Origin of the sequence: Pseudomonas sp. W22_MBD1_FP4 (genome assembly GCF_052113765.1) — a bacterium.
Classification (GTDB): domain Bacteria; phylum Pseudomonadota; class Gammaproteobacteria; order Pseudomonadales; family Pseudomonadaceae; genus Aquipseudomonas; species Aquipseudomonas sivasensis.
Map to the genome: position 1 here is coordinate 1 of NZ_JBGQOI010000023.1, position 55,438 is coordinate 55,438.

Annotated in this window: 54 protein-coding genes and 2 pseudogenes (1 of these 56 cut by a window edge); 30 read left to right on the top strand and 26 right to left on the bottom strand. The window is 59.4% G+C overall.

Annotated features, from left to right (window positions below):
• Positions 1-54 precede the first annotated feature (54 nt).
• Positions 55-216 (bottom strand): annotated as a pseudogene (locus ACEN2T_RS24245) (protein-methionine-sulfoxide reductase heme-binding subunit MsrQ); the annotation flags it as partial.
• 207 nt (positions 217-423) lie between these two features.
• Here ACEN2T_RS24245 and ACEN2T_RS24250 point away from each other — a divergent pair.
• From ACEN2T_RS24250 to ACEN2T_RS24260, 3 genes are read left to right on the top strand one after another with little or no spacing between them, the layout of a single operon-like run.
• Positions 424-1,917: a hypothetical protein gene (locus tag ACEN2T_RS24250; protein ID WP_442117696.1), complete on the top strand. Its 1,494-nt coding sequence runs from the start codon at positions 424-426 to the stop codon at positions 1,915-1,917.
• Between the two features lie 54 nt (positions 1,918-1,971).
• Entirely contained in the window at positions 1,972-2,712 is a 741-nt protein-coding gene (locus tag ACEN2T_RS24255) for a hypothetical protein (RefSeq protein WP_339484230.1), read from the top strand.
• Between the two features lie 8 nt (positions 2,713-2,720).
• A complete protein-coding gene (locus ACEN2T_RS24260) occupies positions 2,721-3,167 on the top strand; it encodes a hypothetical protein (protein ID WP_442117697.1) in 447 nt (148 codons plus the stop codon).
• Between the two features lie 2 nt (positions 3,168-3,169).
• Here ACEN2T_RS24260 and ACEN2T_RS24265 read toward each other — a convergent pair whose 3' ends face one another.
• Complete coding sequence (locus ACEN2T_RS24265) at positions 3,170-3,454, bottom strand: hypothetical protein (protein ID WP_032885648.1); 285 nt, start codon at positions 3,452-3,454, stop codon at positions 3,170-3,172.
• Positions 3,455-3,472: 18 nt separating this feature from the next.
• Complete coding sequence (locus ACEN2T_RS24270; RefSeq protein WP_286819965.1) at positions 3,473-4,369, bottom strand: hypothetical protein; 897 nt, start codon at positions 4,367-4,369, stop codon at positions 3,473-3,475.
• Positions 4,370-4,567: 198 nt separating this feature from the next.
• Here ACEN2T_RS24270 and ACEN2T_RS24275 point away from each other — a divergent pair, with 198 nt between their 5' ends.
• Positions 4,568-4,897, top strand: a complete 330-nt coding sequence (locus ACEN2T_RS24275; RefSeq protein ID WP_442117698.1) for a hypothetical protein — start codon at positions 4,568-4,570, stop codon at positions 4,895-4,897.
• Positions 4,898-4,903: 6 nt separating this feature from the next.
• On the opposite strand, the gene ACEN2T_RS24280 is transcribed toward ACEN2T_RS24275, so the two are convergent.
• On the bottom strand, positions 4,904-5,539 hold the full coding sequence (locus ACEN2T_RS24280; RefSeq protein WP_099602186.1) for a LysE family translocator: 636 nt from the start codon (positions 5,537-5,539) through the stop codon (positions 4,904-4,906).
• A gap of 127 nt (positions 5,540-5,666) precedes the next feature.
• On the opposite strand from ACEN2T_RS24280, the gene ACEN2T_RS24285 reads away from it, so the two are divergent.
• The 3 genes and pseudogenes from ACEN2T_RS24285 (at position 5,667) to ACEN2T_RS24295 (ending at position 7,535) form a co-directional block, all read left to right on the top strand.
• Positions 5,667-6,038 (top strand): PH domain-containing protein, encoded by a 372-nt coding sequence (locus ACEN2T_RS24285; RefSeq protein ID WP_032885644.1) that lies wholly within the window; start codon positions 5,667-5,669, stop codon positions 6,036-6,038.
• Positions 6,039-6,184: 146 nt separating this feature from the next.
• Positions 6,185-7,314, top strand: a pseudogene (locus ACEN2T_RS24290) (colicin E3/pyocin S6 family cytotoxin).
• Positions 7,311-7,535, top strand: coding sequence for a pyocin S6 family toxin immunity protein (locus ACEN2T_RS24295; RefSeq protein WP_442117699.1), 225 nt, complete (start codon positions 7,311-7,313; stop codon positions 7,533-7,535). The pseudogene ACEN2T_RS24290 and the gene ACEN2T_RS24295 overlap by 4 nt, the downstream one beginning before the upstream one ends.
• Positions 7,536-7,735: 200 nt before the next feature.
• On the opposite strand, the gene ACEN2T_RS24300 is transcribed toward ACEN2T_RS24295, so the two are convergent.
• Both ACEN2T_RS24300 and ACEN2T_RS24305 read right to left on the bottom strand, forming a co-directional pair.
• The gene (locus ACEN2T_RS24300; protein ID WP_095186396.1) at positions 7,736-9,115 is read right to left on the bottom strand and encodes a sensor histidine kinase; all 1,380 of its coding nucleotides are present in this window, start codon (positions 9,113-9,115) and stop codon (positions 7,736-7,738) included.
• Positions 9,112-9,774, bottom strand: a complete 663-nt coding sequence (locus tag ACEN2T_RS24305) for a response regulator (RefSeq protein WP_032885641.1) — start codon at positions 9,772-9,774, stop codon at positions 9,112-9,114. Before ACEN2T_RS24305 ends, ACEN2T_RS24300 begins: the two co-directional genes overlap by 4 nt.
• A 147-nt stretch (positions 9,775-9,921) precedes the next feature.
• Here ACEN2T_RS24305 and ACEN2T_RS24310 point away from each other — a divergent pair, with 147 nt between their 5' ends.
• From ACEN2T_RS24310 to ACEN2T_RS24330, 5 genes are read left to right on the top strand one after another with little or no spacing between them, the layout of a single operon-like run.
• Positions 9,922-10,188 (top strand): PepSY domain-containing protein, encoded by a 267-nt coding sequence (locus tag ACEN2T_RS24310; protein ID WP_032885640.1) that lies wholly within the window; start codon positions 9,922-9,924, stop codon positions 10,186-10,188.
• Positions 10,188-10,733 (top strand): cytochrome b/b6 domain-containing protein, encoded by a 546-nt coding sequence (locus ACEN2T_RS24315; RefSeq protein ID WP_442117700.1) that lies wholly within the window; start codon positions 10,188-10,190, stop codon positions 10,731-10,733. The genes ACEN2T_RS24310 and ACEN2T_RS24315 overlap by 1 nt, the downstream gene beginning before the upstream one ends.
• Positions 10,734-10,755: 22 nt before the next feature.
• Positions 10,756-12,024: a sialidase family protein gene (locus ACEN2T_RS24320; protein WP_122680689.1), complete on the top strand. Its 1,269-nt coding sequence runs from the start codon at positions 10,756-10,758 to the stop codon at positions 12,022-12,024.
• Complete coding sequence (locus tag ACEN2T_RS24325) at positions 12,024-12,608, top strand: hypothetical protein (RefSeq protein WP_122680690.1); 585 nt, start codon at positions 12,024-12,026, stop codon at positions 12,606-12,608. The genes ACEN2T_RS24320 and ACEN2T_RS24325 overlap by 1 nt, the downstream gene beginning before the upstream one ends.
• Entirely contained in the window at positions 12,608-14,629 is a 2,022-nt protein-coding gene (locus tag ACEN2T_RS24330) for an LTA synthase family protein (RefSeq protein ID WP_442117701.1), read from the top strand. Before ACEN2T_RS24325 ends, ACEN2T_RS24330 begins: the two co-directional genes overlap by 1 nt.
• Here the strand turns inward: ACEN2T_RS24330 and ACEN2T_RS24335 are convergent, their stop codons facing one another.
• Entirely contained in the window at positions 14,630-15,004 is a 375-nt protein-coding gene (locus ACEN2T_RS24335; RefSeq protein ID WP_032885636.1) for a c-type cytochrome, read from the bottom strand. It abuts the gene before it with no gap.
• Positions 15,005-15,280: 276 nt separating this feature from the next.
• Between ACEN2T_RS24335 and ACEN2T_RS24340 the strand changes: the two genes are divergently transcribed.
• The 7 genes from ACEN2T_RS24340 to ACEN2T_RS24370 all read left to right on the top strand — a co-directional run bounded on the left by ACEN2T_RS24340 (position 15,281) and on the right by ACEN2T_RS24370 (position 24,585).
• Positions 15,281-15,661, top strand: coding sequence for a response regulator (locus ACEN2T_RS24340; protein ID WP_181640484.1), 381 nt, complete (start codon positions 15,281-15,283; stop codon positions 15,659-15,661).
• Positions 15,662-15,855: 194 nt separating this feature from the next.
• Positions 15,856-16,470 carry a biliverdin-producing heme oxygenase gene (locus ACEN2T_RS24345; protein WP_122680693.1) on the top strand — a complete coding sequence of 205 codons (615 nt, stop codon included), beginning with the start codon at positions 15,856-15,858 and terminating at the stop codon, positions 16,468-16,470.
• Positions 16,467-18,710, top strand: coding sequence for an ATP-binding protein (locus tag ACEN2T_RS24350; RefSeq protein ID WP_442117702.1), 2,244 nt, complete (start codon positions 16,467-16,469; stop codon positions 18,708-18,710). Before ACEN2T_RS24345 ends, ACEN2T_RS24350 begins: the two co-directional genes overlap by 4 nt.
• 511 nt (positions 18,711-19,221) lie before the next feature.
• Positions 19,222-21,120, top strand: coding sequence for an alkaline phosphatase family protein (locus tag ACEN2T_RS24355; RefSeq protein WP_442117703.1), 1,899 nt, complete (start codon positions 19,222-19,224; stop codon positions 21,118-21,120).
• Positions 21,121-21,256: 136 nt separating this feature from the next.
• Positions 21,257-22,270 (top strand): diguanylate cyclase domain-containing protein, encoded by a 1,014-nt coding sequence (locus tag ACEN2T_RS24360; protein ID WP_032885630.1) that lies wholly within the window; start codon positions 21,257-21,259, stop codon positions 22,268-22,270.
• A gap of 216 nt (positions 22,271-22,486) precedes the next feature.
• Positions 22,487-23,737, top strand: coding sequence for a 2-aminoadipate transaminase (locus tag ACEN2T_RS24365; protein WP_442117704.1), 1,251 nt, complete (start codon positions 22,487-22,489; stop codon positions 23,735-23,737).
• A gap of 131 nt (positions 23,738-23,868) precedes the next feature.
• Positions 23,869-24,585, top strand: coding sequence for a hypothetical protein (locus ACEN2T_RS24370; RefSeq protein WP_095186385.1), 717 nt, complete (start codon positions 23,869-23,871; stop codon positions 24,583-24,585).
• A 54-nt stretch (positions 24,586-24,639) separates the two neighbouring features.
• Here ACEN2T_RS24370 and ptaA read toward each other — a convergent pair whose 3' ends face one another.
• Positions 24,640-25,734, bottom strand: a complete 1,095-nt coding sequence (ptaA, locus tag ACEN2T_RS24375; RefSeq protein ID WP_442117705.1) for a pyoverdine biosynthesis transaminase PtaA — start codon at positions 25,732-25,734, stop codon at positions 24,640-24,642.
• Between the two features lie 145 nt (positions 25,735-25,879).
• Positions 25,880-27,235: a serine hydroxymethyltransferase gene (gene glyA / locus ACEN2T_RS24380; RefSeq protein WP_032885626.1), complete on the bottom strand. Its 1,356-nt coding sequence runs from the start codon at positions 27,233-27,235 to the stop codon at positions 25,880-25,882.
• 308 nt (positions 27,236-27,543) lie between these two features.
• Between glyA and ACEN2T_RS24385 the strand changes: the two genes are divergently transcribed.
• Positions 27,544-28,146, top strand: coding sequence for a helix-turn-helix transcriptional regulator (locus tag ACEN2T_RS24385; RefSeq protein ID WP_442117706.1), 603 nt, complete (start codon positions 27,544-27,546; stop codon positions 28,144-28,146).
• Positions 28,133-29,011 carry a queuosine precursor transporter gene (locus ACEN2T_RS24390; RefSeq protein ID WP_032885624.1) on the top strand — a complete coding sequence of 293 codons (879 nt, stop codon included), beginning with the start codon at positions 28,133-28,135 and terminating at the stop codon, positions 29,009-29,011. The genes ACEN2T_RS24385 and ACEN2T_RS24390 overlap by 14 nt, the downstream gene beginning before the upstream one ends.
• A gap of 41 nt (positions 29,012-29,052) precedes the next feature.
• Here the strand turns inward: ACEN2T_RS24390 and queC are convergent, their stop codons facing one another.
• From queC to hmpA, 8 genes are all read right to left on the bottom strand, one after another.
• Positions 29,053-29,751 carry a 7-cyano-7-deazaguanine synthase QueC gene (gene queC, locus ACEN2T_RS24395; protein ID WP_032885623.1) on the bottom strand — a complete coding sequence of 233 codons (699 nt, stop codon included), beginning with the start codon at positions 29,749-29,751 and terminating at the stop codon, positions 29,053-29,055.
• Between the two features lie 103 nt (positions 29,752-29,854).
• Complete coding sequence (gene cyoE / locus ACEN2T_RS24400) at positions 29,855-30,742, bottom strand: heme o synthase (protein ID WP_014719864.1); 888 nt, start codon at positions 30,740-30,742, stop codon at positions 29,855-29,857.
• 11 nt (positions 30,743-30,753) lie between these two features.
• Entirely contained in the window at positions 30,754-31,095 is a 342-nt protein-coding gene (gene cyoD, locus ACEN2T_RS24405) for a cytochrome o ubiquinol oxidase subunit IV (RefSeq protein WP_017734785.1), read from the bottom strand.
• A complete protein-coding gene (locus tag ACEN2T_RS24410; protein WP_032885622.1) occupies positions 31,095-31,721 on the bottom strand; it encodes a cytochrome o ubiquinol oxidase subunit III in 627 nt (208 codons plus the stop codon). The genes cyoD and ACEN2T_RS24410 overlap by 1 nt, the downstream gene beginning before the upstream one ends.
• 3 nt (positions 31,722-31,724) lie before the next feature.
• A complete protein-coding gene (gene cyoB, locus ACEN2T_RS24415) occupies positions 31,725-33,743 on the bottom strand; it encodes a cytochrome o ubiquinol oxidase subunit I (RefSeq protein WP_032885621.1) in 2,019 nt (672 codons plus the stop codon).
• A 3-nt stretch (positions 33,744-33,746) separates the two neighbouring features.
• Positions 33,747-34,688: a ubiquinol oxidase subunit II gene (cyoA, locus tag ACEN2T_RS24420; RefSeq protein ID WP_032885620.1), complete on the bottom strand. Its 942-nt coding sequence runs from the start codon at positions 34,686-34,688 to the stop codon at positions 33,747-33,749.
• A gap of 792 nt (positions 34,689-35,480) precedes the next feature.
• A complete protein-coding gene (locus ACEN2T_RS24425) occupies positions 35,481-35,987 on the bottom strand; it encodes a disulfide bond formation protein B (RefSeq protein WP_442117707.1) in 507 nt (168 codons plus the stop codon).
• A gap of 210 nt (positions 35,988-36,197) precedes the next feature.
• Positions 36,198-37,379, bottom strand: a complete 1,182-nt coding sequence (gene hmpA / locus ACEN2T_RS24430) for an NO-inducible flavohemoprotein (RefSeq protein ID WP_442117708.1) — start codon at positions 37,377-37,379, stop codon at positions 36,198-36,200.
• Positions 37,380-37,526: 147 nt separating this feature from the next.
• On the opposite strand from hmpA, the gene norR reads away from it, so the two are divergent.
• Entirely contained in the window at positions 37,527-39,071 is a 1,545-nt protein-coding gene (gene norR, locus ACEN2T_RS24435; protein ID WP_032885617.1) for a nitric oxide reductase transcriptional regulator NorR, read from the top strand.
• 126 nt (positions 39,072-39,197) lie between these two features.
• Here norR and ACEN2T_RS24440 read toward each other — a convergent pair whose 3' ends face one another.
• Positions 39,198-40,100 (bottom strand): DMT family transporter, encoded by a 903-nt coding sequence (locus ACEN2T_RS24440; RefSeq protein WP_095186380.1) that lies wholly within the window; start codon positions 40,098-40,100, stop codon positions 39,198-39,200.
• Between the two features lie 136 nt (positions 40,101-40,236).
• Between ACEN2T_RS24440 and ACEN2T_RS24445 the strand changes: the two genes are divergently transcribed.
• A complete protein-coding gene (locus ACEN2T_RS24445) occupies positions 40,237-41,109 on the top strand; it encodes a helix-turn-helix domain-containing protein (RefSeq protein ID WP_032885615.1) in 873 nt (290 codons plus the stop codon).
• On the opposite strand, the gene ACEN2T_RS24450 is transcribed toward ACEN2T_RS24445, so the two are convergent.
• The 3 genes from ACEN2T_RS24450 to ACEN2T_RS24460 all read right to left on the bottom strand — a co-directional run bounded on the left by ACEN2T_RS24450 (position 41,106) and on the right by ACEN2T_RS24460 (position 46,999).
• Positions 41,106-43,607: a LuxR C-terminal-related transcriptional regulator gene (locus ACEN2T_RS24450; protein ID WP_122680702.1), complete on the bottom strand. Its 2,502-nt coding sequence runs from the start codon at positions 43,605-43,607 to the stop codon at positions 41,106-41,108. The two genes, ACEN2T_RS24445 and ACEN2T_RS24450, sit on opposite strands and share 4 nt — an antisense overlap.
• Positions 43,608-43,835: 228 nt before the next feature.
• Positions 43,836-45,194 (bottom strand): DUF1329 domain-containing protein, encoded by a 1,359-nt coding sequence (locus ACEN2T_RS24455; protein ID WP_032885613.1) that lies wholly within the window; start codon positions 45,192-45,194, stop codon positions 43,836-43,838.
• A 26-nt stretch (positions 45,195-45,220) separates the two neighbouring features.
• The gene (locus ACEN2T_RS24460; protein WP_032885612.1) at positions 45,221-46,999 is read right to left on the bottom strand and encodes a DUF1302 domain-containing protein; all 1,779 of its coding nucleotides are present in this window, start codon (positions 46,997-46,999) and stop codon (positions 45,221-45,223) included.
• A gap of 79 nt (positions 47,000-47,078) precedes the next feature.
• On the opposite strand from ACEN2T_RS24460, the gene ACEN2T_RS24465 reads away from it, so the two are divergent.
• Entirely contained in the window at positions 47,079-47,354 is a 276-nt protein-coding gene (locus tag ACEN2T_RS24465) for a hypothetical protein (protein WP_163033188.1), read from the top strand.
• Between the two features lie 127 nt (positions 47,355-47,481).
• On the opposite strand, the gene ACEN2T_RS24470 is transcribed toward ACEN2T_RS24465, so the two are convergent.
• The 4 genes from ACEN2T_RS24470 to ACEN2T_RS24485 form a co-directional block, all read right to left on the bottom strand.
• Complete coding sequence (locus ACEN2T_RS24470) at positions 47,482-48,393, bottom strand: SDR family oxidoreductase (RefSeq protein WP_122680703.1); 912 nt, start codon at positions 48,391-48,393, stop codon at positions 47,482-47,484.
• A gap of 118 nt (positions 48,394-48,511) precedes the next feature.
• Complete coding sequence (locus ACEN2T_RS24475; RefSeq protein WP_032885610.1) at positions 48,512-49,414, bottom strand: alpha/beta fold hydrolase; 903 nt, start codon at positions 49,412-49,414, stop codon at positions 48,512-48,514.
• Complete coding sequence (locus ACEN2T_RS24480; protein WP_032885609.1) at positions 49,414-50,196, bottom strand: class II aldolase/adducin family protein; 783 nt, start codon at positions 50,194-50,196, stop codon at positions 49,414-49,416. The genes ACEN2T_RS24475 and ACEN2T_RS24480 overlap by 1 nt, the downstream gene beginning before the upstream one ends.
• Positions 50,197-50,394: 198 nt before the next feature.
• Positions 50,395-50,850: a flavodoxin gene (locus ACEN2T_RS24485; protein WP_095186375.1), complete on the bottom strand. Its 456-nt coding sequence runs from the start codon at positions 50,848-50,850 to the stop codon at positions 50,395-50,397.
• 128 nt (positions 50,851-50,978) lie between these two features.
• Here ACEN2T_RS24485 and ACEN2T_RS24490 point away from each other — a divergent pair, with 128 nt between their 5' ends.
• Together ACEN2T_RS24490 and ACEN2T_RS24495 are read left to right on the top strand one after the other, a co-directional pair.
• The gene (locus ACEN2T_RS24490; RefSeq protein WP_032885607.1) at positions 50,979-51,446 is read left to right on the top strand and encodes a PAS domain-containing protein; all 468 of its coding nucleotides are present in this window, start codon (positions 50,979-50,981) and stop codon (positions 51,444-51,446) included.
• Between the two features lie 59 nt (positions 51,447-51,505).
• Entirely contained in the window at positions 51,506-52,111 is a 606-nt protein-coding gene (locus ACEN2T_RS24495) for a hypothetical protein (RefSeq protein ID WP_032885606.1), read from the top strand.
• 2 nt (positions 52,112-52,113) lie between these two features.
• Here ACEN2T_RS24495 and ACEN2T_RS24500 read toward each other — a convergent pair whose 3' ends face one another.
• Positions 52,114-53,073, bottom strand: a complete 960-nt coding sequence (locus ACEN2T_RS24500) for a MerR family transcriptional regulator (protein ID WP_442117709.1) — start codon at positions 53,071-53,073, stop codon at positions 52,114-52,116.
• A 214-nt stretch (positions 53,074-53,287) separates the two neighbouring features.
• Between ACEN2T_RS24500 and ACEN2T_RS24505 the strand changes: the two genes are divergently transcribed.
• The 4 genes in view from ACEN2T_RS24505 to folX are tightly spaced (at most 57 nt apart) and all read left to right on the top strand, a layout consistent with a single transcriptional unit that may run on beyond the window.
• Positions 53,288-53,848 (top strand): antibiotic biosynthesis monooxygenase, encoded by a 561-nt coding sequence (locus tag ACEN2T_RS24505; protein WP_095186373.1) that lies wholly within the window; start codon positions 53,288-53,290, stop codon positions 53,846-53,848.
• Between the two features lie 57 nt (positions 53,849-53,905).
• Positions 53,906-54,616, top strand: coding sequence for a dihydromonapterin reductase (gene folM, locus ACEN2T_RS24510; RefSeq protein WP_032885603.1), 711 nt, complete (start codon positions 53,906-53,908; stop codon positions 54,614-54,616).
• Positions 54,617-54,636: 20 nt separating this feature from the next.
• On the top strand, positions 54,637-55,197 hold the full coding sequence (gene folE, locus ACEN2T_RS24515) for a GTP cyclohydrolase I FolE (protein WP_442117710.1): 561 nt from the start codon (positions 54,637-54,639) through the stop codon (positions 55,195-55,197).
• Between the two features lie 2 nt (positions 55,198-55,199).
• Positions 55,200-55,438, top strand: partial view of a dihydroneopterin triphosphate 2'-epimerase gene (gene folX / locus ACEN2T_RS24520; protein WP_032857710.1) — the 5' portion only. It continues 133 nt past the right edge of the window; the window shows 239 of its 372 coding nt (coding positions 1-239); it begins with the start codon at positions 55,200-55,202; its stop codon lies beyond the right edge, outside the window.

Sequence of the window (55,438 nt, forward strand, 5' to 3'; positions counted from 1 at the left end):
TGCGCCGGAAGTGGGGCGAATTATAGGCTCCCAGAATCTGCGGTCAAGCGTTAATTACGCTTTTGTTGCAGAAGGTGCTTTTTTCGCAATAAGCCGTGGGATTCGGCGCATCACCGGCGGTACACGCAACACCAGCAGCAGCGCAGCTATAGATAGATGCATAGATAGCCCACTCCTGTGATCAGCCCGCACGATCCAAAATATATGCAGCAGCCCACCCCAGCAATGCGCGCCCGGCGCACAGACTTAGCTCCCCTCAGACTGAATCCGCGCAGACCTGATAAGTCCCGCTATCAATCGCCTGACGCAAGGGCGGGCGCATAACCGCCGGGTGGAATGGATATTGGAGCGGTGAGCAGCGGGGTTGTTTTTAGCGCGCAGGAACAGTGATCATCGCCCTCCCCCCTGAAAGAACGGTTGGCGATGCTGAACATGGACGATCTGCTGGCCAGCCCTGACGAGCGCACCCTCAAACGCCAGTACGCCAAGCTGCTCAAGGTAACGCGGCCGGACGATGATCCCGTCGCCTTCCAGCGTCTGCGGGAAGCGTACGAGCGGGCGTTGCAGCGACTGCGTGCCGGCGACAGCCTCGTCGCCCACGCCCTCCCCCCTGCTGCGTATGAACAAGCGATGGCGCTGCTGGCCGAATTCGATGACTGGAAAGTCGACGAATGCTGGGCCCGCGCCGTGGCACAAGGGTGTGCCGCCGACTTTGAACAACTGCTGTTCCAGCGTTGCGTCAACGCACCCGACCGGCATCTACCGCTGTTGACCTGGGGCGTTGAGAAACGCCAATGGCTCACGCCATGGCAGCAAATAAACAGCGGCGGTTTTCCCCATCAACGACTGGTCCACGCACTCAAGGGCGCGCTGTACGACGACCTTGAAAAATACCTGGCAGACGCCCAGCCTCAGGCGTTCTTCGAACGACTGGAGCGGGCCTGCCGCCAGGGCTGGCTGGTTGACCTGACCCATCACCAGGCGTTACAGGTGCAGGTGTTGCACCTGTTCACGGTGCAAGAAAGCTGGTCGCCGACTCTTTTCCAACAGGTCTGCCAGCTGTTCGCCTGGGACGCTGGCGCTGCGGTGCCTATCGATCAATCCCGGTGGCAGGCCCTGGTCCGGCGCAGCGAGCAACACGTCTGGCTGAACGCGTTGCGAGATCAGGCGCAACAACCGGGTGCGGCGGCGTTGTTTTTGATGTGTGCAAAACCCGCGCAGCAAGCGCAATTGGCCGCCACGTTCGGAGAAGCCGACTGGCAGGCCTGCGAGCAACTGTCCGCAGCGTTTTCCACACGGTTCCCCGACCTGCTGGGCTTGTTCCCCAATCACAACCCGTGGTTCTGGCAGGCCCTCGTCGGCTATCGCCCCACCCGCCACGGCCTGAAACGAGCCACCGCCGTCCTTGCAACCTGCCTGGCGTTGGGTAGTCTCTCCAGCCGATTCGCACTCGGCCCGACCTTATTGATGCTGCCACTATACCTACTGGGCGGCTGGTTGATGGCCCGCGTCGGCCAGTGGCTGCTGACCTACTGGACCGTCATGGCCGAGAGCCTGCAAGACCTCGACCAACGCGTCAGCCGCTGGTGTGTGCGCCGCAAATGGATCCCCGACCGCCGCTATCGGGTGATCCGCAACGGCGGCCCATTAGTAGCGCTGGGTTTTGTCGTGTGGCAATGGCTTGGGTGGTTGGGGCTTGCTACCTACGCAGTGACCGGTTTGATCGGCGTGCTCCAGCCGGCACGCTGGGCACCTGCCGAGTATGAGTACCGCTGGCGGCGACCGTTGCAGGCGATCTATCGGATTGCCGGGCTGAGTGCGCTCCAATGGCTGTTTTGCGCAGTAATGGTCGCGGTGATTGCGTATATACAGTTGGAATTGCCCGGCACCGCGCTTACCCGAGGGGCATGGCGTTAACATGCCCGTTACCTGATTTTTTGCGTTGATATCCACGATCAAGGAAGACACCCCATGACCAATACGCTCTCCCAAGACTTCACCCAAATCCCCACAGGCATGCAGCCCTTTCCGGCGATTGAAGACGTGTTCGTCGCCGATCAACTGGAACTGGCCAAGCATCTGCATCCGCTCTTCAGCCTTGACCTGAGCCAGGTGAATCCCGAATGGTCGGGCGTCGTGCACATGCTGAGCCCGTTGGAGCCCTATGAGAGTCTTGTCGGCGAGCTGACCGAATGGGACGGCTTTCACGGTGACCTGCTGAAAACCAACTGGATCGGCTTTCAGCTTGAGCAGGGGCGATACCGCCTATGCGGCGACCCGCGCTACTTCTTTCTCCATGCAGGCAACGCGCAACTGGCCGACCCTCACCCCGGAGCGCGGGCGGACCTGGAGCGTCACTGTGCTGAGCAACACCGCGCATTTGCCCGCACGGTCGAGCGGTTCAACACCCACGGGGTACTGGCGCGCGAAGACAGCGAGCCGCTGGATGCGGTGGAGTTTGTCACCCAACTGGGCGGCGAAGTCGACGGCTTGGCTAACTGGGTGGAGTCGGTGGAGTTTCCGATGCAGATCATTGAACTGGATCCCGACCGTGGCGATTCGAACGTGTATCCCTTGAGCCCGGCCGGCAACCGGTTTTTCCACGTCGCCAGCGTGCCGGGCTGGCATTACCGCACCGCGGGGGCCGACTTGATCGTGATGTTCTACGAGCCGATTGAAGGCCTGGTGTTATTTACCTTCGACTACAGCTGAGCAAAGTGATGACTCAACGGACCAAAAAGCTTCTCGGTTGGGCCTTTCTAACCTGCCTGGCAGTGCTGTTGGCTTACGCGCTCGTACATAAACCGCAATTCCCGTCGCAAATAGTCCTCAAGCAAGCGTTCATACCCGGGCAGTGGGTGTACATCGTGCAAGGCGCGAGGAACGCAGGGGAGCCCAAAAGTCTGCGGTTCTACGCAGACGATTACGAAAGCAGCGACGAGGTGATGAAGGTGCGCCTGGGCAAGAAGCCACCGTTCCTGGTTTCGGACACCGACTTGCAGAATGTAGTGATCGAACGGGTCGCCAATGGCCTGCACATCAAACTCGATGGTGCAGTCGAGATGTACCGAAGCAACCTCTACCTGGCCGATGGCGACACGTACACCACGTTCCGCGTCAATCTGGAACAACGCGACACGCGGCCGCCCTTGCCGAGCGGCCGGTAGGTTTATTTCAACAGGGCGATCAGCGCACAGACCACGGTGATCACCAGCGCCGGCCACTGCATCGGCATGAAAAAGAAGTGATGGCGCACCCCATCAGCGTGCGGATGCCGATTGAGCACGAAGCCCAGCACCACGTTGATCGCCGAGCCAACACCCGCGCCTATCAGGAACTGCATCAGCGAGACATTGCCTGGCTTGACGCTGGGATCAGGCCACAATCCCATCAACAACAGCACCATGGCCACCGGAGTGAACAGCGTGAGCCATCCTGCGCCGCGATAAATCATCGTTTGATACTCCTGGGCTTAGGCCAACTCACGGGCTTGTTCTTCAACCGCAAACACCACATCCAGGGTGTTGAGGAACAGGTCATGGCTGAGGATGCCGGTGGCGATGGTCGACAGCACGGGCTTGCCGCTGTCGTCCTTGATCACCACGTTCTCGGTCCAGGCGTTGAGGTCGACGGTGCGCAACGATGCCATCGGCACTTTGCGGCCCTGGTACTCAAGGAAGGCGGCGCTGACCAGAATTGGCGTCGTGGTGATCTTGAGGAAGTTGCCGCTGACCCGCTTGCCCCAGACCTGCGCAGTGCTGATGCAATTGAACGTTACCGCCCCGCCCGCCTCCAGCGTCGCCGCCACCGCCGGCAGGCGTGCGCGTACGTGCAGTTCACGCACCAGTTGCTGGAAATCGTGAAAGCCCTTGAGGGTCTCGATCACCCGGTGAAACGGTTCCGAAGCATTGCGGCGATAGGCAACGTTGGTAACCATACCGGTCAACACGGTTTGGCCGGAGCCGAACAGATACAGGTCCTCGATATCGGCAAATGCCGTGTATTCACGCTCATCGTTCACGAAGCGCTCGATGCCATGCTCGTACACGTCATAACGGGGCGCACGCAGCTTTTTGTGCCAGGCGTAGACCGCAAACATGCTCAGGCCGATCACCGCCAGCAAGGCGCTGGTGGCATAAAACACCATAAGCGGGTCGCTGAAATTCAAGGTCATGCCGCGTGACGTCTGGAGAGTGACGGGGCCATTGTTGCCCTGCGGCAGGATGGTGCTCAGGTACAGCACAAACCCGGCCATCGCCAGCATCACAGAACCAAAGATCAAACTGACCACAAGAAAGGCTTTGCCATGACGGAAGCTGGCGATCAGCTCACCAGTATTGGAAGGCGATTGAAAAGGGGATGAGGGCATGGGGGCTTGCGTCCTTGTAAGTAGATAAAGCGGGCTGCTTGGGTGCGCTTGGCACGGCGAGTTGGAACATGGCCAATTAGTATCGTTCCTTGTGCAGAGGCCTTAATGTGATGCACGCCGCAAAGTGGGCTAGGTCTTTTTTTTCACACACAGAACAGTGATCATCCCCCTCCCCCCGTATGTTGAGGAACAAAGACCATGGAATTGACGCTGGAAGCTGTGGCGCTTTTTGCACTCAAGTTGGTGCATGAGGTGGACGGTGGCAGCCCGGTTTTGCGGGATGATCCGGTGATGGTTGGCTATGACAGGGAGGTGTTTGGGCTGTTGGTGCGGCAGGGGGATTTGGCTGAAATCTTGGTGAAGATTGATGAGTGTGCGGGCCAGGCTTTGATGGCGGTGGACGGTGCCGACACAGTACTGGGACGTGAACTGCAACGGCTGGCGGCGGCTGTGCAAAATGCCCATCAACTGGATCAACTGCCCGAGCCGTTAACCACCCTCAAGGATTATCTGAAAGACATCCAGTGAGGCGACCTACCGCCGCCCTTCCACCGCCATGCGCACCGCCAACCCCATCAGCACTGAGCCCATCAGCCAGCGCTGCACCACTTGCCAGCCGGGCCGGGTGACGAAAAACACCGCGATGGAGCCCGCCAGGGTGGCAATCACCGCGTTGACACCCACGCTGATAAAAATCTGCGTAAAGCCCAACACCAGTGATTGTGTCAGCACACTGCCATGGCCGTTCGGGTCGATGAACTGGGGCAGCAACGACAAATACATCACCGCCACCTTGGGGTTCAGCAGGTTGGTCACAAGCCCCATTGTGAACAGCTTGCGTGGGCTGTCCTTGGGTAAATCGCGCACCTGAAACGGTGAACGCCCGCCCGGCTTGATCGCTTGCCACGCCATATAGGCCAGGTACAACGCCCCACCAAACCGCAGCGCGTCGTAGGCAAACGGCACCGCCATGACCAACGCGGTAATTCCCAACGCCGCACAAAGCATATAAACCAAAAAACCCAACGCCACGCCGCCCAGGGAAATCAATCCAGCTGTACGGCCCTGACAAATCGAGCGGGATATGAGGTAAATCATGTTCGGTCCGGGCGTCAGCACCATGCCGAGGGAGATCAGCGCATAGGCAAGCCAGCTGGATAGTTCAGGCATGGTGCGGCTCCGGTTGTTGAAACATCTGGGCAAGGTTGTAAGGTTGGTCGCCATGGTAGGGCGTTCAAAATGCCCGCGTTAGATACAGATCCACGAGCAAATCGGCATACACCCACGAGGCAGGCCCATGATCGACTTCAACAACAAAGGTTTCTTCAAGCTCAAACAAAACAACGAATACGCCGAACGCGTAGCCGCCCTGCTGCTGGACGGCGAGGAAGTGGTCGACGCCTACAAAGCCATGCGCGACGGCGTAGTGTTTACCACCAAGCGCATCATCGCCGTGAACGTGCAGGGGATTACCGGGAGCAAGAAGGACTTCACGTCGCTGCCGTATAAAAATATCGTGGCGTACTCGGTGGAAACGTCCGGCACGTTTGATCTGGATTCGGAGTTGGAGATTTACTTTTCTTCGCTGGGGAAGGTGAAGTTTGAATTTACGGGGAAGACGTCGATTGTTGAGATTTCGCGGTTGATTTCCAAGCACCTGCTGACCTGATCAGTAGGTAAAAATCAAAATATTCGAAACGATAACGCCCTTCTGGCCCTGTCTCCTTTTCCCACACCCATCATCGAACAAATCCGATTTAGTCCGCTCATACCCCCTCTCAGGCTCACGTCCCCACACAAGGAAGTGAGCCTGTCATGTCAGAGCGCGCATACCCTCTCACCGAAGAACAACAACTCAAACAGCGAATCCTGACACCGCAACCGGCACGGCCTTTTTCGCCACCGCTCCATCTACTCGACCGTCCTCCCGCGCCAGCCCCCTCCCCCACCAAGCCTCCCGGCTGCGTATTCACCAAACCCTGCCAACTGCCCGACGGCATCACCCACTACGCCGATCCCGGCGGTTTCGTACCGCTGGAGTGGGTCAAGGAATACGGACATTTCAGCCTGCTGGGCGGGCGTGAAGTGGACGCTCGGGGAACGGTCTCGCTGCGCAAGATCAGCGGAAGCGCATTGCCCGTTGGCTTGGGGCAGTTGGCGTTGCGTGCAGCGGTGTTGGAGTCGGCAGCGACTGCTGTCGGCTCTGTAGCCGGGGCGTTGTTGATGGGGTTAGTGGCGTTGGCCTGGCCATCCGCGCTGGGTGATAGTGCGCTGTACAGCGATGAGCAATTGCGCTCGATGCAACGGGCTCGCTCACAGATGCGTTTGCATGTTGAGCAGTTGAAGGACGGCACGCTCAAGGGCTATGGGTTTTACACCGGCAACAATGCCGACTGTCAGATGATCGATGTGGTGCAGTTGCAAAGCCGTGGCGATCAGTTTGTGGCGGATTTGGGCCAAGGTGTGGAGCTGATCTGGACGCCTGCGGTTGATCCGGGGGACGCCCTGGGAATCCCAGCGTTGGAGGCTGCACCGCAGGCGCCGGTAATTTGGATTTACCCGCCAAACCAGAAGGCTGCGCAGATTTTGGTGAACCCGGTTTATCCGCCGGAATATCGGGATTTTATTCTGGTGTTCCCGGTGGAGTGGGGGGGGCGGCCGTTGTATGTGGTGGTCAGTGTTCGGGCTGGGGATCATACTTATCACCCCAAACCAAAACTCCTAGCTGCATTTCCGAAAGCCAAGTGGGCTCGCTCGAAAACTCCAATGACGGGGGTGGCCAACGCCCAAGATGGAAAGATCCCGACGGGACGATCTATGAATGGGACGCTCAACATGGCGCTGTGGAAAAGTCCTCCAAGCGCGGAATTCATCTCGGCGAGTTCGATCATTTGACCGGTAACCAACGTAAGCCAGCCAAGCCTGAAAGGACGGTAGAACCATGAACCACTCAGTTATGGGCGTTTTGCCTAACGAGGACTTTGCGTCCTTTGAACAGGCGCTACCTCTGTCCACTCAAGACCTGATGGCCATTATGGGGTGGGAGAAACTGGAGGAATGCGTATTTGACTATCTATTGACGGAAGAACAAGTACTCAAGATAGAAAAAGCGATTGCTCTAAAGCTGCCCACTCGCTTTGACTTATTCCTTACCTCACACGACTAAGTGAGCCAAGGGGCATTCAAACTCCATTCGCCGACTAAAGGCTGACGAGGATCTCCCTGGTGAGCGGGCTTTTTTTGTGGTGAGCGGGCTTGCCCCGCGCTGGGGCGCGAAGCGGCCCTGAAACCAAGCCCTGCGGTTCCTATGGAAAATCTCGGTGGCCAGCGCGGGGCACGCACGCTCACTACACATGCCCTTTCAGCTCAGGCAGTTGAAGGGCTGCTGTTCTGGATTTCTTCGTTAAAGACCAACCGCGCACACAACCCACCACGCTCCAGGTTGTGCAACGCCAGCCGGCTGCCGATCTTGCCGACGATCATCTCGACAATCGCCAGCCCCAACCCGGCGCCATTGGCATTGTCACGGCTATAAAACCGCTCAAACAAACGCCCGATTTCCGCTTCATCAATCCCCGGCCCCTGGTCCTGCACGCTCAGGCAAAAAGCACCAATCACCACCTTCACCTCGCTGCCCGGCGGGGAAAAGTTGAGAGCGTTGGTCACCAGATTTTGCAGGGCGATGGCCAGTGCCACGGGCTCGGTTTCAACCCAGCATTCTTCGTCACCCTCCAGCACCAGCTCCACACCTTTCTCCATGGCCAGCGGGGTAAGTTCTGCCAATTCTTCGCGTACTAACTCTGTCAATTGCACACGGCTGCGCACAGGGTTGTTCAACTGCGGCTCGATGCGCGCCATGGTCAGTAACTGGCTTCCGATGCGGGTAGCGCGGTCGACACCGCTTACCAGAAATTCCAATGCCTCGCGTCGTTGCTCTACTGTCTCCGCGCTTTGGGCGTTTTGCGCATGGATACGCAGGATCGCCAGGGGGGTGCGCAGTTCGTGGGCGGCGTCGGCGATGAACCGGCGTTCGCGTTCCAACAACTCGTCCACCTGCACCAACAGCCGGTTGAGCGCGGTTTGCATGGGTTCCAGGTCGGAGGGCAGCGGTTTGAGGTGCAGCGGTTGCAAGGTGTCGGAATTGCGTCCACGAATCGACAGTGCCATGGCGCGCAGGGGTTTGAGACCCCAACCGATTAACAGCCAGATCAACACCGTCAGCAGCGGCACGCCGATGAGGGTCGGCCAGAGGGTGTGACGCATGATGCGTTGGATCACGTCTTGGCGGATGTCGTCGCGCTCGCCCACCCAAATCAACAGGCCCTGTTGCGGGTCGGCGAGGAGGAAGGCGCACCAGTCGTTGCCGTTGTCCATGATGTCGTGGGAACCAAGGGTCGCGGGCGGTGCTGCCAGCACCGGCGCTTCGGCTGAGCGTACAAGTAGCTGGCCGTCGCTGCGCCACACCTGGAAGGTCAGGCGAGTTTCATAGGGATGAGCCACGCCCTCTTCGCCCACGCGGCTCATGGCCTGATCAAACGCCTGGTACAAGCGGTCCCAATCCGCCTCGCCGGGGTCGCGCTGGCGCAGTACGCCTTGCAGCAGGCGCGCGCTTTGGGCGAGTTGGGCGTCGTAGACTTCTTCGATTTCGTGGTGACTGTCGCGCAGCACCAGCCAACTGATCAGGGCATCGCCGAGCAGGATCAACACCAGCACCGGCACGAGGATGCGCGCGCGCACGGAGGTCATGGCTTGAGTACCAGCACATAGCCAACGCCGCGCACGGTGCGTATGAGCTCGGTGGATAACTTTTTACGCAGGTTGTGGATCAACACTTCCAAGGTGTTGCTTTCGACGCGGTCCTGCCAGCCATACAACGCGCGAGACAAGCGCTCGCGGGTCACCACTTTGCCGGGGCGTACCATCAGTTGGTGCAGCAGTTGGTATTCCATGGGGGTGACGATGATGTCCTCATCCAGGTAACGCACCTGCTGGGTGGCGGGGTCGAGGTTGACGCCGGCGTGCTCGAGCATCGGTTGCGCACGGCCCTGGCTGCGGCGCAACAGCGCGCGCACGCGTGCCTTGAGCTCCTCGACGTCGAAGGGTTTGACCAAGTAGTCGTCGGCGCCAGCGTCCAATCCGGCGATACGCTCGGCGGTGCCGTCGCGGGCGGTGAGGATCAGCACCGGAAGATCATGTTGCTCGGCGCGCAGTTGCTGCAACAGGTCGAGGCCGTCGAGGCGGGGCAGGCCGAGGTCCAGCAGCAGTAGATCGAAGCTCTCCGTGCGCAACGCATGCAGCGCCGCAACGCCATCCTGCAGCCAATCCAAGGTGTAGCCCTCGGCACCCAAGGCCACACGAATCCCTTGGCCGAGGGCACGGTCATCTTCGACAAGGAGTAGGCGCATAGCAAAATCTCTGTAGGAATCGGCGGCATCATGCCGGGTTATGGCCGGGGCTATTTCAGCAAAGATGTTACGGCTCGTTGCCAACTAAGGTTGCCCTAAGGTTGGTTTTGCACTGTGAAATCTCCCACATTTGCTGAGAGCTTTTCCATGCGCAAAATTCTCCTGCTGTCCCTGATCCTCGCCAGCCCCCTGGCCTTCGCCGGCCCGCAATGCACCACCGCCGAGCGCTCGCAATGGCAAGACGAAAAAGCCTTCCAGGACAAGCTCAAGGCCGAGGGCTACACCATCAGCAAGTTCAAGGTCACTGATGGCAACTGCTATGAGATCTACGGGTTCGACAAGGACAAGCGCAAGGTCGAGATCTACCACGACCCGGTCACCGGCAAGGCCGTGAAGACTGAGATCAAAGGCTGATGCCAGGCGAATCCCTACGCCTGTGGGACCCGCTGGTGAGGCTGTTCCATGCCTCCATCGCCGGGGTCTTCGTCGCCAATTACTTCTTCAACGAAGCCGGCGACGACTGGCATGTCTGGCTGGGTTATTACGCCATGGCCTGGCTGCTGGTGCGAACAGTGTGGGGATTTGTCGGACCGCGCAGCGCGCGGTGGGCAGACTTTTGGCCTACGCCAAAAAGGCTGAATGCCCACGTGCGCTCGTTGCTCAAGGGTAAGCCGCAACACCGCTTGGGGCATTCGCCGATTGGCGCGCTGGTGATGCTGTTGATGTTGCTGGCGTTACTCACCGTCGGCGTGAGTGGCTTTTTGATGCAGGAAGTCGATGCCCTCTGGGGCGCCGATTGGCCGCTGCAAATCCACGAGACCGCCGCCAATGCGCTGCTTGGCTTGGTTTGCCTGCATGTACTGGCTGCCGTGTTTGAAAGTATCCAGGTGCGGGACAACCTGCCGTTATCCATGCTCACCGGTCGCAGGCAGCGCCTGCCGGATGAACGTGCGCAGTAATCCTTTTACCCACAGGTTCCCTATGCGCTCCGCCTTATTGATATGCAGCCTGCTGGCAGTGTTTTTCGCTGCCTGGCAAAGCCATCCGCCCCATGTGCTGGCGCCGTTTGCCCAGACCAGCCCGAACACCGCAAAAGTGGCGGCGCCGGCGCAGTACAGCAGCCGGTTCGTATCCACCCAGCTCACCGACTTTGTGCACTCCTCATCCGTGACCGCCCTGCCCGGCGGCGACTTGATGGCGGTGTGGTTCGCCGGCTCACGCGAAGGTGCCGCTGATGTGCAGGTGCGCACCGCGCGCTTTGATGCACGTACCGGCGAATGGGGCGCCGAACAGGTGCTGGCCACGCGGGAAAGCACCCGCGACGGAACCCAGCGTTATATCCGCAAGCTCGGCAACCCGGTAATTGCCCTGGCGCCGGATAAACGCCTGTGGATGTTTTATGTGTCGGTGTCAGTGGGCGGCTGGGCCACCAGTGCGATCAACGTGATGGTGTCGGATGACCTGGGGGGCAGTTGGACGGCCCCTCGGCAACTGGTGACCTCGCCGTTCTTCAATATCAGCACCCTGGTTCGCGCCGCGCCGGTGTTCCACGCCGACGGCTCCATCGGCCTGCCGGTGTACCACGAGTTCATGGGCAAGTTTGCCGAGTACCTGTACTTGAGCGCCGACGGAGCGGTGATCGACAAATTCCGTATCAGCCGCGGCAAGAATTCCCTGCAACCGACCATCGTGCCCCTGGACGGCCAACGCGCCGTGGCGATGTTGCGCTATGCCGGCGACACCCATCACCGCGTGCTGGCCAGCCGCACTGAAGACGCCGGGCAAACCTGGAGCCAGCCGTACCCACTGGAACCGGCCAACCCTAACTCGTCGCTGGCGGCGGTGGGCACGGTGGACGATGGGTTGCTGGTGGCGCTCAATGACCTGCAGGACGGCCGCTTCAAGCTCAGCCTCTATGGCACCGACGCCCAGCTCAGCCAGTGGCGCACTGTGGTGCAACTGGACGAATCACCGGACCCGCTCGGCCAACCGTTCGCCCCCGAAGCTTATAAAGAGATCATCGGCGAAGGCTTTCGCGCCTCCAGCGGCGCGCAGCGTTTACCGCTGGAGCAACGTTTTCTCAGCAGCCTCGACTACCGCGTGTGCAAACCCCGTGGCTGCGATTTCGAGTACGAGTACCCGTACTTCAGCCGCAGCCCGGACGGTATGTACCACCTGGTGTACTCATGGAATAACACGTTTATCAAACATGTCAGCTTCAACGAAGCCTGGCTGGCGGAGCGTCTGTGATGGTGTTGCTGTGGCAGGCGCATTTGAGTTTTGTGCTGTTGGGGTTTGTGCTGTTAAGCACGTTTCGATTTACCGCCCGATGGCGACCGTGGTTGCTGCCAGTCCTGGTGGTGGTGAGCGTTATCCCGATCAATGAGCTGCCATTGGCGGCCTATGTCCGCAGTTTTACCGATGATTTGGCGATCAGCACGCTGGTGTTGTTGGGGTGGGTTGCGCTCAGCCGTCTGGGCGTGGTGCAGCCGCTGGCTCGACCGCATCAGGTGCAGATGTTGCTGCTGTTTGGCCTGCTGAGCCTGGTGCTATACCCGGCCACGTTAGGCCTGACCTATTTCGACCCGTACCGCTTGGGCTTCAACCCTCGACCGATGATTGTGCTGGTCGCGGTGGCGGCGCTGTTGATGCTGTGGCTGCGCAATGCGCTGGCGGTGTGGATGTTGGTGATCGGCACGCTGGCGTTCGCATTGCGGCTCAAGGCCTCAGAGAACTATTGGGATTATCTGGTTGATCCGCTCTTGGCAGGCTACTGCGTCGTCGCTGGATTAATGCAACTCAAACTGTACTGCTTTAAAGAATGGAAAATTTGATGAGTGCGTTGCAATCACGTCGCCTGCGCTACGGCATGGGCGCGATTGGGTTGGTGTTTGTGCTGCTGGCTGCGTTGCGACTGGTGTTTGTGCTGGGTTTTTCCGGCCTTGATGTGACAACCCCGGCGCTGCTGGAAACCCTCGGCATCGGCCTGCGTTTCGATCTGCGCCTGGCGGTGTTGCTGCTGCTGCCGCTGGCCGTGCTGGCATGGCTGCCGCGCTGGAACCTCACCACGCTGCCAGTCCTGCGCTGGCTGGCCCGTGCCTACCTGGTGGTCGCACTGGCGATGATCGGCCTGGTGTACATCATCGACTTCGGCCATTACGCCTACCTCGGCGTACGCATCAATGCGACGGTGCTGCGCTACCTGCAAGACGCACAGATTTCACAACAGATGGTGTGGGAAACCTATCCAGTGCTGTGGATAACCGCCTGCTGGCTGGCGGCAGTGGGGTTGTGGGTATGGGCGTTGATCTGCCTGGAGCGCCTGACCCTGGACCGTGCGCCAACCCCCATTAATCGATGGGCGGTGACGTCAGTCTCAGTGGTTGGCGTGGTCGCCGTGCTGCTCGCCCTGCTGGGGCGCGTGGCCAACCTCAACCTGGAAAACCCGGTGCCGCTGCGCTGGAGCGATGCGTTCTTTTCCGGCAACAGCCAGGTGGCCGCCGTGGGCCTCAACCCGGTGCTGTTTTTGTACGACACCCTCAAGGTCGGCCAATCGCAGTTCGATGAAGCCCAGGTGCGTAAGCATTACCCGCAAGTCGCCCAGTACTTGGGGGTGGATCAACCGGACGCCCAGCAACTGAATTTCACCCGCCAACAGGGTGTGCAGCCCTATCGCCTGGCCGGCGAGCGCCCGCTGAACGTGATCTTCGTGATGCTCGAATCCCTTGGCACGAGCGCCGTCGGGGCCTACGGCAACCCGCTCAATCCCACGCCGAACCTGGATAAACTGGCCAGCCAAAGCTGGTTCTTCAAGCACTTCTACGTACCGGTCACCGGCACCGCCAAGACTGTCTGGGCCAGCATCACCGGCGTGCCCGACGTCACCCGCCAGGAGACTGCCACGCGCAATCCGCTGATCACCCGGCAACACACGCTGATCAACGCATTCGAGGGCTATCAGAAGTTCTACATGATCGGCGGCAACGCCGGCTGGGCGAACATAAACGCGCTGATCCGCCAGAGCATCGACGACGTGCAGCTGTTTGAAGAGAGCGACTGGCAATCGCCACGGGTGGATGTGTGGGGTATTTCAGACTTGGACCTGTTCAAGGAAGGTGACGAACTGTTGAGCAGGATGCCCAAGGACCAGCCGTTCTTCGCCTACCTGCAAACCTCCGGCAACCATCGACCTTTCACGATTCCCAAAGACAACGACGGTTTCCAGGTGGCGAACGTGACCCTGGAGCAAGTCCAGGCAGCCGGTTCGCGCAGTGTCGAGCAATACAACGCGGTGCGCCTGCTCGACTACAACATCGGCCGCTTGATGGAAATCGCCAAGGCCGGTGGTTACTACGACAACAGCATTTTTGTGTTCTTCGGCGACCACAACACGCGCATCAGCCAGATCCCGCACATGGCGCCAGCCTTTGAACAACTGGGGCTGGAAAGCAACAACGTGCCGTTGTTGATCCACGCGCCGGGCCTGGCACCTAGGGTGATCGAACAGGCGGTGGGCCTGGCGGATTTGTTGCCGACCGTTGCGGGCATGGCAGGCGTGCCGTTCACCAATGGCGCCATGGGCCGGGATATCCAACAGCCTGCTCCGGAAGGGGAACGCGTGGTGCCGCTGGTGTTGCGTGAGGGAACGTTCCCAATCATCGGCGGCGTGACCCAACACTTCCTGTTGCAAATGCAACACGACGGCAGCTCACCGACCCTGCATGACCTGGCCTCAAAGACACCGCGAGAGGATGTGGCAACGCAACATCCCGCAGAGTTTCAGCGTTTGCAGGCGCTGACCCGTGGGCTGCATGAGAGCGCGCGGTTGATGCTGTTCAGAAATGTACGGGAGTGATTATTTGGGTTGGAAGGTTTCGAGGTAGGCCAGGATGTTGTCGATTTTCTCCTGATCACTGATGCCCCAAAAGATCATCCGCGTACCGCTCACCACCTTCTTCGGTGCCTCGATATAGGCGGCGAGCTTGTCCCGCGTCCAGACCACGCCGGAGTTTTTCATCGCGTCAGAATACTGATAGTCGGTGGTGGTGCCGGCAGGCCTGCCGATGATGCCGTTGAGTTCCGGGCCGAACCCACCGCGCGCCCCTTCGCCGACGCTGTGGCAGCCGCCGCAGGTCTTGGTAAAGAGCTTGCCACCCGCCTCGGCGTCGCCGGCCGCGAGGGCTGACTGGGTGTTGAGGATCAGGGCGAGGGTGAGCAGGACGTACTTCATGGGAACTCCACATCGGCGAATGCGGGCGATTATGCCTGTTTGTCAGGAACGCATGCCCATCCAGATCAGCGCTTCGGTCCACGCTCGATCAGGGGAGCATTCAGGATCGACAGCCTTTTGCGTGCATTGCAGAGCACAGGGATCGTGCCGCACCTCCCCGCAAACAAGCAAAATAGACGCTCTGAATAACCACCCATCGTTTTGGACATATCCAATCGAACCTATCCGATGGTCTTCCACTCCACCTTACTGAACCCAGATGGTGGAGTAACGATCATGGCTCAGCCATCGATTTTAGTACTGGAAGACGACGAGATCATTCGCTCGTTAATGGTGGATGTACTTGAGGATTTTGGGGCTCATGTGACGTCATTTCCTTCGGCGGATGAAGGGATGATTTTTCTGGAGCGGGATGATGAACCGGTCGACCTGATTGTCAGTGATGTTCAGATGCCAGGTTTGCTCAACGGCTATGACTTGAGCCGGGTAGTGGCCCATCGTTGGCCAGAGGTAAAGGTAGTGCTGACATCCGGCAACACTAAGATCGCGGCGCAACTGGGTAGCTCTGTGCGGTTTCTACCGAAACCGTGGAGCACCGAACACCTGATTGAGTGTGTGCAAACGGCACTGACCCAGCAAAGCCCGCACCTGCATTGATAGCATCGCAACATCACTGAAGCCGAACTTTGGGACAAACACTGCGGTCATTAATGAGCAAGGAGAGACTTTTCTGATCCGCTGGTCAGGCTTTTCGTCTTGTGCGTACAGCCAATGGCCATGAGGTGTGTAGAATCACTGCCCAATTCTATGCGTCATTTATGGCCGGCAGGCCCACAGTTCGAGCTTATTGAATGCATTCACAGGCCCCTGACGGTGGTGTGCCCTCGTTGTTGGAAGCGTTGCGCACAGGCACGGCCCTGCTGCATGTAGCGCTGGAAAAGCGCCTGCCGTTTTTCAGCGAATACCTGGATACCGACTGGTTTCGACGCTTGCTCCAGGCGTATTACGGGTTTTATGGGCCAATGGAAGCCGCGCTGTACGATTGTGAGTTGATCCCTGATGGCTATGACACAGAGCTGCGTGTGAAAACGCCCACTCTGTTGAGCGATCTTCTCGCCCTTGGCCTGAATGACATGGCTATCAACGACCTGCCCCGCTGCACCCAACTGCCGCTCCTCGATACCCCTGCTGCCTGCCTGGGCGCCTTGTATGTGCTCGAAGGCGCTACGCTGGGCGGCCAGGTACTGCGCCGGGAAATGGCTCAGCGCCTGGATCTGGACGCCGATAACGGCGGTGCGTTTCTCAATGTGTATGGCCCCGAGACTGGTCGGCGCTGGAAAGACTTTCTCGACTATCTGGGCCACCAGCCGCTGGACGCACCAGCCAAACAACACGCGGTAGACGCGGCCCGTTCGACATTCCGCTGCTTTGAGCAATGGCTCGACAGCCAGGAGGTATTGCTATGAAACCCGATGATTTTGAAGAGCTGCTTGCCAACTGTGCGGACGAGCCTATTCGCATTCCGGGGGCCATCCAGCCCCATGGTGTGTTGCTGACGCTGTCTGACCCCGGCTTGCAGATCATCCAAGTCAGCGCCAACGTCGCCAGCCTGTTCAATCATGCACCGGAGACGCTGCTGGACCAGCCGCTGCACCGGTTGCTGGGCGCAGAGCACGCTAAGGCTGTGCAACACATGGTCGAACACAACAACTTTATCGACGCGCCGCCGCTGCACGTTACTTTCAACGGCGCCAAGTTCGATGGCCTGCTGCATCGCCATCAGGGCGTCCTGATACTGGAATTCGAACCCTTGCTGGAGAATTTCCAGCCGCGGGCAATGAATCGTCGCACCAGTGATTTGGGCAAGATGCTGCAACGTTTGCAGGCGGCGAAAACCCTGCAAGCGCTGTACGAAATCAGCGTGCATGAAATCCAAGCCATGACCGGCTACGACCGCGTGCTGATCTACCGCTTCGAAGAGGAAGGCCACGGCCAAGTGATCGCCGAAGCGTCCGCGCCGTCCATGGAACTGTTCAACGGGCTGTTCTTCCCCGCGTCCGATATTCCCGAGCAGGCCCGCGAGCTGTATCGCACCAACTGGTTGCGCATCATTCCCAACGCGGCCTACGAGCCTGTGCCACTGCTGCCCAAACTGCGCCCGGACAACGGTGAGCCGCTGGACCTTAGCTTCGCCACCCTGCGCAGTGTGTCGCCGATTCACTGTCAGTACATGCAGAACATGGGTGTGCTGTCGTCCATGAGCATCTCGCTGATGAAGGGCGACAAACTCTGGGGCCTGATCAGCTGCGGCAACCGTGAACCGCTGCTGGTGCCCAACGAGTTGCGCACCGCCTGCCAGACCATCGGCCAGGTGTTGTCATTGCAGATCAGCGCCATGGAAGCCTTGGACCTGAGCCGCCAGCGCGAGGAAAAAGTCGAGGCCCTGGCGTTGCTGGATCAGGCGATGAAAGCCTCGGCGGACAACGTGTTCGATGGCCTGGCCCTGCAAGGCCAAGTGCTGATGGACCTGACCCTGTCCGGCGGTGTGGCGATCATCGAAGACAAGCAACTGCACCGCTACGGCAACTGCCCGGAACCGGCGCAGATCCGCGCGTTGCACAAGTGGCTTCAAGAGAGCGGCGATACGGTGTTTTCAAGCCATAACCTGGCCTCCGTCTACCCGCCGGCCGCTGAGTTTCAGCAGATGGCCAGCGGTGTCCTGGCCATGAGCCTGCCTAAACCGGTGGATAACGGTGTGCTGTGGTTCCGCCCGGAAGTGAAGGAGAACATCAACTGGAGCGGCGACCCGAACAAGCCACTGGATCTGGAAAACTCCGACGCTGGCTTGCGCCTTCGCCCACGCACTTCGTTTGAAATCTGGAAAGTGGAAATGGCCGGCATCTCCACCAAGTGGAGCCATGGTGACCTGTTTGCCGCCAATGACCTGCGTCGCTCCGCCCTGGAAAACGACCTGGCACGCCAGGTAGCGCGTGAGCAACAAGCCGTGCGCGCCCGTGATGAACTGGTGGCGGTGGTATCCCACGACTTGCGCAACCCGATGACGGTCATTTCGATGTTGTGCGGCATGATGCAGAAGGCCTTCAGCTCCGATGGCCCACACACGTCGCGGCGGATTTCCACGGCCATCGACACCATGCAGCAAGCCGCCGGGCGTATGAATGTGCTGCTGGAAGACTTGCTCGACACTTCGAAAATCGAGGCCGGGCGCTATGTGGTCAAGCCAGTGGCGCTGGATGTGAGCCAGATGTTCGAAGAGGCTTACTCATTGCTCGCACCGCTGGCGATGGAAAAAGGCATCGACCTGTCGTTCAGCGCCGAGCCTGATCTGGTGATCAACGGCGACCCTGAGCGGATGTTCCAGGTGCTCTCGAACCTGATCGGCAACGCCATCAAGTTCACGCCGCGCCAAGGCACTATCGGCATCAGTGCCATGAGCAATGGTGAGGAGACCGTGTTTTCGGTGCGCGACTCCGGCGAAGGCATTGCGCCGGAGCAATTGCCCCATGTGTTCGACCGCTATTGGACCCAGACCGAAAACAATCCAACGGGCAGTGGCTTGGGGCTCTACATCACCCAGGGCATCGTCCACGCCCACGGCGGCAAGATCATTGCTGAAAGTGAAGTGGGGCGCGGCAGCGAGTTCCGGTTTACGGTGCCGAACGTAATTGAAAACTCACCGACCTAAGCGCCAGCGACTTGTGGCAAGGGGTCTGTGGCAATAGCCAGGCATGGCCTGCTCTAGAGAGCGGCCTCAACCTCGGTCATATCTTGCAGCAGGGCGTTTATAGCTCGACGCCCCTCGTCCTCTATAAGTTTGTCGCCACTTCGCTCAACAGGGCGAAGTCACCCTCGACTGATAGAAGGATACTTCCATGCTCGGCCCTATAAATTCTCCCCCTCTGCCTGCTCAATACCCCACTGCACCGCATGACGACGCCCCCCTTCAACGCAATAAGCGCAGCATCGACGGCCCTCAATCGCAGCTCGAACCTCAGGACGCTGACGGTTCGGCGCGCGATGGCCGACACAGGAATACCGGCAGCCTAGACAGCCTGGGCAAGGGCAACTTGCCTTAAACCGTCGTACGAGGGGCAGTGCACTGCCCCTCGTCTTTGTAGGTCGTCGCGTCTTAACAAAACACTGACATCCGTTGCGCTAACCTTTCCGGTTCAACCCTGGCCGGAGCCTTTTACTGCATGCCACATCCCGACACCTTGCCCGCCGTACTCGCCGGCCCTCTGCTGCGGCGCCTGGAACCCCAACGCTTGGTGTTGTGGCTGGTGGGAAGCCGAGCATTAACCCTGACCCTGAGGCTGCAATATGCCGAGCAGCACCTGGATATCCCGCTGGGCCAGGACCAATGCCAAGTCGTGCAGGTGGGTCGCGAGGCGTTTGTCCATCTGATTGATATACGGCTGGAAAAGGCGCTGCCGCAGGATGTGATCATCGACTATGACTTGCTCGTCGACTGCACCGGCATAGCCCAGTGGGCGCCCCACTTGCTGTACGCCAACGCCCAATACCCGAGCTTCGTGCTGCACAGCCGTATCCATCAACTGGTGCACGGCTCGTGCCGCAAACCTCACCACAGTGCCGACGAAGGCCTGCTTTGCGTTGATCGCCTGCTGGCCAATGCGCAGAACCCAACCGAGCGCCCGGCCTTGTTGATGATGAGCGGCGACCAAGTGTATGCCGACGATGTCGCCGGGCCGATGCTGCGCGCGATCCATGGGCTGATTGCGCGCCTGGGCCTGTTCGACGAATACCTGGAAGGCGCCGTGGTAGACGATAGCGCCAGCCTCTACGGGCATCACGCCAGCTACTACAACCGCGCCGATCTGCTCCCGGCGCTGGACAGCAACGAGACCCTGCGTGAACGTTTTTTTGGCGGCGTGAAAAAACCGATTTTCACCAGCAGCACCGCCGACAACCATCTGGTGACCTTCGCCGAAGTCATGGCGATGTACTTGCTGGTGTGGTCGCCTGCGCCTTGGAACCTGATCACCCCACAACCGCCGCAACTGAGCGCCGAGGAGTCATCGCGCTATGCGCGTGAGCAAGTGACGCTGGATACATTCCGTGAGGGTTTGCCGGACGTAGCACGGGTATTTGCCCACCTCTCCACCCTGATGATCTTTGACGACCACGACATCACCGACGACTGGAACCTCAGCGCCCAATGGGAAGAAACCGCCTACGGCCATCCGTTTTCCAAACGCATCATAGGTAACGCGCTGCTCGCCTACCTGCTGTGCCAGGGTTGGGGGAATAACCCGGATGCCTTTGTTGAGCTAGTGGGCCAAACGCAGACACTGGTCACCCACACGCAGGACAATCACTTGGACGCGCTCGCGCAGGACCAGTTGGTGGAGACACTGCTGAAGTTCCAGCAGTGGCATTACGTCCTGCCCACAACGCCGGCCTTGGTGGTGCTCGACACCCGCACCCGGCGCTGGCGCAGCGAATTCACGCTCAAGCACCCATCAGGCCTCCTTGACTGGGAAGCCTTGAGCGAACTGCAACAAGAGCTGCTCGATCATCCCTCGGCCATCATCGTCTCTCCCGCGCCGATTTTTGGCGTCAAGCTGATCGAGACCGTGCAAAAAATCTTCAGTTGGTGCGGCCATCCGTTATTGGTGGACGCCGAGAACTGGATGGCTCATCGCGGCGCAGCTCAGGTCATCCTCAACATCTTCCGCCACTCGCGCACGCCGGGTAACTACGTGATCCTCTCGGGCGACGTGCACTACTCGTTTGTCTATGAAGTGCTGATCCGCCACCGCAACGCCGGCCCCAGAATCTGGCAGATCACCAGCAGCGGCATCAAGAACGAATTCCCACCGCGATTGCTGGAATGGTTCGACCGCCTCAACCGCTGGCTTTATTCGCCGCGATCGCCCCTGAACTGGTTCACTCGCCGCCGCACCATGCAGGTGGTCCCCCATATCCCGGAACATGCCGAAGCCGGTGAACGGTTATGGAATTCGGCCGGAATTGGCCAAGTGTTTTTCAACGAGCGGGGGCAGCCTGAGGCTATTTACCAGCACAACGCGGACGGCAACCCTCGGACGAGGATGGTGGCGCCGCAACAATAGCTAATAGCCATCACCCAAAAGCAGCATACCCACTCTATTCAAAGCGTTTAATCCCTGCTGTACAGTAGCCCCAGCCACGGAGTATCGGCGACAACATTGGCAGGCCTAGGCGCCTGCCCACGCAAGGAATGCGCAGATGGACGATACTTCCGGCAACAACCCGCTGGACCATGATTTTTCCCACCTTAACGCCGACATGTTGCATGCCGTGCTGGAGCTGGTCAGCGACGGCATCTGGGACTGGAACGCCAATACCGGGTTCGTCTACCGCAACCCAGGCTGGTACGAAATGCTGGGCTACCCTCGCCATTCCCTGGAAAACAACGTGTTTACCTGGGAAAACGTTATCCATCCGGACGATTACCCCCGTGTGATGACGGTGTTCGATGACTACGTCCACCAGCGTACCCCTCACTACCAAACCGAATACCGTTGCCGCAAAAAAGATGGCAGCTACCTGTGGATCGAGGATCGCGGCTATGTCATTGCGCGCAATGAGGACGGCTCGGTAGCACGGATGGTGGGCGCCCATCGCGACATCGATCTGCGCAAATCCTCCGTTGAACAGTTGGAGCGACGCAATCAATCCCTTGAGGCACTGGTGGCCGAGCGGACGCGCGAGCTATCGCGGGTCAATCAGCAATTACAACTACAGCTGAACGAGAACCGCTCCCTGGCCGAGCGGGACGCCCTCACTCTCGTCGCCAACCGCTACCGCCTGGAAAAAGTACTGCTGGAAGAGTGCGGCCGCGCACAGCGTTTTCGCCTGCCGTTGGCATTGATCGCGGTGGATATCGATGACTTCAAACCAATCAATGACCGACATGGCCACGGCGTGGGCGACCAAACCCTGGTGCACGTCGTGGAATGCCTGGAGAGGTGCATTCGTCCAGGCGACCTACTGGCTCGGTGGGGAGGTGATGAGTTTATGGTGGTGCTGCCCAAAAGCTCACTGGAAACCGCCAGGGCGCTGGCTGAGAACATCTGCCGAACGATGCGCAAGATCCCGGTGCGCGGTGATCTCACCGTCACCCTGAGCCTGGGCGTGGCCGAGCGGCGCATGGATGAATCCCCCGCCGCCCTGATGGCGCGTGCCGACCAAGCACTGTATCGCGCCAAAGCGGCGGGGAAAGATGGGGTGTCGGAGTAGGTCAAGCCCGTCAACGTACTGGCGGCGGGTACTGGTTGCCGCCTCTGCTCCACAGCGCATTGAGGCCGCGCTTGACGGGTTCAGCGCGTGCCACAAACGACTTTTGGCAATGGCTCCTTCCGATTTGGAATGACCCGGCGACTTTATTTCGTTTGCGACAAGGGCTGGCCTGCGGCTTAGATAAAACGACGCCCGCCACTGCCGAGTCCGAGATTCATGAGCCGCGAAACCATCAGCCAGTCGATTTCCATCGTTCATCCCATCAGCCTCAGCCACGGCAAGAACGCCGAAGTCTGGGACACCACGGGCAAGCGCTATATCGATTTTGTCGGCGGCATCGGCGTGCTTAACCTCGGCCATTGCCATCCCGGTGTGGTGGAGGCTATTCGTGAACAAGCGACGAAGTTGACCCACTCTGCGTTCAACGCCGCGCCGCACACGCCCTACATCGAACTCATGGATCGACTGACAGCGTTTATCCCAGTGAACTACACCGTCAGCGGCATGCTCACCAACAGCGGCGCGGAAGCCGCGGAAAATGCCTTGAAGATCGTCCGCGGCGCCACCGGCCGCACTGCAGTGATCGCCTTTGACGGTGCCTTCCACGGCCGCACCCTGGCCACTCTCAACCTCAATGGCAAAGTGGCGCCCTACAAGCAAAAGGTCGGCGTCCTGCCCGGCCCGGTGTATCACCTGCCCTACCCCAGCGCCGATAACGGCGTGAGCTGCGCTGAGGCACTGAAGGCCATGGATCGACTGTTCAGTGTGGAAATCGATATCAGCGACGTAGCCTGTTTCATCATCGAACCGGTGCAGGGCGAAGCCGGATTCCTCGCCTTGGATATCGCGTTCGCTCAGGCGCTGCGGCGCTTTTGCGATGAACACGACATCCTGTTGATCGCTGACGAAATCCAATCCGGCTTCGGCCGAACCGGCCAGCGTTTTGCCTTCTCGCGCCTGGGGATAGAACCGGACCTGATCCTGCTCGGCAAAAGCATCGCCGGCGGCGTCCCCTTGGGCGCAGTGGTCGGGCGCAAGACGTTGATGGATAACCTGCCCAAAGGTGGGTTGGGCGGTACGTACTCCGGCAACCCCATTGCCTGCGCAGCGGCGCTGGCCACCCTCGATGCAATGACCGATGAGCATTTGCAGGAGTGGGGCTCGCAGCAGGAAGAAGCGATCGTCGGACGTTATGAAGCCTGGCGTTCGCAGCGCCTGTCGCCGTACCTGGGCCGCCTGACCGGCGTCGGCGCCATGCGCGGCATCGAGCTGACCAGCACCGACGGCACGCCAGCGCCTCAGCAACTGACCCAATTGTTGAGCCTGGCGCGAGACGCCGGGTTGCTATTGATGCCCAGCGGCAGGTCGCGGCACATCATTCGCCTGTTGGCGCCACTGACCATTGAGCCTGCGGTGCTGGAAGAAGGACTGGATATTCTTCAAGCGTGCCTCAAGCAATTGGTTTAACGCCCGTATCCGCCGGTCGGCAGCCTTGCGCCGCGATAGGGGCATTGTGCTGCCTTGACCTGATCCCCCTCCCCCCTGAAAATGCGCGACGCTTTTTTGTCTTCCCCGTTTACTGAAGTAGTGAAATTTCAATGTCCGATTCTTACACCGAACACTCCGCCGAAGAATCCGTAGTCGCCTTGCACGCCAAAGCTGAATACGAAAACGCCATCAATCTTTCACAGCACGTGCCAGCCGCCAAGATCATCAGCGAGATGGTGCTGGACGCCTTTCACACCTCCAAGGAAAGCGACCAGATCCGCGAACTGCGCGTCGCCATCCGCCAGGCCCACGACGCCTTCGACGACGACAAGGCCTACGACCTGATGGGCCAGCTCAAGCAGCTCAAGGACGCCGAAGCCGCCGATAACATCGCGCTGGAAGACCTGAGCAGCAAATTCTCCATCAGCCGCATCCTGTCCAGCTTCAAGGACGACCCCGAGTTTCAGGAACTGGTCTACGGCCTGGCCCTCAAGGTGCTGAACCAGTCTCACCAAGCCATCAGCAACCCAAGCGCCGGCAAGGGCAAGGCGGCTCGCCCCAAGAAAGAAGCTGAAGTGTTTGTGATCAGCAAGGACGGCATCAGCGTCACGCTGCCGCTGCGCACGCCACGTTCCAAGTTGAACGTCGACCGCGAGGCGTTCGAGTTCCTGGGCTTCAGCTTTGTGGGTGAAGGCGATGAAGCCGAGCTGCAAGTCGAAAGCTTTGTGGACAACGCCGGCGTCGAGCAGCCGCTGAGCCGCAAGAGCGTGATTACTGCACTGCAACAGCAGACGGCGTTTGCGGGTTACAGCATCGCGCAGCAGTAACCAACACCCTCGGATCAATGTGGGAGTCCTCTCCCACATTTTTTTTGCGCGGTGTCAGCTGGCGCCCTGAATCTGCGCCGCAAACACTTCGCGAAACCGCGCCATCTCCCGCTTATTCCCCACCGTGACCCGCACCCACTGCGGCCAGTTTTCCCACACTCGTCCGATCAGTACGCCGTGGGCGGCCAGTGTGTCGATGACCTGCTCTGCCGGGCGCTTCACGTCAATCATTAAGCAGTTGGCCTGGGATGCCGTGCAAGTGAAGCCACGGCCCTTAAGCCAGGTGATGGTTTCTTCGCGCAGTTGCGCGTTGAGCGCCTTGCGTTGGGGCAGCACCTTCACATCTTCCAGGCTGGCGAGGCCGCCGAGCAAGGACGAACCGGCCGGGACGTTGTCGCCGCCGAATACCGCCAAGCGCTCCAGCAGCGCCGGGTGGCCGATCGCCAGGCCCAGACGAGCGCCGGCCATGCCGTAGATTTTCGAGAAGGTACGCAGCACCAGCAGATCGTCGTGGTCCTTGACCCAGCTCACCACGCTTGGGGTATCGGCGAAGTCGATGTAGGCCTCATCCACCACCAACACACAGCCTTTGGGTTTGTTCGCCAAAGCCTGGCGGATGGCCTCGGTCGGCGTCACGGTGCCCGTCGGGTTGTTGGGGTTGCACAGGTAGAGCATGCCGGCCTGGGGGTCAGCCGCGAGCATGGCCTGGACGTCGTGGGCATGCTCAGCGTTGAGGTTCACTTCTTTCACCGGCGCCTTGCGTGATTTGGCGGCCTGGCGTGGTACCTCGTAGGACGGCGTCGCCATCACCAGGCCCCGGGTTTCGCTGGTAAACGCCAGCACCGCGTAGCGCAGTGCGGCCATGGAGCCGGAAAACACCGCCACTTGATCTTCGGCAATCCCTTGTTGCTGTGCAAATAACTCGGCCAGGGCGTACATGTGTTTGTACGGATAACGCCCTGCAGTGTCGATGCCGCGCTGCATCGCTTCGCGGGCCGCTGCCGAGGGCCCGTAGGGACTTTCGTTGTAGTTGAGCAGCACTTTGTCAGTCTTGGTTGCCGACGACGCGGCCACCGCCCAATCCAGGCGCCCGAGTAAAGGCAGGGCGGCGCTGAGGGCGAGAAGGGATCGACGACTAACGCTGACCATGGTGACTACTCCTTGTAGGCGGATGATGGATTCGCACTGCTCGTACAAGTGAGTATGACGAGACAATACGCAGCGGATTTAACCGAGCGCCCATGAAAAAGCCCCGTACGACTTTCGACGACGGGGCTTTTTCATGGGCGGGCTTTCAGTGCTCCCAATAGTCCGCGATGGGGTATTTGGCACACAAATGCTCAAGTTCAGAGCGCAATTGCGCCTGCGCAGTGGGCTCGAAGTGGTACTCGTATTCACCAAGCGGCGTCACCTGGTTGAGTACCCGGCACACCAGATCGACGACTTGCCGACAGCCATCGGCATCCACATTGCGTTGCGCCATGGAACCTGTGCCAATACACAGGCCACTGGCAACGGCAGACGAACGGGTCTCGCCGGGGACGCGACTTTTATTCACAACGATTCCGCAGCCTTCCAACGCCGACTCAGCGATAGCACCGGTCATGTCCCCGCGCAAACGAATCAACACCGTATGGTTTTCGCTGCGCCCACCGACCACGTCATAGTCATGGGCCTGAAACGCGTAGGCCGCTTCGTCGGCCAGGGCGCGAACCCGCCCCATGCAAACGTCGAATTCCGCCGTCATTGCGTAGCCGAGCGCCGCGGCTTTTGCGGCGATCATATTGACCGCCGGCGCGCCCTGCATACGCGGGAAGACGGCTTGATCCAGCACACGGCTGAAAGTCGCCTTCAAGCCAGGCACCTTGGTATGGGCGTCGCGACCGGACAGGATCAGCCCACCACGCGGCCCCCCCAACTGTTTGTGAGTGCAAGTGGTCGTGACGTGAGCCGCGTTAATCGGGCTGGGGTGGCGACCGGTCACAACCAGCCCTGCGATATGGGAAATATCGGCCAACAGGATCGCGCCTGCTTCATCGGCAATCGCACGAAACCGCTCGAAATCCAGCACACGCGAATAAGCCGATGCGCCGCAAATGATGATCCGTGGACGATGGGCCAGCGCCAGGCTGCGCACCTGCTCGTAATCGATAAGGCCCTCGGCAGTGGTGCCGTAGCGAATCGCTTTGTAGTAGGCCCCGGTAAACACGGCGGGGCTGCCGTGGGTCAGGTGACCTCCGTGATCGTGGGCCATGCCCAGCAAGGTATCACCCGGCTCAAGCAGGGCGGACAACACTTGGGCGTTGGCGTTGGAACCCGAGTGCGATTGCACGCCGGCGTAGTGGGCGTCGAACAGTTCACGCGCCCTGCGGATCGCCAGGGACTCAACCAGATCGACATTCTCGCAGCCGGCGCGATGACGCTTGCCGGGCGCGCCCTCTGCAGTAACGTTGACGAGTGCGGACGCGGAAGCCGCCAGGGTGCGAGGCTTGACTGCACAGGAGGACGCGACCAATGACAGCGTGCGATGTTGGCGCGCCACTTCGGCGTCCAGCAACATCGCCAGTTCCAGGTCCTCGGCGCGCAAGTCCGCCATGCCTCGGCGCAACAGGTCAGCCTGATCCTGCAGGTGTACGGTATTGAATGCCATGGCGGGTGTCCTTTCCTTGGTCGCTGCGTATCAGTTCGTCCTGAACCGTGGCGTTCAATTAAACAGGAAATTAAACATTTTCCAAATTAAATGTTCGCTTTTGTCCCCCCTTACCGAGCGGATGGCCATTTGCCTTGCGCAATGCGGATCCCTCGCATCCGGGACTTTATTGTTAGGTCGCACGCGTGCAACACTTGCGCCCGCCGCGACGTATGAAACGCCCTGGAAGGGCGTTTCACTGTTGAAACAATCTATACGGCGTCTTCAAAGATCGACGGTTTTTACTATAGGGAAGTGGTGAGCGCGTGATGCACAGACGAGAAAAAACCGAGCATTTGAAGAGCAACATCAAGTACTTGATCAAGAGCCGTGGCGAGACCCAGCTGTCGCTGTGCAACGCCGCCGGCCTGACCCGCACTACGATCTACAACATCCTCGAAGGCAAGGTCGTCAATGTTCAGCAGTCGACCCTGCGCAAGATTTCCGACTTCTTCGGCGTGTCCTACGAAGAAATCGAGACCATCGATTTTGAAGCCAAGGAAATCATCGAGAGCAGTGCCTCGCCCCAAGGCAACATGAACCCCGCAGCCGTGCCGGTGCTCAAGCAAAGCCAGGTCATGCAGCACCTGGATAAGCGCATTGGCGAACTGGCTACCCTCTTCCCGCTCACTTACTACTTCGGCACCTCCCACAACCTGATCGGCGTGCGACTGGAGCGCCCTATACCGGGTGCGAATGAGCCGGGTGACCTGTTGATCATCCAGAAGGGTTCGTCGAGCGACGATAAGGAAAAATCGGTGTTCGACAGGGCTACCCACACGCTGTTTATCAGCCGTGAAGCCTGCGCCAGCTCAGAACGTCTGTGTGTACTGGGGGATATCATTGAGGAGCGCTTCAATGACCACGTATGAAAGCGAGATCGAAAACAGCAAATACAAACTGCTGGGCTTCGAAAATGACAAGCGCCTGGCGGTGATCATGATCATCGCCACGGGCAAGATCATTCGGGTCAAGTTGAGCGAAGTCTTAAACAGCGAAATCATGGATAACTTGAATAAAATGGAAGTTAAAAACCTGTACAAGAAGTACTACTCCCAAGCGGGCACGGTGACGGCGTACGACCTCAACGATCGCAATGAAAGTTCGTGGATGATCTACATCATCCTCAACCTGCTGCTCTTCACCTTTTACATCTTCACCAGCATTGCCGCGACGAAACCGATCTACATCGAGTCCCTCGACATCATCGTTACGCCGGGCACTTTCCTATACCCGCTGACCTTCCTGATCGTGGATCTGCTCAACGAAAACTTTGGCCTGAGGCTCGCCAGGAAGGCCATCCTGTTTGCCTTTGCCAGCAACGCGATGATCATCATTTTGCTCTACGGCTCCACCTTCTTACCCGGCTTGCCCGGTTGGAAACTCGACGGTCCCTATAACGATGTGATTGTGCAGGTGTCGTCGGTGTTGATCGCGTCGTCGGTGTCGTTCCTGGTGTCGGAAAACATTAACTCGTATTTGCTGTGCAAGATCAAAGAGCTGACTAATTCCAAATACCTATACCTGCGCATCTTCCTCAGTACGTTCTTTGCGGTGATTATCGACAGCTTCCTGTTCTGCTTTATTGCGTTCTACGGCGCCATGCAGACCAGCGATATCCTGAGCATGATCTATGTGCAGATCGCAATTAAGGTGGGCTTTGCGTTCTTTAATATTCTGCCAGCCTATGGCGCGCGTTCGTTGTTCAAGCGCTATATCACCGGCAACGCTGCCTGATTGAAACACGCCGATGGGCCTTGCCCATCGGCTTCATCACCTTAGTTCAGCTGCAACTTCTGCTTCAGGTTCTGCATGACATCTGTCTTGTTCTGCAGGTACTCATTCAAGCCCCGTGCACGCAGGTTGCACGCATCACACTCGCCACAGCCACTGCCTAGGACGCCGTTGTAGCAGGTCAGGGTCTGCTGGCGGACCAAGTCCAGTTGCTGGTGGTAATCGGCCAAGGCCCAGGTCTCGGCCTTGTTCAGCCACATCAGCGGGGTTTCCAGGCGCACGTCGTATTCCATGCCCAGCTTGAGTGCCTGATTCAGCGCCTTGACGAATTCATCGCGGCAGTCCGGATAACCGGAGAAGTCGGTTTCGCACACGCCTGTAATGACGGTCTCGGCTTTCACCTGGTAGGCGTAGATTGCCGCCAGGGTCAGAAACAGAATATTGCGCCCCGGCACAAAGGTGCTGGGCAGGCTTTCACCTGAGCTGTTCACGGTCGGCACAGGAATGTTGTCGCGGGTCAGGCTGCTGATGGCCAGCTCGTTGAGCAACGACACGTCCATCACTTTGTGAACGGTGGCCCCCAACTGCTTGGCAAGCTGCTGGGCGACTTCGACTTCCGCCACATGGCGTTGGCCGTAGTCGAAGGTAATGCAGTGCACTTCATCGTAGTGCGGCAGTGCGTGGATTAAACAGGTGGTGGAGTCTTGTCCGCCACTGAACACGATTACGGCTTTTTTACTCATCGTTCTGCGTCCTGCATGGGTAGGATGTGGGCATAGTTTAAAGGTCACTCAATAAAAAACCCCGCGCTTCTTTCGAAGGCGGGGCCTTTTGCTACTCAGACACTCAGTGTGCGTAGGTCAGCAACAGCTCTTTCGGCACTTGGAAATCCAGGGACATCATCACGCTGAGCGCGGTGATGGTGAAAATCGAGAACACGAACAGCTTGCGCGCCCAGACGGTGTCATCCACCGCCTTGTAGCCTGTCCAGGCCATGTACAACCAGTACATGCCCATGGCAGCCGCGACGGCGAGGTAGCTCATGCCGGCGTAGCCACTGAAGGTCAACATCAAGGTCGCCACAAGGAAAGCCAGGATGTAGAGCAGGATGTGTTTCTTGGCAACCTGGATGCCACGCTTGACCGGCAAAACCGGAATCGATGCAGCCAGGTAGTCGTTGAAACGGAAGATCGCGATGGCGTAGGAATGCGGCATCTGCCACAGGCTGAACATCACCAGCAGCACCAGCGCGGCCATGTCGAAGCTATTGGTTACAGCCACATAACCAATCACCGGCGGCATCGCCCCCGACAGACTGCCCACCAGCGTGCCGTGAACCGACTTGCGCTTGAGGTACAGGCTGTAGAGGCCGACGTAGATGACAAAGCCGATCACGGCAAACAGCGCCGCCAACGGGTTGGCCACCTTGTACAACAGTGCCACACCGGCAACACCCAAAACGGTCGCGTAGATCAGTGCCAGCTTCAGGGAGATAAGGCCCTGGACCAGCACGCGATTCTTGGTGCGCTCCATCTTGATATCGATGTCACGGTCGATGCAGTTGTTGAAGACACAACCGGAAGCAACCACCAGGGACGTACCGATCATCGCAGCCAGGAAGATGGCCAGATCGACATGTCCCTTGGAGGCCAGGAAGAAACCGCCCGCCACAGAAAGCACGTTACCGAAAATGATCCCCGGTTTGGTGATTTGGATAAAGTGCTTAAGCGACATCGGGTCTTACCTCACTTCGCCATCATGAACGTATGGATGCTGAACATGATCCATATCGACAAGCCAACCAGCAGCAGGATTACTAAGCCTGCGAACACGAACGCAATCACGTTATCGCGCTGCTCTTTAGAACGATCCAGGTGCAGGAAGTACACCAGGTGAACCAGGACCTGAATCACCGCGAATGCCAATACGATCATCAAGGTGATCGACTTCGGCAGGGTCGGGTACATCACCAGACCGAACGGGATGAGCGTCAGGATTACCGACAGGATGAAGCCAATGGCGTACGACTTAACGCTGCCGTGGCTCGAATCATGGCTGTCATGGTCATGGGAGTGTGCATTAGCCATTACAGAGTCCCCATCAGGTAAACAACGGTGAAGACGCAGATCCAGACCACGTCCAGGAAGTGCCAGAACAGGCTCAGGCAAGTCAGGCGAGTCTTGTTGGTGTTGGTCAGGCCGTGTTTATTGACCTGATACATCATCACCGCCATCCACAGCAGGCCGGCAGTAACGTGCAGACCGTGGGTGCCGACCAGCGTGAAGAACGCCGACAGGAAACCGGAACGGTGCGGGCCGTAGCCTTCGGAGATCAACAGGTGGAACTCGTTGATCTCCATGCCGATGAAGCCCAGGCCGAACAGGAAGGTCATACCCAACCAGGTCAGCACGCCTTTCTTGTTGCCCTTGTAGAAGGCCAACATGGCGAAGCCGTAGGTGATCGAACTGAACAACAGCAAGGCGGTTTCGCCGAGCACGTAAGGCAGTTCGAAGATGTCGTGGCCCGACGGGCCACCCGCTACGTTGTTTACCAGTACCGCGTACACCGCGAAGATCGACGCAAACAAGATGCAGTCGGTCATCAGGTAGAGCCAGAAACCGAAAACGGTCATCGGCCCCGAGTCGTGGTGATGGTCATCGTGCCCATGGTCATCGACATGGGCGTGTCCAGCATTGGTCACTAAGTTCGACATGGTTTAAGCCTGTTCCAACGAGGTTTCTACACGGTTGGCCGGGATTTTCTTCTCGGCGACCAGGCGAGCGTGCTGCTCGGCTTCGATGCGCTCGATCGTTTCGACCGGCACCATGTAGCCTTGATCATCACGTGCTGCGTGGACAATGAAGTAGCCGATGGTGCCCACCAGGCTCACGATTGCCAGCCACCAGATGTGCCAGATCATCGCGAAACCGAACACGGTCAACAGCGCACCCATCACCACGCCAGTGGCGGTGTTGCTTGGCATGTGGATCGGCTCGTAGTGCTTAGGACGCTGGTACGCAGTACCGTCTTCCTTGGCTTCGGTGAACGCATCAATGGTGTTCGCAGTAGGGATCACGGCGAAGTTGTAGAACGGCGGCGGCGACGAAGTCGACCATTCCAGGGTGTGGCCATTCCATGGGTCGCCGGAGTCGCAAGCGTTCTGCTTACGGTCACGGATGCTCACGTACAGTTGGATCAACTGGCAGGCGATACCCACAGCGATCATGATTGCACCGAACATGGCAACGTACAGGTACGGTACCCACTCAGGGTTGGTAGTAGCGTTCAGACGACGGGTCATGCCCATGAAGCCCAGTGCGTAGAGCGGCATGAACGCGACGAAGAAGCCCGAGATCCAGAACCAGAATGCAGCCTTGCCCCAACCTTCGTGCAGCTTGAAGCCGAACGCTTTCGGGAAGTAGAAGCTGAAACCAGCGATGTAACCGAATACAGCGCCACCGATGATCACGTTGTGGAAGTGAGCGATCACGAACAGGCTGTTGTGCAGTACGAAGTCAGCACCCGGGATGGCCAGCAGTACGCCGGTCATGCCGCCGATGGCGAAGGTCACCATGAAGCCCAGGGTCCACAGAACCTGGCTGGTCATGCGCAGACGACCGTGATAGATGGTGAACAGCCAGTTGAATAGCTTCACCCCCGTCGGGATGGAAATCAGCATCGTCGCCAGGCCGAAGAAGGCGTTGACGCTGGCCCCCGAGCCCATGGTGAAGAAGTGGTGCAGCCAAACCATGAAGCCCAGTACCGAGATCGCGCCCGATGCATAAACCATCGAGTGGTGACCGAACAGGCGCTTGCCGGTAAAGGTCGAGATCACTTCGGAGAAGATACCGAACGCTGGCAGGATCAGGATGTACACCTCAGGGTGACCCCATGCCCAGAACAGGTTCACGTACATCATTGGATTGCCACCAAGTTCATTGGTGAAAATGTGGAAATCCAGGTAACGGTCAAGCGACAGCAGCGCCATGGTAGCGGCCAGGATCGGGAACGAAGCCACGATCAGGACGTTGGCCCAGGTGCAGGTCCAGGTGAAGATCGGCATGTCCATCAGTTTCATGCCAGGGGCGCGCATTTTCAGGACGGTGGCCAGGAAGTTGACCCCCGTCAGCGTCGTCCCGAGTCCTGATAACTGTAGCGCCCAGATGTAGTAGTCCACACCCACGCCAGGGCTGTACTGGATACCCGACAATGGCGGATACGCAACCCAACCGGTCTTGGCGAATTCGCCGACGCCCAGGGACACGTTGATCAGCACAACGCCGGATACCAGCAGCCAGAAGCTCAGGGAGTTCAGGAACGGGTAGGCAACGTCACGGGCACCGATCTGCAGCGGCACCGCAAGGTTCATCAGGCCGGTGAAGAAAGGCATCGCCATGAAGATGATCATGATCACACCGTGGGCGGTGAAGATCTGGTCATAGTGTTCAGGCGGCAGGTAGCCAGGCGAACCTTCGGTGGCCATGGCCAACTGGGTACGCATCATGATGGCGTCGGCAAAACCACGCAGCAGCATGACCATGGCAACGATGATGTACATCACGCCGATTTTCTTGTGGTCGACCGACGTCAGCCACTCGGTCCACAGGTAGGTCCACTTCTTGAAATAAGTGATTGCTGCAAACAGTGCCAGACCACCCAGCGCGATCATGGCGATGGTAATCATCACAATCGGCTCGTGGAACGGGACCGCATCCCAACTTAATTTACCAAACATCGTTTACTCCTCTGCCCCAGCAGTTGAATGCGAGCCCGTGTCAGAACCTTCAACCGCGGCCACTTCTTTCTTCTCGTGCTTGACCGGCTTGCCTGGCTTCATACCTTCGTACTTGTCGACGATTTTCTGAAACAGGTTCGGCTCATACGCGGAGTACAGAGCGACTGGGTTGTTCTGGCTTGGTTTGGTCAGGGCGTCGTATTCAGCTTGATCAAGCTGTTTAGGTGCGGCCTTGACTTCGGCTACCCAGGCGTTGAAATCTTCCTGGCTCGTCGAGATCGCTTTGAATTTCATGCCGGTGAAGCCAGCGCCGCTGTAGTTCGCGGAGATGCCTTCCATTTCAGCTTTTTCGTTCGCGATCAGGTGCAGACGAGTCTGCATGCCTGCCATCGCGTAGATCTGGCCACCCAGGGCTGGGATGAAGAACGAGTTCATCACGGCGTCGGAGGTGATCCGGAAGTTAAGCGGGGTGTTCTCCGGGAACCGGATCTGGTTAACCGTGGCGATACCCAGGTCCGGGTAGATGAACAGCCACTTCCAGTCCAGCGCGACCACTTCGATGTTGATCGGCTTGACGTCGGACTCCAGCGGACGGTACGGGTCCAACTCGTGGGTCGACTTATAGGTGATGTAACCCAGGGCGATGATGATGAGGATCGGAACCAGCCACACCGCGATTTCGATCTTGGTGGAGTGCGACCACTTAGGCGCGTAGGTCGCGTTGGTGTTCGACGCGCGGTATTTCCAGGCGAAGGCGAAGGTCATGATGATCACAGGCACCACAACCAACAGCATCAGCAGGGTGGCAGTGATGATCAGGTTTCGTTGATCCAGACCGATCTGTCCTTTTGGGTCCATCAAGGTCCACTTGCAGCCTCCCAGCATTAACATCATGCCAAGCAGCGGCAAAAAGCCTAGTAATCGGGGGTACCTGTTTTTACTCATCTCACGACCTCTAAAGCAGCTTGCGCAATGCAGTTGGGTTTTGATCGCCAACACTTCACCCTGCCAAGGGTTGGCATTTCTCTTCGATTGAATAAGAGCCTGCCCGGCACGCCATAACGGAGCGTTTCACGGACCTGCGGTGAGTTCTTATTCGATTTCGTGGTTAAAGGCCTTGTTACAGACCAATTCCGTTTGGTGCGGATAGTTGAAAGGCTGCCGGAACCTTGGGGTCGCACAGAGCCATCCATCTGCCCCTCGACCGCTCCAGTGCTCAAATATTGAACAGCACGGGACATTCAGTGCGTGCGATTGTAGTTAGCTAGCGATGTATAAACCATGTCTTATAAAGAAATAATTTTTATCGATTACAGCAATAATCCTTCACCGATATTGCAACGGTTCGCGATTTTATCGCGTTCGATTCTCAACAAAAACCACAAAAATTGCGGTGTTATAGGCTGAACCGCCACGGCCCTCAGTCGTCGTAAGGGCGTGCAAAACCTATCTAACCCCCCAGAAAACAAGGCATTGGGACATCACGCAAAGGTGTGTCCGCCGCGAGGTGCGCAACGTCGTCCAGACCACGAACTGACAGCACACCTTGGGCGTTTTTTGCAAATTTAAGCGATGGCTTCGCGGAGCAGAAACGTCCTGCGGCGGCCTCTGTGTGACAACATGTCGCACGCCTCCCGCACCCTCAGTTGTCCCGTGTCACGCTCTATTCACAAAAGCCTACAAACAAAAACGCCCCGGCCTTCGTCAAAGAAGGACCGGGGCGTTTGACAGTTGGGTTCAGGCCTTGCGCTGGCGATTGCGATAGATGCCCAGCGGCACCAGGATCACCGTCAGCACGAATGCCACCAAGGCCCACTGCGCCAGGGACAGGCCCAGCACCGGCGGGTACGGTGTGCTGCAGAAGCCATCGACCTGAAAGCCCAGCGGGAAGACCTTGGCCAGGGGCAGGTCATCGACGATGGGTTGCAGCACATCGATGCCGCAGCTGACCTGCGGGAAGAACTGGGTGTACACGTGGTGACCCGCTGCGGCCACCCCGCCGACGGCGCTAAGGATCACCAGCCCTTCGAAAAAGGTCAGGGCACCCCTGGTGCGCATGGCTGCGCCGATGAACGCGAAGATCGCAATCAACAACAAGGCATAGCGTTGCAGGATGCACAGCGGGCACGGCGCCTCGCCCAGCACCACCTGCATGTACAACGCCCCACCGATCAGCGCCAGGCAGATGATGCCCAGCAACACCAGAAAGCGCCGCTCCCTGCCTAAACGCAATTCGTCACTCATCCCCGTATCCCTTTGTTTGGTTGTGCCAATGGCCGCAAGTTTACACACAGAGAGTGGTTTAAACAGAGGGGGGTTAACGGGGGATTAATCTGAAGAAATAGAGAGCCAAATGTGGGAAGGGGCTTGCCCTCGATAGCAGTGGATCAGCCAGCTTATCTTCAGCTGACACACCGCTATCGAGGACAAGCCCCCTCCCACATTTTGACCGTGTTATTCCAAGGCAGCAGCCGGGCCGAAGAACTCGTAGCGGCTTTGCTTCTCGGGCACACCCAGGGCCTTGAGGTGGCGCTTGATTGCGGCCATGAAACCTTTAGGCCCGAGGAAGTACGCGTCCAGGTCACGCTCTTGCGGCAACCAGGCCTGCAACTGCTCCAGACTCAAGAGCCCAACGTTATCCGCCGCTGGGCTCACGCCGTCATCCTCGGCATAGCAATAGAAGCGCTTGAGTTGCGGGTGCTTCGCGGCGAGCGCGTCCACCCAATCGCGAAACGCGTGCACCCCGCCGTTACGCGCGCAGTGGATAAAATGCACCGGACGCTGGGTGGCCAGAGCGGCTTCAAGCATCGGCAGGGTCGGCGTGATGCCCACGCCGCCGCTGATCAGCACCAACGGTTTATCGCTGGCCTGCAGTATGAACTCACCCGACGGCGGGAACAGGTCGATGGTTGCGCCGACGTGCAACTGGTCATGCAGGTAGCTGGACACCCGCCCACCGGGTTCGCGCTTGACGCTGATGCGATACTGCCCGGCATCGCTGAGGGCCGACAGGGAATAGTTGCGGCGCACTTCTTCACCGTCGAGCACCAGCTTCATACCGATGTATTGGCCTGGCGCGGCGGCAAGGATCGGACCGTTATCCACAGGCGCAAAATAGAAAGAGACGATCTCGGCACTCTCCTCCACTCGCTTGACCAACGTAAACGCCCGCGCACCGCGCCAGCCGCCGGGAGCCTGGGCTTTCTCTTCGTAGATGGCGGCTTCGGCACCGATCAGAATGTCGGCCAACTGGCCATAGGCGGCGCCCCAGGCCTTCATCACCTCAGGCGTGGCAATCTCGCTACCCAGCACTTCGGAAATCGCCCGCAGCAGGCAGGCGCCCACGATCGGGTAGTGCTCCGGCAGGATCTGCAACGCCACATGCTTGTTGATGATCTTCGCCACCAAGTCGCCCAGTTGGTCGAGCTGGTCGATATGCCGCGCGTACATCAACACGCCGTTGGCCAAGGCGCGAGGCTGGTCGCCGCTGGCTTGGTGGGTCTGGTTGAACAGCGGGCGCACCTCAGGGTACTCGGAGAGCATCATGCGGTAGAAATGGGTGATCAGCGCCTCACCGCCACTTTCCAGCAGGGGCACGGTGGATTTGACGATGGCACGGTCTTGGGCACTAAGCATGGGAGCCTCCTGGGCTTCTTTACTGATTACCCTTAGCTACTCAGTATTCATGCCAACTAATAAATCGTTAATTTTCAATATCTTAAACATCTTGTAGTCAGTATGACCTCCTACACTCTATAGTCATAAGGACTACAAGGAGTCATTATGACTGCGCAATCATTGCTCACCACCCTCCTGCCCTTGGTCGCCGACCTGTCCCGCGACCTGCCCGAAGGCGAGCGCTATCGCCGCCTGCTGCAAGCCATGCGTGCCCTGCTGCCGTGCGACGCCGCAGCGTTGCTGCGCCTGGACGGTGAATGGCTGGTGCCGCTGGCAGTAGACGGGTTGAGCGCCGACACCTTGGGCCGACGCTTCAAGGTGAGCGAGCACCCGCGCTTCGCCGTCCTGCTCGGCAGCCCCGGCCCGACGCGCTTTGACAGCGACAGTGAATTGCCCGACCCCTACGACGGCCTGGTCGATGGCCTGCACGGACACTTGGAAGTGCACGACTGCATGGGCTGCCCGTTATTTGTCGACGACCAGCCCTGGGGCCTGCTGACCCTGGATGCCCTCGACACCGAACGTTTCGAACGGGTTGAACTGGACGCCCTGCAAGCCTTCGCCAGCCTCGCTGCCGCCACCGTCAACGTCGCCGAACGCATCGAGCGCCTGGCGCTGCGCGCTGAAGACGAACACCAACGTGCCGAGATCTACCGTCAAGCCAGCGGCCAGCAGCACAAGGAAATGATCGGCCAGAGCAAAAGCCACAAACGCTTGGTCGAGGAAATCAAACTGGTGGGCGGCAGCGACCTCACCGTGCTGATCACCGGCGAAACCGGAGTGGGCAAGGAATTGGTGGCCCAGGCTATCCACGCGGCATCCAATCGTGCGGATAAACCGCTCATCAGCCTCAACTGCGCCGCCCTGCCGGAGACGCTGGTGGAGAGCGAGTTGTTCGGCCACGTACGCGGAGCCTTTACCGGCGCGCTCAATGAGCGTCGCGGCAAGTTCGAACTGGCCAACGGCGGCACCTTGTTCCTGGATGAAGTAGGCGAACTGTCGCTGACCGTGCAAGCCAAGCTGCTGCGAGTGCTGCAAAGCGGTCAGTTGCAGCGCCTCGGTTCGGACAAGGAGCATCAGGTTGACGTACGCCTGATCGCCGCCACCAACCGCGACCTCGCCGACGAAGTCCGCAACGGCCACTACCGCGCCGATTTCTACCACCGTCTGAGCGTATACCCGCTGCAAGTGCCGTCACTGCGCGAGCGCGGGCGCGATGTGTTGCTGCTGGCGGGCTTCTTCCTCGAACAGAACCGCTCACGCATGGGCCTGGGCAGTCTGCGGCTGACCAGCGATGCCCAGGCCGCGCTTTTGGCCTATAACTGGCCGGGGAATGTGCGGGAGCTGGAACACTTGATCGGACGCAGCGCGTTGAAGGCATTGGGCAACTGTCGCGAACGGCCGAGGATTCTGAGCTTGAGTGCGCAGGATCTGGACTTGCCGACGGTGAATGCGCCGGTCATCGAAGCACAGGCTCAAGCCGCACCCGTGGTCACCGGCGACCTGCGCCAGGCCACCGAAGACTATCAACGCCAGATCATCAGCGCCTGCCTGGAACGCCACCAACACAACTGGGCCAGCGCGGCCCGCGAACTGGGCCTGGACCGCGCCAACCTGGGCCGCATGGCCAAGCGCCTCGGACTGAAATAGCAAGGACAGCTCGGCCAAATGTATGCAATGCAGGGAATGTGGGAGGGGGCTTGCCCCCGATAGCGGTGGGCCAGCTATAGAGGGGCTGGCTGACACACGGCCATCGGGGGCACGCCCCCTCCCCCATTAGACTGTCTTCGCCTGGAAGACCGGACTGGCAGACTTAGGCTTACGAAACACCAACACATTGCCCAACATCACCAGCACCAACCCCGCCAACGCCGGCGCGGTCCATTGGTAGCCCTCGGCAAACGCTGACACATTCAGCGCCACCACCGGGAACAGCACCGTGCAATACGCTGCCCGCTCCGGTCCCATGCGCCCAACCAGGGTCAGGTAGGCCGTAAAGCCGATCACTGAACCCGGAATCACCAGGTACCACAGCGCGCCGATGTACCGTGCGCTCCAGTCCATCTCAAACGGAATACCCCGCACCACACAGTAGGTCGCCAGCATCAAGGAGCCGTACAACATGCCCCAGGCATTGGTGGTCAGCGGCCGCAAGCCGGCCTTCTGTTGCAGGCTCGACAGCATATTGCCGGCCGAGAAACACATAGTCCCCAGTAACGCCAGACCCAAGCCGAACAAGGTCTGCGGACTGGCGGTGTGCCCCACCAGTTCCGGCCAGAACAGCAAGCCCAAGCCCGCCAACCCGAGGCCACCGCCCATCAACACGTTACGTGCCACGCGTTGGCCGAAAAACACCCGGGCATTCAGCGCGTTCCACAACGTGGCGGTGGAAAACACCACTGCCACCAGGCCGCTGGGAATCCACTGGCTGGCGGTCAGGAAGCACATGAAGTTGACGCAAAACAGGCACAGCCCCTGCGCCAGGCAGATCAGATGCCCGCGCCGGTTCATCACCTGCAACTTGCGGCTGAGCAGCAACAACGCAAACAACACCAGCGCCGCCAAGCCGAAGCGGTAGACGATGGACACAGGAATGGCCACCACGCCCAATTGCCATTTGAGGGCGATCCAGGTGGTGCCCCAGATCAGCACGGTGAGTAAATACAGGGAAAGGTTCATAGCGGGCTCCATCGGTAGAGCCACAGTGTCGCCCTCAACCGGCGCCGCGCTCTTGCAGATTCTTGCGCTTTTATCGGGCGATGGGCTCACAGCGCCCACCTCGCGGAGTAGGATGCAAGGCGTCGGAGAACACACCATGTCAGATCTGGAATCCCTACAAGTCTTTCAAGCCCTTAACCGCTCGCCCAACGCACGCCTTGAAGCCTGCGCCGAGCTCGGTGACGGCTTGTCGGCAGCTTTGTGGAGCAACCATCACGATTCCCAGGACTACCAGGCGCCAAGCCATCACACCTTATCCTGCTACATCGGCGGTGGTACTGGCACCTTTCGGCGTGACCAGCCGGGCACCAAGGGCGGCCCCGACAAGCTGTGTATCCTGCCCGCCGAGCATCAGTCGGCGTGGGTGATCAACGGTGAAATCCGCCTGGCCCACGTGTATTTCAGCCCAGAGCAATTTGCCCTCGGCTGCGTCACCCTGCTCGACCGCGAACCGCGCACCCTGGAACTGCGCGAAAGCACCTTTCTGCAAGACGACAGCCAGGCCCGACGCTTCCACCAGTTGATCGCGCTCAACTGGCAGGAGCCCGCCGAACGCCTGCTGACCAGCAGCCTGGCCCATGAAATGCTCAGCCACACCCTGCTCAGCCAGGTAGGCGCCCGCGAAGGCCTGCGTTTGAAAGGTGGTTTAGCGGCGTACCAGCGACGGCTGTTGGTGGACTACATCGACCAGCACCTGGAAGACCCCATCAGCCTCGGGCAACTGGCTGGCCTGTGTGCGCTGTCGGAATACCATTTTGCGCGGATGTTCCGCCAAAGCTTCGGCCTGCCGCCCCATCAGTACTTACTGGCGCGTCGGCTGACCCGCGCGCAACACCTGCTGCGCAGCGGTGCCCTGCCCTTGGGCGAGATTGCCTTGCTGTGCGGTTTTTCCAGTGCCAGTCACTTCACTCATCGCTTCCGCCAGGCCATGGGCGCCACGCCCGGCGACTACCGTCAGGCGTTCATTTAAACCATCAAGCCCAACGTCTTGGCCTTGGCCACCGCCTGAGTTCGCCGCTCGACGCCCAACTTGCTGTGGATGCGCCGCGCGTGAGTCTTGACGGTGTGCAGGGAGATAAACAGCCGGTCGGCAATTTCCAGGTTGGAGCTGCCCAGGGCGATCAGTTGCAGCACTTCCAATTCACGCTGGCTCAAGGGGTTTTCTACCGTGCCGGGGGTTGACGCCTGGGGTTCCATGCCCAGCTCACTCAACAGTCCCGGCGAGCGCAAACGCAGTTCACGAATCGCTTGTTGCACCTGGCAACGCCCGGCCAGTTCCAGGCCGGTTTGCAGCGAACGGCGCGCCAAGGCAGCATCGCCAAGTTGCCAAGCGACTTCGCCCAGCACCAGGTGCAGCTCGGTTTCCAGGCAGAGCATGCCGCGCTGATGGGTGGTTTCCAGCAACGCGTTGAGCCGTGCCACAGGTTGATCGGCGCAGCCCAGTTTCACCTCCGCCAGCACCAGCAGGTATTCCAGGCGTGGAATCAGTTCCAGGGTGGCCGGTGGCGCCTGTTTGGCCTGGGGGCCACGGAAGTGGCGCAGCACACGGCGCACCGCTTCCACGGTCAATTCGGCGCGGCCTTGCTGCAACCAGAAATGCCCACTGACCAGCAACAGCACCGCCCGGTATACCGTGTCCGGCACCTGGCGCTGCTGCATCAGCCGTTCGGCCTCGCGCAGTTGCACAAAGGCCTGGGCGTAATCACCCCGGTTGGCGGCCAGCAAGGCCAGACCGAGAAAACCGTAGAGCACGCGTTTGTCCTGGCTGTGCAGGCACATCTTCAGGCCAGTCTCGAAACAGTCGGCGGCCAAGCTGTCCTGGCCCTGGCGCAGCGCCAAGTGCCCGCGCCGCAAGGCGATGCGCCCAACCAGTGGCCCGGCCTTGAGCCGCTGCTTGAGCAACATCGCCTGCACCGTTTCCAGCAGGCTTTGCGCCCGATACGGCGCGCCACGCTGTTCCAGCAATTGCGCGTGATCCAACTCCAGCAACGCCTCCAGCACCAACGAACCATGGGCGCGCGCCAGGCACAGCGCTTCGCGGTTCAGGCCTTGGGCCGCGTCCAGTTCACCGCGCAGCAAGGCTTGTTGGGTCAGCCCCGACAGGCACATCAGGCGCGAAGTCCAGGCGCTCTCGGGCAAGGCTTGCAGGGCCTCAAGAAAATGCAGACGGGAACTCTCGGCATCGCCGCCCAGGTGCAGCAACCAGCCCCACTGCGCCTGCCAGCGCGCCAGTAAATAACGCTGTTGCGCCGCCGAGGGTTGCGGGGCAAATCGAGCGAGCTGATCGATGCACGCAGCCGCCTGTTCGAAGCGCCCGGCGAACAGGAGCGCAGCAGTCACCAACCCCACCAGTTGCGCCGAGCCGAGCATCAGTTCATCGCCATGCTGCTCATGCAGGCGCAACAGCAAGACGGCGTTCTGCTGGCGGAACAGGTCCTCAAAGCTGAAGTGCTGCAAGAGGCTCACCGCCATTTCATATTCTTCGGCCAGCAGAGCCTGTTCAAAAGCGGCCTGCCAATCCTGCTCGGTGCAAAACCACTGGCAAGCGCGTCGATGCCAAGAGCGCCTGGCAGGCCAGGGTTCGTTGTGCATCAGTTGCGCCAGGGGCGGGAAAACCTGCAACCAGTCGGTGTCTTCCCACGGCTCGATAAATGCGCCCAGCGCGTGTAAATCCCTCAGGTATTGGCCACCGTCACCCGCGCCGAACAAGTGTTCGCACAGGCCAGTGTTGAAGCGCGGCAGATGGGCCAGCACCCGCCAAGCCTCGGCCAACTCCGGCGGCAGCGTGCTGAAGAGTTCGTGTTGCAGGTAGTCGAGCAACGTCTTATCGGGATGACCATCACCCAGCAAGGCGATGCGCACACCCGCGCACCAACCCGCGCTGAACTGCAGCACGCTGTCGACGGACTGGGCCGGCGCATGGCTGAGCAGTGCCTGGATTTCCACAGGGGTAAATGCCAGTTCGGCGCCGCACTCAAGTAACTCATCGTCGAGCAGCAGCCGAGGCCAATTGCAGGCCGGACGCCGTCGAGCGCCCAGCCACCAGGTCAGGGCCGGGCTGCTGGCGGTGAGCAGGCGATCGAGCAAGGCGTCGGTGTCTTGAGTGGGTAAGCGGCAGAAATCATCGAGGAACACCCATGCCTGGGCCTGCCAGCGGCTGAGGTCCAGCAGCAATGTGGCTTCGTCGGTAAACGTCAGGCCAAGGTTTTGCGCCAGCCGTTGGCACAGGTCGAGGGGGCTGAGCGACGCGCCATTGAGCGGCAACCAGTACACCTGGCAACCGATGGGTGCCTGCAACGCACATTCGGCGAGCAACGCGCTCTTGCCGCTGCCGCCGGGGGCGCATAACAACTTAACCCTGACCGGTGCTGCCAGCAAAGGCTCGGCCAGGCGGGGGCGCAGCAAATGATGGGCGGACAGCCGGGGCATGAATCCAGGACGGTCCAGGCAGCGTGTCATGGCGGTCATTGCTGCATCCTGCTTTTTTATTGTTATGCAACGTGATGCGTACCCTAGTCCTGTGGCGGGGGGTTGTTGAAGAAGTATTCAGCAGGGTGATTGAAGGCCATGCACAGAACCCAATGTGGGAGGGAGCTTGCCCCCGATGGCGGTGTATCAGTCAACCAATCCAGTGACTGATACTCCCTCATCGGGGGCAAGCCCCCTCCCACATTTTGCCCCCGCTTCGATCCGGGATCAGCGCACGCCTTCAGCCCTCAAGGCTGCCGGAGTGTAGTCCGCTGCCTTGGCCGCGAAGCCGAACACGAAGCTGCTCTTCTCCTCGTTCTTCATGCCCAGTGCGATATAGCGCCCCGCAATGATGTCGTACAGGGTTTCGACCGTGTAGGCCGGTACCTGGTGGTCGTAGTAGAACTGCGCATGACCTTCGGCGACGCGCCACAGTTGGCCGCGACCGTCGTAGTGATCCACCAGCGCGACTTGCCAGCTGTCTTCGTCGATGTACATGTGGCGCTTGGCGTAGATGTGCCGCTCGCTCGGTTTGACCGTGCCGACCACTTCCCACACGCGGTGCAGTTCATAGCGGGTCAGGTCCTGGTTGATGTGACCAGCCTTGATGATGTCGTCGTACTTGAGGCTCGGCGAATCGAGCTTGTAGCTGTTATAGGGGATGTACATCTCTTTCTTGCCCACCAGCTTCCAGTCGTAGCGGTCGGGGGCCCCGGAGAACATGTCGAAGTTGTCGGTGGTACGCAGGCCGTCGGACGCGGTGCCCGGCCCGTCATAGGACACCTGCGGAGCACGGCGCACACGGCGCTGGCCGGCGTTGTAGATCCAGGCCAGGCGCGGTTCTTTCACCTGGTCGAGGGTTTCATGCACCAGCAGCACGTTGCCCGCCAGGCGCGCTGGGGCGGTGACCGATTGCTTGAAGAAGCTCAACACGTTGGCCGCCTTGGCCGCGTCGATATCCGGGATCGCTTGAGGCACCGCCACTTCTTCTTCGAAGCGGATCGGCGTGTAGCTGCCATTGGTCTGCGGGGTGGCCTGGGTGATGATGCGGCGCAGGTTACCGCCGTGGTAACGGGTGATGTGGTTCCACAGCACCTCCACGCCATTCTTGGGAATCGGGAACGCGTAGTAGCGGTTGCCGGTGAAGTTTTCCAGGCCGTTGCCGTCGTTGATCGCCTTGACGTTCAGTGCGCTGCGCTTGATCGATTCGTAGATGTCCGCCGGTAAGTTGACCGTACGGTGGCTCGGGTATACCGGAATCTTGTAGGTCTCGGGGTAGCGTTTGAACATCGCCACCTGGCCGTCGGAGAGTTTGTCTTTGTACTTGTCGACGGTGGCGGCGGTGATGACAAACAGCGGTTTTTCATTGGCAAACGGGTCGGCCAGGAAGCCTTTGCTGTCCACCGCGCCAGCGTTTTTCGGGATACCGCCAGTCCAGGCCGGGATCGAGCCGTCAGCGTTGCCGGCTTTTTCGGCACCGACCGGCGTGAGGGTGGTGCCCAGCTTGGCCGCTTCTTCCGGCGACACCGCCGCCATTACGTGAGCAGCCAACAGACTCAGGGCCAACACTGCAATTGTCTTACGCATAAGTTCTTGTCCTTCTTTAAGCCAAATCAGAAGTTCACGCCGAAGCTGAGGGCGAGGAAGTCGCGGTCGGTCAGGGTGTTGTAGTCGCCACCAAAGAAATCGGTGTAGCTGAGGCTGGCGGTGTAGGTGCTGCGGTAGTCCGCATCCACACCGACGCTGATCGCCTTGGCGCCCTTGTTGAAGATCCCGTTGGGCCCATAGCCGGCCACGTCATGGGACCAGGACAGGTTGGGCTTGAGGTTCACCCCGAAAATGGCGTTGTTGTAGTCAAGGATCGCCCGCGCGCGGTAGCCCCAAGAGGTGGAGGTGACGAAACCGTCGGTGTCACCCTCGAAACCGTAAGCACCGTAGACCGAATCGCGGCCGTAACGCAGTTTGGATTTGTCCTCCAGGCCAGCCACGTGCACCACGGCCGCTTCGCCCACCAAAGTCAGGCGTTCGGCGCCGAGGACTTGGTCAAAGAACTGGGTCATGGTGCTTTGGATCTGGGTGATTTCCTTGCGGCGGTAGCCTTTGTTGTCGCTGCCGAAATTGCTGCGGATGGGCGAGGCCAATTGGCCGGCGATTGGGTTAAGCAAGGCCAATGTCAGGTCGGTGGTATTCAACTGCACCGGGGCATTGGGCCGGTAGCTGATTTCCCCGGTCCACGCCGTGCCGGTGGGCAAGGTAGTGGAGAAACTCGCGCCGAACAGGCGGATGTCTTCCGGGTAGTCGAGGTAGTACTGGCCACGACCGAGCATGGTGCTCTGGGCCAAGGCCTGACCGAAACCTCCAGCGGCGGCGGCGATGCCACCGATGGTTTGCAGTGTGGTGTTGTTGGTGATGGTGCCTACAGTGGGTGTGCGGCTGTGGTAATTCATGAAATACAAACCGTACTCGGTGTCGTCACCCAGCCAACGCAAAGCCGCCCCAAATTGACCGGAGTCCCGCGCATCACGGTCGCCCGCACGCTGTACTACCACACCCTCGCGCGTCACCACAAAACCCTGGCCGCGGTTTGCCGCAATCGATTGCAACGGCGCGATCCCAGGGCTGCCTACTGTGTAGTTACCGGTGCAACCATCCGCCGCCACGTCACCGCCAAAGAACGTGCCGCAGTTATCCAGCACGGTCTGGTCCCACTCCAACTGATAAAACCCTTCCACGGTCAGTTGGTTGGTCAGGCTCTGGGACGCAAACAGCATGTTCACCGGGATCAGACCTTCCTTGATCTCGGCACCCGGGCGGCGGAACGCCGACACGTCAATCGGGTTGATGCTGTTGATGGAGTTGCCGATGAAGGTACTTTCACCCCAACTGACCACCTGCTTACCGGCGCGTACGGTGCCCGGCAGGTCGCCCAGGGAGTAGTTGTGATAGACGAACGCATCGAGGATCTGCGCACCGCTGGACTTGGCGCCTTCCTTGCGGTTGTGGTCGCTGATCTGCTTGAACTCGCGGTCTTCGTCCTTGAGCTCAAAGTCGTACCAGTACTTGCCGCGCACGAACACACCGGTGTCGCCGTACTTGAGTTCAAGGTCGTGCAGGCCCTTGAAGATTTTCGAGAAGGTCTCGCCCTTCTTGAAATTGAGCCGTCCGTCATCCCCCGTGGAAGCCTGGCCCGTGCCGCCATTGACGGTACCCACGAGTTTTTTATCGGCATCACGCATGCCCCAACTCGAACCCACCGACAACGACGAATCGAATTGCCCTTCGATCTCGCCAATATTGAACGAAACAGCCTGAGCCTGGGCACAGCAACCCAAGGCAACCGCAGCGGCCAGCGCCTGTGGCGTGAAGATGGCGCGCATTGTTGTTTTTGTCATGCGTCTTCCCCGGTGAGTGACAGAAGGCCCCACCCTACTGCCGCACATCAGGAGCGATAAGCGCACCAAGGAGGGATTCGTGTTGTCGCTCGAAAGGATTACCGGGCGCTCTGGCCTGGGTATGGGCGGGGGCATGAACCGTGTGGATGGCGGGTTATCAGGGCCATGGATGGCGAGCGTCAAGACTGTTGCAGTTTTTACAACAGTCCTTGTCCCGAAGCGCTATTACTCATCTTGTCGCAAACGACTATTCTTGCCGGGCTTTCAGGGCAAACGGCCCGCTTCCCCAAACGGAAGAAAAGCCAGACTCAAATGGATTGATGTCTTTTTTCAATCTGTTACCGGTGTTCACTGACGTTGATTTGTCGCTCCTTGATCCAACGTCTTACTTCAGCCGCTGCGTTTGCAGCGGCTTTTTTTTGCCTGAAATAAAACGGGGCGCCATCAGCGCCCCGTAAGATTCAAACTTTTTCAAGCAATGATCACAGGCTGTACTTCTGCAAGTTGGCCATCATCTCCTTCAAGGCCTCGATATTGTCCTTGGGATGAGCCGCCCCTTCGAAGTCGCAGATCTGCTGCCAGTGCGCCGCCACATCGTCCGGTGAAAAACCGGCTTCGGGATCAAAGCCCATACCCAGGCTGCGCTCCCAGCGGGTCTTGCCGATCCAGCCACCGCCCACTTCAAACAACCCCGAAGTTTCCTGGCACGCTTCGCTGCCCAGGTACACCACCAGCGGGCTGACCAATTCCGGCTTGAGGCGCTCGAACACTTGCGGCGGGATCAGGCCTTCGGTCATGCGCGTGGCGCCAGTGGGGGCGATGGCGTTGACCAGGATGTTGTTCTTGCGTCCCTCCAGCGCCAGGGTACGGGTCAAGCCGTACAGGCCGAGCTTGGCCATGCCGTAGTTGGACTGGCCGAAGTTGCCGTAGATGCCCGAAGTGGACGCGGTGAAGATCACCCGGCCATAGCCTTGCTCACGCAGATGGGGCCAGGCGGCGCGGGTGACTTTGTAGGCGCCTTCGACATGCACCCGGTAAACCAGGTCCCAGTCGGCGTCTTCCATTTTGTGGAACGTTTTGTCGCGCAGGATGCCGGCGTTATTGACCACTACGTCGATGCGGCCAAAAGCGTCGAGGGCGTTTTGCACAATCTTGTCACCATCGGTGACAGAGTCGTGGTTGGCTTCGGCAATACCACCCGCCTCGCGGATCTCGGCCACTACACGGTCGGCCGCCGAAGCACTGGCGCCTTCGCCTTGGGTGGAACCGCCGAGATCGTTGACCAGCACCTTGGCCCCATGTTTAGCGAACAACAGCGCATGGGCCCGGCCCAATCCGCCGCCGGCACCGGTGACGATCACGACCTTATCCTGGAACTGCACTGACTCACTCATACCGAACTCCAATGGCGACAATGGGAATGGGTCGAGTGTCAGGCACAGGGCTGCCGGTCACAATAAAGACAGCCAAGGCTGAATGGTGCTCGATAAGGCAGGGGGATGATCCTAAGGCTCAGGAATAAGCCATGCGGGTTTCAACCTGCCCAATCCGATCACGAAACGCCTGGTAATGCTTGAGCACCTGCACCGGCGCTTCAATCTGCGGGTAGTGGCCGATGTTGGCCAGTAACACCGTGTCGGCATGGGGCACCAATTGGTGGTAACGCTCCACCATATGGACACCGGAGATCGGGTCGATCTCGCCGTCGATCACTCGCAATGGCACGTCACCCTGCTGCATCGCCGCCACCCAGCGATCACGCAGGCGCCGACGCTGGGGAATGTAGGCGATCAGCTTGTGCAGGATGCGCGTGCCATCGTTGCAGTCGATCAGGCTCCAGAAATCGTCCAGTGCGCTTTCGCTGGGGCGGGTGTTGGGGCCGAAGATCTGGCCGAAGCTGTCGGCCAGGGCATTGCGCCCGAATGCGCGGCCGATCATCCAGCCCAACGGGCTGAGCAGGAGTTTTTGCACCAGCGCCGGGCGATGGGTTTCCGGGAACAGCCCGCCGTTGAGAAACACACAACTGGCCATCTTGAATCGGCCTTCATAGTGCCGGGCCAACAGTTCCTGAGCGACGCTGTCACCGTAGTCGTGGGCCAGCACGTGCACCGGCTGATCCACCCGCAGATGCTCCAGCAAAGCCTGTTGCAAATCCGCCTGTTCCAGCAAGCAGTAGCCATGGTCCAAAGGCTTGGCTGAATCGCCGAAACCGAGCATGTCGCAGGCGATGACCAAGTTGTGCTGGGCCAGGGGTTGCCACAGGTAATGCCAGTCCCAACTGGCGGTGGGAAAGCCATGGATCAGCAGCAACGGTTCGCCCTGCCCCGACACCCAGTAACGGATGGTGCGTCCGTGAAATTCGAAACTCTGGCTGCGTTTGCGCCAGGCTCTGAGCGGGATCTCGGCAAGTGGCATCAGCTTCTATACCCAGGATCTTGAGCATCCAATTTGCGCAGCAACGCCGGCCAGGCCAGCGCGCCCCCCATACCTTGAGCGCTCTTGGTGACAGCAGCGACCATGGCTTTGGCGCCCGCAAGAATCTGCGGACCAATGGCGATCAATTCAGCGCCGCCGTTTTGCGCCAGCACCTGGATATCGCAGGCGCGCTGAAATGTGAACATCATCAGGAACGTGTCGGCGATGGTACTGCCACAGGTGAGCAGGCCATGGTTGTGCAGCATCAAGAAATTATTGTCGCCAAGGTCGGCTTGCAGGCGGGCCTTTTCCTCGTGGTTCAGCGCGACGCCTTCATAGGCGTGATAGGCCAGGCTCGACAGCACGAAGATCGATTGCTGGCTGATCGGCAGCACGCCCTGTTTCTGTGCCGCCACCGCCACACCGGCGGCAGTGTGGGTATGCAACACGCAGGTGACATCGTGGCGAACTTCATGGATCGCGCTGTGGATCGTGTAGCCCGCCGGGTTGATCTCGTAGGGGCTGTCCATCAGCTTGTTGCCGGCCTGGTCGACCTTGACCAGGCTCGACGCAGTGATCTCGTGGAACATCAGTCCGTAGGGATTGATCAGGAAATCATCGGTGCCCGGCACCTTGGCCGAGATGTGGGTGAAGATCAGGTCGTCCCAGCCATGCAACGCCACCAGGCGATAGCAGGCCGCCAGGTCGACACGGGCTTGCCACTCGGCAGCACTGACCTGATCTTTGACATTCTGTGGCGGCACAACAGGGGCTAGGCTCACGGTAACGACCTCCTTGGCGCACTTCTTATTATTTTTCGAGTGATGGGCCAGTCTAGTCAGACGCCCTGGCGGACGGAGTTGCCTTCGCAGCCAGCTTGATGACCGTACGAGTCAGCTATGAGAATAGTTTAGATCTATACAAACGGCGTCAAAGAGACGCCGTCAATAAAGGGACTGAAAACCGCTGGAACCGCTCAATCAAGCGCGCAGTGCAGTGACCAATTCTGCCAACCACGGCTCGGCATCTGCTTCCGGCGTCACGCTCTCGCTGGCGTCCAGGCGCAACATGGGCAGTACTTCGCGCACGCCCAACTCGCCAAACAGCTCGCGCATTTGCTCACCGCCACCACAAAAGGTGTCGCCATAGCTGGCGTCGCCCAAACCGATCACCGCACCGGGCAAACCGCGCCAGGCCGAAGGCAGTTGGTCGCGAATCGTGGAATACAACGGTTGCAGGTTATCGGGCAGTTCACCCATGCCGGTGGTCGAAGTCACCGCCAGAAACGCCTCAGGGGCAAACGCCTGCACATCCGCCAGGGTCGCGCGCGGGTTGTGCCAGGCTTCAAAACCAGCGTCTTTGAGGATGCCGGCGGCGTGGCGGGCGACTTCTTCAGCCGTGCCGTAGACCGAGCCGGAAAGGATGGCGACTTTCATCAATCTGATCCTGTAGTTGAGCGAAAGCCTGGGATATTAACAGCGACGCAAATATTTCGGGGCGCACCGTGCAAGATTCACGACTTGCCATAAACTGCCCATTCCAACAACACGCCACGGACCGCTCAATGATTAACGCCAAGCTGATGCAGATGGTGATCGACGCTTCCAACGAAGGCATCGTGGTCGCCGAACGCGAAGGCGATGAAAAGCCCCTGATTTATGTGAACCCGGCCTTCGAACGGATGACCGGCTACACACTGGATGAAATCCTCTATCAGGACTGCCGCTTCCTGCAGTCGGGCGACCGTGATCAGCCAGCGCTGACGGTGATTCGGGATGCTTTGGCGAAGGGTGGTTCGTGCCGGGAAACCCTGCGCAATTACCGTAAGGACGGCAGCCATTTCTGGAACGAACTGTCGCTTTCAACGGTGTTCAACACGGCTGATAAGCAAACCTATTTTATCGGCGTACAAAAAGACGTCACGCTCCAGGTCAAGGCCCAGCAGCGTGTCGAGCAATTAGAAAGCGAACTGGCCCAAGTCAAAGCCGAACTGGCCGCGTTCAAGTCGACAAATGGATTGAACAAAATTTAGAAAATACGGCCATATGAGCGGATAATGGCACTTTAATGCCCCTCTATTGAGCAAGCACAATGCAACGCGATGCGCTTCTGACCAAGGATGAGCTGGATTTCATTCAGAACATGCAACACAACCCGCAACTTAATCTGCGGGATGCGTCGTCGAGCCTGACCGTCAACGGCGGTGCGCAGATTCGCGACTTGCTCACCCGCCTGGCCGCCCACGACCATGTCACCATCCAAGCGCAGTTCGACAACCAGCAACTGACCTTTCCCCTCCAATTGGTGGAGGATGAGTTCAATGCAGTGCATCTGCGTCTGGGTGTGCCGAGTATTTTTGAAGACGGCCCGGTGATCCGCGCCTGGCGCCTTGCACTTGAAGCTCCGGTGGCCCTGGAGAACATCAAGGGCACCGCAAGTGCGCTGTGGGTGCATGAGGTGTCATTCAAGGGCGTGCTGGTGGAGATTCGTGGCCGGATCAAACCACCAAAAACTTTTTCCCTTTGGTTCAGCCCTTCCGGCTATGAGCGCATTGCCCTGCGCGGCGCCTTTGAGAGGGAAACCGCGCGGGGTTTGTTTGCCTATCGCCTCAGTCAAAGCGATGCGGATGAAATCGAACGCCTGCGCCAGTTCATCCTGCATCAGCACCGCCTGGTGCACCCGCAGATGCACGCCTGAGTTCAGGTATCCAGGTTACCGCTGAGGAACTGCTGCAAGCGGCGTTGCATCTGGCGCCCTTCGCTGCCCAGACAACCGATGGAGGAACCTGCCAGCGCGCTCTGCGCCAGGTCCGACACTGCGCCAGCAAGAAATAACGGGCAATCAAGGGTCAACGCCAACCGATTGAGGCGGCCAGCCAGATCAACGTTATGGGAGTGGTTGGAGAAGATGATCAGCGCCTGGGGATGAGTCTTTTCACATACGAGGGTCAGCTCATCAAACGGCTGCCCCATCCCCAGCACCTTCACGACCAGGTCATCGCTGCTCATCAACAGCGCCGCCACCAGCAACTCCAGTTTGCGGCATTCGCCGGGTATGGCTGACAGCAATACCCGAGGCGCAGGCGACAGTGTCGCCGCTTGCAGGCGCTGAAAGGCATGGATACGCAAGAAGGCGTCGAAAAACAGCCATTCGCTGGCTTGACCAAAACGCCCCTGGTGGCGCAAGAGCTCGTTCCAGAGAGGCATCAGGATCTCTTGGAACGCCACGTTGAGGGGATAGGTAGCGAGAATCTGGCCATACAGGCTTTCCAACTGACGGTCGTCAAAGGCCTTGACCGCCAGCAACAGCCTCGCCCGCCATTGCGGCAATTCGCTTTCCTCGACTGAGTCGCGCTCAGCGCGAATCGCTTCGGCCTGCTGATCGTCGCGGGCGAGAATCTTGCCGACCTTGCTCACCGCCACGCCACGTTCAATCCAACCAAGAATGCGATTGACCGTCTCAATATCGGCCTTGGAGTAGAGGCGGTGCCCACTTTCGGTGCGGATGGGCTGGATCAGGCCGTAACGACGCTCCCATGCACGCAAGGTGACCGGGTTGACGCCTGTCAATCTTGATACATCACGAATTGGAAAAAGCTCAGCGCAATCAGGCGAATCCAGAAGCGAAATGCTGTCAGCAGGAGCAGTAATCACGGGCATTCAAGACCAACAAACCAGCGGTAATTGGGCGGTCATTTAACGCCTATAGACTCCTCTTTTTCAAGGTGTGTACTTTTCGGACCAATGTCGCTGGCGTATTTCGGCAAAACCGGAATAATCCTTGCCTGTTTTTTCTACGTCGCTGCAACACCCCGCAGCTTCGTTTGTGCGCCACCTACCCGGATCAGCGCACCCGTACATTTGGAGATACACAATGTCTACCTCTCCCGTCACCTTGATGGTTGCGCGCCGCGTCGCCAAAGGCCGCTACGAAGAACTGATGGCCTGGCTGCGCGAAGGCGAGCAATTGGCTACCGACTTCCCCGGTTATCTGGGCTCCGGCGTACTTGCACCGCCGCCCAACGATGACGAATTCCAGATCATTTTCCGCTTCGCCGACGAAAAAACACTGCATGCCTGGGAATTCTCCGCCTCCCGTTGTGCCTGGCTTAGCCGCGGCAGCGATTTGTTTGCCGACCCCTCCGAGCACCGTGTGCGCGGCATCGATGGCTGGTTTGGCGCCGCGGGTGCCCGTCCGCCGCGCTGGAAGCAGGCCGTGGCAATCTGGCTGGCGTTTTTCCCGGTGTCGCTGCTGTTCAACTTTGTCTTGGGGCCATTGCTCAATGGGCTCGACCTGGTGCCTCGCGTACTGGTCAGCACGATGGCACTCACGCCTCTGATGGTTTACTGGTTCATTCCGCTGTCGACACACCTGCTGGCGAACTGGCTGCATCCCACGCCTGCACCGCGCAAGGCCGCCGAAGCGGCGGCGTGAGTACAGGGGCGACCCGTCGCTGGTATGATTTGCGCCTGCCAGCGACGCGAGCCTCCCATGACTGCAAAGAACGCCCCGATCCTGATCACCGGCGCCGGCCAACGTGTCGGCCTGCATTGCGCCCAGCGCCTGCTGGACGAGGGCCAACCGGTGATTTTCAGCTACCGCAGCGAACGCCCCGGCGTACAGGCCCTGCGCGAGCGTGGCGCGATCGGTGTGTTTGCCGACTTCTCCAACGAAGCTGGGATCCTGGCGTTTATCGCTGAACTGAGTACCCACACCCAAAGCCTGCGCGCGATCATCCATAACGCCTCGGCCTGGGTCGCGGAAACGCCGGGCGACGAAAGCCGCGCGTTTACCGATATGTTCAGCGTACACATGCTTGCGCCGTACCTGATCAACCTGCATTGTTCGACCTTGCTGCAACGCTCTTCACCTGCCGATATCGTGCATATCAGCGATGACGTGGTGCGCAAGGGCAGCCGCCAGCACATCGCCTACTGCGCCACCAAGGCCGGGCTCGACAGCCTTACGCTGTCGTTTGCCGCGCAGTTCGCGCCGCTGATCAAAGTCAACGGCATCGCCCCGGCGATGGTGATGTTCAACGAAGACGACGACGCGGCCTATCGCACTCGGGTGTTGGCCAAATCAGCCCTGGGCATCGAGCCCGGACCCGAGGTGATTTACCAGAGCGTGCGCTACCTGCTGGACAACCCCTATGTCACCGGTACCACCCTGACCGTCAACGGCGGGCGGCATATCAAGTAAGCCGTTTGTGAGGATGTTGTATGACCTTATCCCTGCCCCACCATTACCGCGAGATCCTCAAGAACCTGGGCGAAGACCCGGAACGCGAGGGCTTGCTCGACACCCCCAAGCGCGCCGCCAAGGCCATGCAGTACCTGTGTCATGGCTATGAGCAGAACCTCAAAGAAATCGTCAACGGTGCACTGTTCGCCTCCGACAACGACGAGATGGTGATCCTCAAAGACATCGAGCTGTATTCGCTGTGCGAACATCACCTGCTGCCCTTTATCGGCAAGGCCCACGTGGCCTATATTCCGACCGGCAAGGTGCTCGGCCTGTCGAAACTGGCGCGTATTGTCGACATGTTCGCCCGGCGCCTGCAGATCCAGGAAAACCTCACGCGGCAGATCGCCGACGCCATCCAGGACGTGACCCAGGCCGCCGGCGTGGCCGTGGTGATCGAGGCCAAGCACATGTGCATGATGATGCGCGGCGTGGAAAAACAGAATTCAACCATGAACACCTCGGTGATGCTCGGCGCGTTCCGCGAGTCGAACACCACGCGCATGGAGTTCCTGCAACTGATTGGACGGAGCAAGTAGCAATGCCACAACTTCAACCAGGCATGGCGCGCATCCGGGTCAAGGACCTGTGTCTGCGTACCTTCATCGGTATCAATGAGGACGAAATCCTCAACAAGCAGGATGTGCTGATCAACCTGACCATCCTGTATGCAGCCCAGGACGCCGTGCGTGACAACGATATTGACCACGCGTTGAACTACCGCACCATCACCAAGGCGATCATCGCCCACGTGGAAGGCAACCGCTTCGCGCTGCTGGA

Coding starts and splice junctions, on each gene's coding strand:
- ACEN2T_RS24250 (WP_442117696.1), top strand. CDS start 424: ATGCTGAACATGGACGATCTGCTGGCCAGCCCTGACGAGCGCACCCTC.
- ACEN2T_RS24255 (WP_339484230.1), top strand. CDS start 1,972: ATGACCAATACGCTCTCCCAAGACTTCACCCAAATCCCCACAGGCATG.
- ACEN2T_RS24260 (WP_442117697.1), top strand. CDS start 2,721: ATGACTCAACGGACCAAAAAGCTTCTCGGTTGGGCCTTTCTAACCTGC.
- ACEN2T_RS24265 (WP_032885648.1), bottom strand. CDS start 3,454: ATGATTTATCGCGGCGCAGGATGGCTCACGCTGTTCACTCCGGTGGCC.
- ACEN2T_RS24270 (WP_286819965.1), bottom strand. CDS start 4,369: ATGCCCTCATCCCCTTTTCAATCGCCTTCCAATACTGGTGAGCTGATC.
- ACEN2T_RS24275 (WP_442117698.1), top strand. CDS start 4,568: ATGGAATTGACGCTGGAAGCTGTGGCGCTTTTTGCACTCAAGTTGGTG.
- ACEN2T_RS24280 (WP_099602186.1), bottom strand. CDS start 5,539: ATGCCTGAACTATCCAGCTGGCTTGCCTATGCGCTGATCTCCCTCGGC.
- ACEN2T_RS24285 (WP_032885644.1), top strand. CDS start 5,667: ATGATCGACTTCAACAACAAAGGTTTCTTCAAGCTCAAACAAAACAAC.
- ACEN2T_RS24295 (WP_442117699.1), top strand. CDS start 7,311: ATGAACCACTCAGTTATGGGCGTTTTGCCTAACGAGGACTTTGCGTCC.
- ACEN2T_RS24300 (WP_095186396.1), bottom strand. CDS start 9,115: ATGACCTCCGTGCGCGCGCGCATCCTCGTGCCGGTGCTGGTGTTGATC.
- ACEN2T_RS24305 (WP_032885641.1), bottom strand. CDS start 9,774: ATGCGCCTACTCCTTGTCGAAGATGACCGTGCCCTCGGCCAAGGGATT.
- ACEN2T_RS24310 (WP_032885640.1), top strand. CDS start 9,922: ATGCGCAAAATTCTCCTGCTGTCCCTGATCCTCGCCAGCCCCCTGGCC.
- ACEN2T_RS24315 (WP_442117700.1), top strand. CDS start 10,188: ATGCCAGGCGAATCCCTACGCCTGTGGGACCCGCTGGTGAGGCTGTTC.
- ACEN2T_RS24320 (WP_122680689.1), top strand. CDS start 10,756: ATGCGCTCCGCCTTATTGATATGCAGCCTGCTGGCAGTGTTTTTCGCT.
- ACEN2T_RS24325 (WP_122680690.1), top strand. CDS start 12,024: ATGGTGTTGCTGTGGCAGGCGCATTTGAGTTTTGTGCTGTTGGGGTTT.
- ACEN2T_RS24330 (WP_442117701.1), top strand. CDS start 12,608: ATGAGTGCGTTGCAATCACGTCGCCTGCGCTACGGCATGGGCGCGATT.
- ACEN2T_RS24335 (WP_032885636.1), bottom strand. CDS start 15,004: ATGAAGTACGTCCTGCTCACCCTCGCCCTGATCCTCAACACCCAGTCA.
- ACEN2T_RS24340 (WP_181640484.1), top strand. CDS start 15,281: ATGGCTCAGCCATCGATTTTAGTACTGGAAGACGACGAGATCATTCGC.
- ACEN2T_RS24345 (WP_122680693.1), top strand. CDS start 15,856: ATGCATTCACAGGCCCCTGACGGTGGTGTGCCCTCGTTGTTGGAAGCG.
- ACEN2T_RS24350 (WP_442117702.1), top strand. CDS start 16,467: ATGAAACCCGATGATTTTGAAGAGCTGCTTGCCAACTGTGCGGACGAG.
- ACEN2T_RS24355 (WP_442117703.1), top strand. CDS start 19,222: ATGCCACATCCCGACACCTTGCCCGCCGTACTCGCCGGCCCTCTGCTG.
- ACEN2T_RS24360 (WP_032885630.1), top strand. CDS start 21,257: ATGGACGATACTTCCGGCAACAACCCGCTGGACCATGATTTTTCCCAC.
- ACEN2T_RS24365 (WP_442117704.1), top strand. CDS start 22,487: ATGAGCCGCGAAACCATCAGCCAGTCGATTTCCATCGTTCATCCCATC.
- ACEN2T_RS24370 (WP_095186385.1), top strand. CDS start 23,869: ATGTCCGATTCTTACACCGAACACTCCGCCGAAGAATCCGTAGTCGCC.
- ptaA (WP_442117705.1), bottom strand. CDS start 25,734: ATGGTCAGCGTTAGTCGTCGATCCCTTCTCGCCCTCAGCGCCGCCCTG.
- glyA (WP_032885626.1), bottom strand. CDS start 27,235: ATGGCATTCAATACCGTACACCTGCAGGATCAGGCTGACCTGTTGCGC.
- ACEN2T_RS24385 (WP_442117706.1), top strand. CDS start 27,544: ATGCACAGACGAGAAAAAACCGAGCATTTGAAGAGCAACATCAAGTAC.
- ACEN2T_RS24390 (WP_032885624.1), top strand. CDS start 28,133: ATGACCACGTATGAAAGCGAGATCGAAAACAGCAAATACAAACTGCTG.
- queC (WP_032885623.1), bottom strand. CDS start 29,751: ATGAGTAAAAAAGCCGTAATCGTGTTCAGTGGCGGACAAGACTCCACC.
- cyoE (WP_014719864.1), bottom strand. CDS start 30,742: ATGTCGCTTAAGCACTTTATCCAAATCACCAAACCGGGGATCATTTTC.
- cyoD (WP_017734785.1), bottom strand. CDS start 31,095: ATGGCTAATGCACACTCCCATGACCATGACAGCCATGATTCGAGCCAC.
- ACEN2T_RS24410 (WP_032885622.1), bottom strand. CDS start 31,721: ATGTCGAACTTAGTGACCAATGCTGGACACGCCCATGTCGATGACCAT.
- cyoB (WP_032885621.1), bottom strand. CDS start 33,743: ATGTTTGGTAAATTAAGTTGGGATGCGGTCCCGTTCCACGAGCCGATT.
- cyoA (WP_032885620.1), bottom strand. CDS start 34,688: ATGAGTAAAAACAGGTACCCCCGATTACTAGGCTTTTTGCCGCTGCTT.
- ACEN2T_RS24425 (WP_442117707.1), bottom strand. CDS start 35,987: ATGAGTGACGAATTGCGTTTAGGCAGGGAGCGGCGCTTTCTGGTGTTG.
- hmpA (WP_442117708.1), bottom strand. CDS start 37,379: ATGCTTAGTGCCCAAGACCGTGCCATCGTCAAATCCACCGTGCCCCTG.
- norR (WP_032885617.1), top strand. CDS start 37,527: ATGACTGCGCAATCATTGCTCACCACCCTCCTGCCCTTGGTCGCCGAC.
- ACEN2T_RS24440 (WP_095186380.1), bottom strand. CDS start 40,100: ATGAACCTTTCCCTGTATTTACTCACCGTGCTGATCTGGGGCACCACC.
- ACEN2T_RS24445 (WP_032885615.1), top strand. CDS start 40,237: ATGTCAGATCTGGAATCCCTACAAGTCTTTCAAGCCCTTAACCGCTCG.
- ACEN2T_RS24450 (WP_122680702.1), bottom strand. CDS start 43,607: ATGACCGCCATGACACGCTGCCTGGACCGTCCTGGATTCATGCCCCGG.
- ACEN2T_RS24455 (WP_032885613.1), bottom strand. CDS start 45,194: ATGCGTAAGACAATTGCAGTGTTGGCCCTGAGTCTGTTGGCTGCTCAC.
- ACEN2T_RS24460 (WP_032885612.1), bottom strand. CDS start 46,999: ATGACAAAAACAACAATGCGCGCCATCTTCACGCCACAGGCGCTGGCC.
- ACEN2T_RS24470 (WP_122680703.1), bottom strand. CDS start 48,393: ATGAGTGAGTCAGTGCAGTTCCAGGATAAGGTCGTGATCGTCACCGGT.
- ACEN2T_RS24475 (WP_032885610.1), bottom strand. CDS start 49,414: ATGCCACTTGCCGAGATCCCGCTCAGAGCCTGGCGCAAACGCAGCCAG.
- ACEN2T_RS24485 (WP_095186375.1), bottom strand. CDS start 50,850: ATGAAAGTCGCCATCCTTTCCGGCTCGGTCTACGGCACGGCTGAAGAA.
- ACEN2T_RS24490 (WP_032885607.1), top strand. CDS start 50,979: ATGATTAACGCCAAGCTGATGCAGATGGTGATCGACGCTTCCAACGAA.
- ACEN2T_RS24495 (WP_032885606.1), top strand. CDS start 51,506: ATGCAACGCGATGCGCTTCTGACCAAGGATGAGCTGGATTTCATTCAG.
- ACEN2T_RS24500 (WP_442117709.1), bottom strand. CDS start 53,073: ATGCCCGTGATTACTGCTCCTGCTGACAGCATTTCGCTTCTGGATTCG.
- ACEN2T_RS24505 (WP_095186373.1), top strand. CDS start 53,288: ATGTCTACCTCTCCCGTCACCTTGATGGTTGCGCGCCGCGTCGCCAAA.
- folM (WP_032885603.1), top strand. CDS start 53,906: ATGACTGCAAAGAACGCCCCGATCCTGATCACCGGCGCCGGCCAACGT.
- folE (WP_442117710.1), top strand. CDS start 54,637: ATGACCTTATCCCTGCCCCACCATTACCGCGAGATCCTCAAGAACCTG.